Annotated in this window: 43 protein-coding genes, 1 tRNA gene and 1 riboswitch (2 of these 45 only partly in view); of the genes, 20 read left to right on the forward strand and 24 right to left on the reverse strand. The window is 58.7% G+C overall.

Annotated features, from left to right (window positions below; genetic code table 11):
- The 5 genes from FNT36_RS08165 to FNT36_RS08185 all read left to right on the forward strand — a co-directional run.
- A protein-coding gene (locus FNT36_RS08165; protein WP_233635778.1) for a M60 family metallopeptidase crosses the window boundary here: on the forward strand, window positions 1–1,372 show its 3' portion. The gene continues 884 nt to the left of window position 1, outside the view; 1,372 of the gene's 2,256 nt are visible here — the last part of the coding sequence; its start codon lies off the left edge, out of view; the stop codon is at window positions 1,370–1,372.
- Window positions 1,373–1,637: 265 nt separating this feature from the next.
- Window positions 1,638–4,796, forward strand: coding sequence for a glycoside hydrolase family 2 TIM barrel-domain containing protein (locus tag FNT36_RS08170; protein WP_144846275.1), 3,159 nt, complete (start codon window positions 1,638–1,640; stop codon window positions 4,794–4,796).
- A 157-nt stretch (window positions 4,797–4,953) separates the two neighbouring features.
- Complete coding sequence (locus FNT36_RS08175) at window positions 4,954–5,625, forward strand: hypothetical protein (protein ID WP_144846277.1); 672 nt, start codon at window positions 4,954–4,956, stop codon at window positions 5,623–5,625.
- Window positions 5,626–5,640: 15 nt separating this feature from the next.
- Window positions 5,641–7,776 (forward strand): BNR-4 repeat-containing protein, encoded by a 2,136-nt coding sequence (locus FNT36_RS25905; RefSeq protein WP_317129599.1) that lies wholly within the window; start codon window positions 5,641–5,643, stop codon window positions 7,774–7,776.
- A gap of 210 nt (window positions 7,777–7,986) precedes the next feature.
- Window positions 7,987–9,000, forward strand: a complete 1,014-nt coding sequence (locus FNT36_RS08185; protein ID WP_144846279.1) for a glycoside hydrolase family 43 protein — start codon at window positions 7,987–7,989, stop codon at window positions 8,998–9,000.
- Between the two features lie 35 nt (window positions 9,001–9,035).
- Here FNT36_RS08185 and FNT36_RS08190 read toward each other — a convergent pair whose 3' ends face one another.
- Entirely contained in the window at window positions 9,036–11,108 is a 2,073-nt protein-coding gene (locus FNT36_RS08190) for a right-handed parallel beta-helix repeat-containing protein (RefSeq protein ID WP_233635779.1), read from the reverse strand.
- 353 nt (window positions 11,109–11,461) lie between these two features.
- Between FNT36_RS08190 and FNT36_RS08195 the strand changes: the two genes are divergently transcribed.
- From FNT36_RS08195 to FNT36_RS08215, 5 genes are all read left to right on the forward strand, one after another.
- The gene (locus tag FNT36_RS08195; protein WP_233635780.1) at window positions 11,462–12,055 is read left to right on the forward strand and encodes a DUF4269 domain-containing protein; all 594 of its coding nucleotides are present in this window, start codon (window positions 11,462–11,464) and stop codon (window positions 12,053–12,055) included.
- 269 nt (window positions 12,056–12,324) lie between these two features.
- Window positions 12,325–12,873, forward strand: a complete 549-nt coding sequence (locus FNT36_RS08200; RefSeq protein ID WP_144846283.1) for a hypothetical protein — start codon at window positions 12,325–12,327, stop codon at window positions 12,871–12,873.
- A 229-nt stretch (window positions 12,874–13,102) separates the two neighbouring features.
- A complete protein-coding gene (locus tag FNT36_RS08205; protein WP_144846285.1) occupies window positions 13,103–15,310 on the forward strand; it encodes a choice-of-anchor I family protein in 2,208 nt (735 codons plus the stop codon).
- A gap of 48 nt (window positions 15,311–15,358) precedes the next feature.
- Complete coding sequence (locus FNT36_RS08210) at window positions 15,359–17,026, forward strand: alkaline phosphatase family protein (protein ID WP_233635781.1); 1,668 nt, start codon at window positions 15,359–15,361, stop codon at window positions 17,024–17,026.
- 340 nt (window positions 17,027–17,366) lie between these two features.
- A complete protein-coding gene (locus FNT36_RS08215) occupies window positions 17,367–17,804 on the forward strand; it encodes an organic hydroperoxide resistance protein (protein WP_144846289.1) in 438 nt (145 codons plus the stop codon).
- A gap of 75 nt (window positions 17,805–17,879) precedes the next feature.
- Here the strand turns inward: FNT36_RS08215 and FNT36_RS08220 are convergent, their stop codons facing one another.
- The 14 genes from FNT36_RS08220 to FNT36_RS08285 all read right to left on the reverse strand — a co-directional run bounded on the left by FNT36_RS08220 (window position 17,880) and on the right by FNT36_RS08285 (window position 33,185).
- Window positions 17,880–20,327 carry a bifunctional YncE family protein/alkaline phosphatase family protein gene (locus FNT36_RS08220; RefSeq protein WP_144846291.1) on the reverse strand — a complete coding sequence of 816 codons (2,448 nt, stop codon included), beginning with the start codon at window positions 20,325–20,327 and terminating at the stop codon, window positions 17,880–17,882.
- 122 nt (window positions 20,328–20,449) lie between these two features.
- Window positions 20,450–21,235, reverse strand: a complete 786-nt coding sequence (locus FNT36_RS08225; RefSeq protein WP_144846293.1) for an enoyl-CoA hydratase/isomerase family protein — start codon at window positions 21,233–21,235, stop codon at window positions 20,450–20,452.
- Between the two features lie 139 nt (window positions 21,236–21,374).
- Window positions 21,375–23,438 (reverse strand): phenylacetic acid degradation bifunctional protein PaaZ, encoded by a 2,064-nt coding sequence (gene paaZ, locus FNT36_RS08230; protein ID WP_144846295.1) that lies wholly within the window; start codon window positions 23,436–23,438, stop codon window positions 21,375–21,377.
- A 136-nt stretch (window positions 23,439–23,574) separates the two neighbouring features.
- Complete coding sequence (gene paaI / locus FNT36_RS08235; protein WP_144846297.1) at window positions 23,575–24,009, reverse strand: hydroxyphenylacetyl-CoA thioesterase PaaI; 435 nt, start codon at window positions 24,007–24,009, stop codon at window positions 23,575–23,577.
- Complete coding sequence (locus FNT36_RS08240) at window positions 23,984–25,174, reverse strand: 3-hydroxyacyl-CoA dehydrogenase NAD-binding domain-containing protein (protein ID WP_233635782.1); 1,191 nt, start codon at window positions 25,172–25,174, stop codon at window positions 23,984–23,986. The genes paaI and FNT36_RS08240 overlap by 26 nt, the downstream gene beginning before the upstream one ends.
- 142 nt (window positions 25,175–25,316) lie before the next feature.
- On the reverse strand, window positions 25,317–26,102 hold the full coding sequence (locus tag FNT36_RS08245; RefSeq protein WP_144846299.1) for an enoyl-CoA hydratase-related protein: 786 nt from the start codon (window positions 26,100–26,102) through the stop codon (window positions 25,317–25,319).
- A gap of 27 nt (window positions 26,103–26,129) precedes the next feature.
- Window positions 26,130–26,633 carry a 1,2-phenylacetyl-CoA epoxidase subunit PaaD gene (gene paaD / locus FNT36_RS08250; RefSeq protein ID WP_144846301.1) on the reverse strand — a complete coding sequence of 168 codons (504 nt, stop codon included), beginning with the start codon at window positions 26,631–26,633 and terminating at the stop codon, window positions 26,130–26,132.
- The gene (gene paaC, locus FNT36_RS08255) at window positions 26,627–27,433 is read right to left on the reverse strand and encodes a 1,2-phenylacetyl-CoA epoxidase subunit PaaC (protein WP_144846303.1); all 807 of its coding nucleotides are present in this window, start codon (window positions 27,431–27,433) and stop codon (window positions 26,627–26,629) included. Before paaC ends, paaD begins: the two co-directional genes overlap by 7 nt.
- 11 nt (window positions 27,434–27,444) lie before the next feature.
- Window positions 27,445–27,732, reverse strand: coding sequence for a 1,2-phenylacetyl-CoA epoxidase subunit PaaB (gene paaB, locus FNT36_RS08260; RefSeq protein ID WP_144846305.1), 288 nt, complete (start codon window positions 27,730–27,732; stop codon window positions 27,445–27,447).
- Window positions 27,733–27,886: 154 nt separating this feature from the next.
- Complete coding sequence (paaA, locus tag FNT36_RS08265; protein ID WP_144846307.1) at window positions 27,887–28,846, reverse strand: 1,2-phenylacetyl-CoA epoxidase subunit PaaA; 960 nt, start codon at window positions 28,844–28,846, stop codon at window positions 27,887–27,889.
- Between the two features lie 57 nt (window positions 28,847–28,903).
- A complete protein-coding gene (locus FNT36_RS08270; RefSeq protein WP_144846309.1) occupies window positions 28,904–29,974 on the reverse strand; it encodes an AI-2E family transporter in 1,071 nt (356 codons plus the stop codon).
- 89 nt (window positions 29,975–30,063) lie between these two features.
- Window positions 30,064–31,143, reverse strand: a complete 1,080-nt coding sequence (paaE, locus tag FNT36_RS08275; protein ID WP_144846311.1) for a 1,2-phenylacetyl-CoA epoxidase subunit PaaE — start codon at window positions 31,141–31,143, stop codon at window positions 30,064–30,066.
- Complete coding sequence (locus tag FNT36_RS08280) at window positions 31,140–31,796, reverse strand: TetR/AcrR family transcriptional regulator (RefSeq protein WP_144846313.1); 657 nt, start codon at window positions 31,794–31,796, stop codon at window positions 31,140–31,142. The genes paaE and FNT36_RS08280 overlap by 4 nt, the downstream gene beginning before the upstream one ends.
- A gap of 45 nt (window positions 31,797–31,841) precedes the next feature.
- Window positions 31,842–33,185, reverse strand: a complete 1,344-nt coding sequence (locus FNT36_RS08285; protein WP_144846315.1) for an AMP-binding protein — start codon at window positions 33,183–33,185, stop codon at window positions 31,842–31,844.
- Between the two features lie 394 nt (window positions 33,186–33,579).
- Window positions 33,580–33,692: riboswitch (SAM riboswitch) on the forward strand.
- Between the two features lie 576 nt (window positions 33,693–34,268).
- On the opposite strand from FNT36_RS08285, the gene FNT36_RS08290 reads away from it, so the two are divergent.
- The 6 genes from FNT36_RS08290 to FNT36_RS08315 all read left to right on the forward strand — a co-directional run bounded on the left by FNT36_RS08290 (window position 34,269) and on the right by FNT36_RS08315 (window position 44,897).
- Window positions 34,269–37,301 (forward strand): SusC/RagA family TonB-linked outer membrane protein, encoded by a 3,033-nt coding sequence (locus tag FNT36_RS08290; protein WP_233635783.1) that lies wholly within the window; start codon window positions 34,269–34,271, stop codon window positions 37,299–37,301.
- A 13-nt stretch (window positions 37,302–37,314) separates the two neighbouring features.
- Window positions 37,315–38,793, forward strand: a complete 1,479-nt coding sequence (locus FNT36_RS08295) for a RagB/SusD family nutrient uptake outer membrane protein (RefSeq protein ID WP_317129600.1) — start codon at window positions 37,315–37,317, stop codon at window positions 38,791–38,793.
- Between the two features lie 22 nt (window positions 38,794–38,815).
- Window positions 38,816–40,303, forward strand: a complete 1,488-nt coding sequence (locus FNT36_RS08300; protein ID WP_233635784.1) for a DoxX family protein — start codon at window positions 38,816–38,818, stop codon at window positions 40,301–40,303.
- A gap of 124 nt (window positions 40,304–40,427) precedes the next feature.
- Window positions 40,428–42,107 carry a hypothetical protein gene (locus FNT36_RS08305; RefSeq protein ID WP_144846317.1) on the forward strand — a complete coding sequence of 560 codons (1,680 nt, stop codon included), beginning with the start codon at window positions 40,428–40,430 and terminating at the stop codon, window positions 42,105–42,107.
- Between the two features lie 44 nt (window positions 42,108–42,151).
- The gene (locus tag FNT36_RS08310; RefSeq protein ID WP_144846319.1) at window positions 42,152–43,603 is read left to right on the forward strand and encodes a phytoene desaturase family protein; all 1,452 of its coding nucleotides are present in this window, start codon (window positions 42,152–42,154) and stop codon (window positions 43,601–43,603) included.
- A gap of 19 nt (window positions 43,604–43,622) precedes the next feature.
- Window positions 43,623–44,897, forward strand: a complete 1,275-nt coding sequence (locus FNT36_RS08315; RefSeq protein ID WP_144846321.1) for a YeiH family protein — start codon at window positions 43,623–43,625, stop codon at window positions 44,895–44,897.
- Between the two features lie 147 nt (window positions 44,898–45,044).
- On the opposite strand, the gene FNT36_RS08320 is transcribed toward FNT36_RS08315, so the two are convergent.
- Window positions 45,045–45,119, reverse strand: a tRNA-Val gene (locus tag FNT36_RS08320).
- A gap of 262 nt (window positions 45,120–45,381) precedes the next feature.
- Here FNT36_RS08320 and FNT36_RS08325 point away from each other — a divergent pair.
- Window positions 45,382–46,254: a TerB family tellurite resistance protein gene (locus FNT36_RS08325; RefSeq protein WP_144846323.1), complete on the forward strand. Its 873-nt coding sequence runs from the start codon at window positions 45,382–45,384 to the stop codon at window positions 46,252–46,254.
- A gap of 82 nt (window positions 46,255–46,336) precedes the next feature.
- On the opposite strand, the gene FNT36_RS08330 is transcribed toward FNT36_RS08325, so the two are convergent.
- Window positions 46,337–47,200 carry a mechanosensitive ion channel family protein gene (locus FNT36_RS08330; protein WP_233635785.1) on the reverse strand — a complete coding sequence of 288 codons (864 nt, stop codon included), beginning with the start codon at window positions 47,198–47,200 and terminating at the stop codon, window positions 46,337–46,339.
- A gap of 609 nt (window positions 47,201–47,809) precedes the next feature.
- Here FNT36_RS08330 and FNT36_RS08335 point away from each other — a divergent pair.
- The gene (locus tag FNT36_RS08335) at window positions 47,810–48,133 is read left to right on the forward strand and encodes an ArsR/SmtB family transcription factor (protein ID WP_144846328.1); all 324 of its coding nucleotides are present in this window, start codon (window positions 47,810–47,812) and stop codon (window positions 48,131–48,133) included.
- A 148-nt stretch (window positions 48,134–48,281) separates the two neighbouring features.
- Here the strand turns inward: FNT36_RS08335 and hemA are convergent, their stop codons facing one another.
- Window positions 48,282–49,562 carry a glutamyl-tRNA reductase gene (gene hemA, locus FNT36_RS08340; protein ID WP_144846330.1) on the reverse strand — a complete coding sequence of 427 codons (1,281 nt, stop codon included), beginning with the start codon at window positions 49,560–49,562 and terminating at the stop codon, window positions 48,282–48,284.
- A gap of 202 nt (window positions 49,563–49,764) precedes the next feature.
- Here hemA and FNT36_RS08345 point away from each other — a divergent pair, with 202 nt between their 5' ends.
- A complete protein-coding gene (locus tag FNT36_RS08345) occupies window positions 49,765–50,973 on the forward strand; it encodes an ATP-binding protein (RefSeq protein ID WP_144846332.1) in 1,209 nt (402 codons plus the stop codon).
- A gap of 83 nt (window positions 50,974–51,056) precedes the next feature.
- Here FNT36_RS08345 and rfbA read toward each other — a convergent pair whose 3' ends face one another.
- The 6 genes from rfbA to FNT36_RS08375 all read right to left on the reverse strand — a co-directional run bounded on the left by rfbA (window position 51,057) and on the right by FNT36_RS08375 (window position 57,352).
- Complete coding sequence (rfbA, locus tag FNT36_RS08350) at window positions 51,057–51,935, reverse strand: glucose-1-phosphate thymidylyltransferase RfbA (protein ID WP_144846334.1); 879 nt, start codon at window positions 51,933–51,935, stop codon at window positions 51,057–51,059.
- Between the two features lie 94 nt (window positions 51,936–52,029).
- Window positions 52,030–53,037, reverse strand: coding sequence for an SDR family oxidoreductase (locus FNT36_RS08355; protein ID WP_144846336.1), 1,008 nt, complete (start codon window positions 53,035–53,037; stop codon window positions 52,030–52,032).
- Window positions 53,038–53,135: 98 nt separating this feature from the next.
- Window positions 53,136–54,191 carry a dTDP-glucose 4,6-dehydratase gene (rfbB, locus tag FNT36_RS08360; RefSeq protein WP_144846338.1) on the reverse strand — a complete coding sequence of 352 codons (1,056 nt, stop codon included), beginning with the start codon at window positions 54,189–54,191 and terminating at the stop codon, window positions 53,136–53,138.
- Window positions 54,192–54,280: 89 nt separating this feature from the next.
- Entirely contained in the window at window positions 54,281–55,300 is a 1,020-nt protein-coding gene (galE, locus tag FNT36_RS08365) for a UDP-glucose 4-epimerase GalE (RefSeq protein ID WP_144846340.1), read from the reverse strand.
- 89 nt (window positions 55,301–55,389) lie between these two features.
- A complete protein-coding gene (locus tag FNT36_RS08370) occupies window positions 55,390–56,691 on the reverse strand; it encodes a nucleotide sugar dehydrogenase (RefSeq protein ID WP_144846342.1) in 1,302 nt (433 codons plus the stop codon).
- A 31-nt stretch (window positions 56,692–56,722) separates the two neighbouring features.
- Window positions 56,723–57,352: an acyltransferase gene (locus tag FNT36_RS08375; RefSeq protein WP_144846344.1), complete on the reverse strand. Its 630-nt coding sequence runs from the start codon at window positions 57,350–57,352 to the stop codon at window positions 56,723–56,725.
- A 190-nt stretch (window positions 57,353–57,542) separates the two neighbouring features.
- Between FNT36_RS08375 and FNT36_RS08380 the strand changes: the two genes are divergently transcribed.
- On the forward strand, window positions 57,543–57,671 hold the start of the coding sequence (locus FNT36_RS08380) for a carbohydrate binding domain-containing protein (protein WP_144846346.1). It continues 411 nt past the right edge of the window; only the first 129 of its 540 coding nucleotides appear in the window; its start codon is at window positions 57,543–57,545; the stop codon falls past the right edge of the window.

Raw genomic sequence — 57,671 nt, forward strand, 5'->3', positions numbered from 1 at the left:
GCCCGAAAAACCGGTGAAGCTGGGCCGCAACTACTCGGCCTACTTCATGCAGCATCTCTTGCAGGAAAACCAACTGCGCGAGCACCCTAACCCGGCCTACGTGGCGCCCGCCGCGGCCACGTTTCCGGGCGCGGTGCCGGCCGCAGCACCTCGCCTTACTACTGAGTTAGTGCTGCCTGTGCGCGTGGGCACCAATGGGGTAGTGGAGCCGAGGCCAGGCTACCGCTTGGCGCATGGCACGGGCCTGTACGTGGCACCCGGCGAAAAGGTAGTCATTTACTTGGCCGCCAAGGACTCGATGCACCGGCTGGCGGCTCAGATTGGTGTGCATAGCGTCGATTTAACAAACAACCAACGCTTTACCCGCGAACCCTTTGACCTGACGCGCCGCTTCGAGCTGAAACCGGGACGCACCGAAATCTACTCGCCTTACGGCGGCGCGCTGCTAGTAAATATCCCCGATACGACTTCGCTGAAGGAATTGCGCATTAGGGTGGAAGGGGCCGTGCGGGCCCCACGCTTCGAGCTTGGTAAAACCAGCCTTGCTGAGTGGCAAAAGACCATCCGGCAGTACCCCGCGCCTTGGGCCGAGTTGGTGAGCAACAACATCAGCCTGACGGTGCCCTCGGCGCGCATCCGTGCCCTCGACGACCCGGCCAAGGTATTAATGTTCTGGGATGCTGTGCTGGCTACTGATGCCAAGTTGGCCGCCCTCCCCGCGCCCCGCGGCCATCCCGAGCGCGTTGTTGTAGACCAGCAGTTGCCGGACGGAGCCTATATGGTTACAGGTCTTGACCGCACTATTGTGCCCGACGACGAGAGCTGTGCGCACATGCTGGACGCGGATTTTATGTGGAAAACCGGCTCCTGGGGCCACTTCCACGAGCTAGGGCACCGGCATCAGTTTCGGGGTATCGACTTTGACGGGCTAAGCGAGGTCAGCGTTAACCTGTACACGATGTATGTGTTTGACAAGCTGCTGCACAGGGGTTTGTATGCGAACAACCACGAGCGGCTACGAAGCAAACAGCAAGTGACGGAGGAAGTAAAGAGATACCTAGCCAACTCGCCTTCCTTCGAGAAGTGGAAGGCGGACCCCTTCCTAGCCTTAGTCATGTACGTGCAGCTCATCGACGCCTTTGGCTGGGAGCCCATCGAGCAGGTGTACCGACAATACCGGCAGCTACCGCGCAGCCAGTACCCGGCCACCGAGGCTGCCAAGCGCGACTATTGGTTTTCGGCCATCAGCACGGCCACGCGGCGCAACCTAGGTCCCTTCTTTGCCCAGTGGCGGGTGCTGGTGGGGGAGGAGGCCGCCCAACGGGTAGCCAACTATCCCACCTGGCTGCCTGCCGAGATGCAGAAAAAATAGGAAATGGCGGCCCTAGGTGGGGTTAGTGGATGAATAGTTTGCCAAGCGCCTAGCACAACAGGCCGCGACGCAAGCCGCGAAACAGTAGCTGGTTGCGGGCCGGTATGCCCAAAGTTGGTATGGTGGCTTGTCAAATATGGCCCCCTCATTCAGCGAAAACCGACCCGCCCGCCCCCGCGAATGGGCGGTAGTATTGTAGCTGCTAGCGCATAGCCCGTCCGCGGGCAATGGCGCTACGGCACGTCTGCCTTTTCCCACCTTCACTATGTCCGATTTTCGTTTGCCGCTCGCGGCGCTGCTTCTCACCAGCGGCCTAGCTGCCGCCCAGGCCCCCGACCCCGCCGAGTGGCAAAACCCGCAGCTAACCCAGCAGGGCCAGGAGGCGCCCCGCGCCAGCTTCCAGCTGTATGAGCAGCCGGCCGACGTGGCCGCCGACGACTACGCCCGCTCGCCCTGGTACCAGAGCCTAAACGGTACCTGGAAATTCAATTACGTGGCCCGGCCCGCCGAGCGGCCCATGGATTTCTTTCAGCCCGGCTTCAACGATGCCAGCTGGAAACCCATTGCGGTGCCCGGCAACTGGGAAATACAGGGGTTCGGTATTCCGATTTATACCAACGTCACGTACCCCTTCCCGCGCAACCAGCCTTTCATCGACCCGAGCAACAACCCGGTAGGTACCTACCGGCGCAGCTTCACGGTGCCGGCCGGCTGGCAGGGTAAAGAGGTGCTGCTGCACTTCGGCGCCATTTCGGGCTGTGCGTTTGTGTATGTGAATGGGCAGCGCGTGGGCATCAGCAAGGCGGCCAAGTCGCCAGCCGAGTTCGACATTACCAAGTACCTCAAGCCCGGCGACAACCAACTGGCGGTGCAGGTGATGCGCTGGCACGATGGCTCGTACCTCGAAGACCAGGACTTCTGGCGTCTTTCGGGCCTCGACCGCGACGTGTACCTCACGGCACTACCCAAGCACACGATTTGGGATTTCTTCGCCCACGCCGACCTCGACCCGAGCTATAAAAACGGCCAGTTCAGCACTGAGGTGATGGTGCGCAGCTTCGGCAGCGCGCCCGCCGCCCGCCTCACGGCCGAGGTCCTCGACCCCAGCGGTAAAGTGGTGCTGCGCCAGCAGCAGGCCGTGGCCGCGCCTACCAGCGCCGCTACGCAGGAGGTGAAGCTCAGTGGCGCTATTAAAAACGTGCGCCCCTGGAGCGCCGAGGTGCCCACGCTCTACCAGCTACGCCTCACGCTGGCCGATGCCCAAGGTAAAACGCTGGCCACGACGGGCAGCAAAATTGGCTTCCGCAAGGTCGAAATCAAGAAGGCCCAGCTGATGGTGAATGGTGTGCCTGTAGAAGTACACGGCGTGAACCGCCACGAGCTAGAGCCCACCACCGGCCGCGTGGTCACGGAGGCTGGCATGCGCCGCGACCTAGAGCTGATGAAGCAGCACAACATCAACGCCATCCGCAGCTGCCACTACCCCGACGATGAGCGCTGGCTGCGCCTGTGCGACGAGCTGGGCTTTTACCTCGTGGACGAGGCCAACATCGAAACCCACGGCTACGGTGCCGAATTTCAAGGCTACCTCGACAAAAGCAAGCACCCCGCCTACCTACCCGAGTGGAAGGCCGCTCACCGCGACCGCATCAGTCGGCTGGTCGAGCGCGACAAAAACCACGCTTCGGTCATCATTTGGAGCATGGGCAACGAGTGCGGTAACGGGCCGGTGTTCCACGAAGCCTACACCTGGCTCAAGCAGCGCGACCCCAGCCGGCCCGTGTCGTTTGAGCAGGCCGGCGAAGATGTCGATACCGACATCGTGGCGCCCATGTACCCCCGCATGAGCCACATGCGCAAGTACGCTGAGGCCACCGACAAAACTCGCCCCTTCATCATGTGCGAGTATTCGCACGCCATGGGCAACAGCAGCGGCAACTTTCAGGAGTACTGGGACCTGATACGTGCCCACCCGCATATGCAGGGCGGCTTTATCTGGGACTGGGTTGACCAGGGCCTGGCCACCAAAACCCCCGATGGGCGTCCCTTCTTTGCCTATGGCGGCGACCTAGGCGGCTATCACCTCCAAAACGACGAAAACTTCTGCGCCAATGGCCTCGTGGCCGCCGACCGCACGCCGCACCCCGGCCTGCTCGAAGTCAAGAAGGTGTACCAGGATATCCGCTTCACGGCCGCCCAGCCCGCCAGCGGGCGCGTGACGGTTATCAACTGGTTTTCCTTTAAAAACCTCGACGACTACACCTTCCGCTGGGAGCTGCTGCGCAACGGCGCCGTGGCCAGAACCGGCACCTTCGCAGTGGGCAAGCTCGGCCCGCGCCAGCAGAAGGAAGTGAAGTTGGCCCTGCCTGCGCTAAAGCAGGAAGCAGGCACCGAATACGTGCTCAATGTATTTGCCACTACCAAAGCCGCCGCGCCACTACTGCCGGCCGGCCACGAGGTGGCTCGCGAGCAATTTGTGCTCACGCCAGCCACGGCCTATTTCGCGGCGGCCCCGGCGCCAGCGGGCACCCTCGACGTGAAGCGCGACGGCGACAAGCTAACCTTCACGGTGGGCGACGTGCGCGGCGAGTTTAATACCCGCAGCGGTCGCCTCACCGACTACCGCCTGAAAAACCAGTGGGTAATGAACAACTACCCCGAGCCCTACTTCTGGCGCGCCCCCACCGACAATGACTTTGGCAACGGCATGCCCGAGCGCCTAGGCGTGTGGCGCGGCGCCCACGCCAACCGCCCGGTGCAGCGCGTGACGGTGGGCGAGCAGTCGGCCGCCGGCCTGCCCATCACGGTCGAGTACCGGCTCGCCGACCTAGGCGTGCCCTACACCGTGGCCTACCTGGTGCAGCCTGATGGCGCGGTGCGCGTGACCGCTAGCCTCGATATGCAGGATAAGACCCTGCCCGAACTGCCGCGCTTCGGCATGCGCCTGGAGGTACCTAGGCGCTTTGACCAGCTGCGCTACTACGGCCGCGGCCCCCACGAAAACTACAGCGACCGCAACTCCGCCGCTTTGCTCGGCACTTACCAAGATTCGGTGCGGCGTTCGTTTCCGGGTACCTACATCCGGCCCCAGGAGTACGGCTACCACACCGATACGCGCTGGCTTACCCTCACCGATGCCGCCGGCCAGGGCCTGCGCGTGGAGGGCGCCGGCCAGCCTATCTGCTTTAGCGCCTTGCCCTTCCGCAGCGAGGACCTCGACCCCGGCCTCAGCAAAAAGCAGCAGCACCCCACCGACCTCAAGGCGCACGGCCAAACTTGGCTGCACCTCGACCTAGCCCAGCGCGGCGTGGGCGGCGACGACAGCTGGGGCGCCCTACCCCACGACCCCTACCGCCTGCTGGCCAAGCAGTACAGCTACAGCTACACCCTGCGCCTGGTTGATGACAAAAAGCCGCAGCCCTAGGTAGCGTTTAAAAAGGCCTGTCATGCTGAGCGCAGCCGAAGCATCTCTATCGTACCGTTGAACGGATTGGATGAAGCGATAGAGATGCTTCGGCTGCGCTCAGCATGACAAGCGACTTTTGCGTAAGTCTTAGATACCAAACTAGCGCCTGCTTATCATGAGGACTTCTCTTATTGCCAGCATATTACTTGCTGCTGGCTGCTTGGCTGGGCACCCTAGCCAGGCGCAGCAAGCGCCCATTGCGCCCCTGGCGCCGGCAACTCCAGTAGTAGCCCCACCTAGGTCAGGCTTAGAAGTTGGGTCTCAAGCGAAGCAGCCGGCTACTTCGGCGCCCATGGCCACCACGCCGCCCATGGCCACCACGCCGCCCCAGCGCCGGCCCACTACTTCAGAGCCAGTAATCATTCTGAACGGACGCTACCTCATGGGAATGAATGCCCTAGGTGCTATAAATCCGCAGCAAATAGATAGAATCGAAATTTATAGGCTAGACAGTGGCCCCATGCAATGGCGCACTTTAGCTGAGCCCGGTATTATGAGCATAACGATGAAAGCCAAGCCCAGGCTTAAGTTGAAAGCGAGGTCGCTGACGGCCATCAAGCGCGCGCTAGGATTGCGTGGCCCAGTCAGGTTTGATTTTAATGGTGCTCCTATTCAAGATGAGTCGCTGCAGATAGCTACTAGTGAAATCGCGGGCCTTGATGTAACTCAGGCTACCCCAGGTACCGCCGATAAGGCCGTCGTTAATATCCGCTCGGTGCCCTACAAGCCGGCGCCGAATCACTACCCGCCCGGCACCATCATGATTCGCGGCCTAGCGCAACAGTAATTCTTAGCCTTAATAATGTCTATAAAGCTCCTTTCACAGTTTTTGCTGCTCACGCTGCTCATTACCACCATAGGCGCCTACGCCCAAACGCCTGTGGGCCTAGGTTGGGCCAAAAACAACGTGAATGGCGCAATTTTTCGCAAGAACTCGGTGGTGAGCCAGGGCCAAAATCAGTATGTGGCCTACTACGACTCGGCAGGCTACGTGACCCTAGGTAAGCGCCGCCTTCCCAATGGCCCGTGGCAGGTGCAGCGTACGCCCTACCAGGGCAATGTGAAGGACGCGCACAACGTCATCAGCCTCATGGCCGATGGCGCGGGCTACCTGCACCTGAGCTTTGACCACCACAACAATCCGCTGCACTACTGCCGCAGCATCGCGCCCGGCGTGCTCACGATGGGCGCGCTGGAGCCCATGACCGGCCAGCAAGAGCAGAAAGTGAGCTACCCCGAGTTTCACCGCTATCCCAATGGCGACTTGCTCTTTATGTACCGCGACGGCGGCTCGGGCAACGGCAACCTCGTGCTGAATCGCTACGACCAAAAAACTCGAAGATGGACGCGCCTGCACGACGTGCTCATCGACGGCGAGGGCCAGCGCAATGCCTACTGGCAGGCCTGCATCGACCCTAGGGGCACCATCCACGTATCGTGGGTGTGGCGCGAAAGCCCCAACGTGGCCTCCAACCACGACATGGCCTACGCCCGCTCCGTGGATGGCGGCCGCACCTGGCAGAAGAGTACCGGCGAAGCCTACGCGCTACCCATCACGGCGGGCTCGGCCGAGTACGCCGCCCGCATCCCGCAAAACTCAGAGCTCATCAACCAAACCACTATTACGACCGATGCGGCGGGCGCGCCCTACATCGCCAGCTACTGGCGGCCCCAGGGCACACAGGTGCCGCAGTATCAGCTTATCTATCTCAAAGACAAGCAGTGGCGGACTGCTCAAATTAGCCAGCGCACCACGCCCTTTAGCCTGAGCGGGGTGGGCACGAAGAAAATCCCGATTTCGCGCCCGCAACTGCTGGTAGCTACCCAAAAGGGTCGCACGGCCGCCTACTTACTCTTCCGTGACGCCGAGCGCCAAGACCGGGCCTCGGTGTTGCACTGCGCCGACCTAGGCAAAGGCGCTTGGGCTGCCGCCGACCTCACTGCCACCACCGTCGGCAACTGGGAGCCCAGCTATGACACCGAGCGCTGGAAAAAGGAGCAGGTACTGAGCCTCTTCGTGCAGCGCACCGGCCAGGGCGATGGCGAAACCCTCGAAAACCTGCCCGCCCAGCCCGTGTATGTGTTGGAATGGCAGCCCGGCCAACCCGCACGGCCGGCCACCCTAGGTGCCCTTACAGTGCCAGCAGGTACGCAAGGTCAGTCAGTGCCAGCTTCTTACCAGGGCTGGAAATTGGTATGGGCCGACGAGTTCAACCAAAAAGGCCGGCCCGACCCAGCGAATTGGCAGTTTGAAACCGGCTTTGTGCGCAACCACGAGCTGCAGTGGTACCAGCCCGAAAACGCCCGCTGCGAAAAGGGCCTGCTCGTTATCGAAGCCAAAAAAGATAGTCGCCCTAATCCCACTTACCAGCCCGGCAGCACCGATTGGAAAGATAGTCGCCCATCTATCGGCTATACCTCGGCTAGCCTCCATACTAGCGGCCGGCACCAGTGGCAATACGGCCGCTTCGAGATGCGCGGCCGCATCGATGCGCGCGCTGGTCTGTGGCCCGCTTTCTGGACCCTAGGCGTGGCCAAGCCCTGGCCCAGCAATGGCGAAATCGACATCATGGAGTACTACCAAGGCAAGATATTAGCCAACGTGGCCAGCGGCACCGATAAGCCCTACACCGCCAAGTGGCACTCCGAAACTAAGCCCGTGGCCAGTTTCGCCGACCCCGATTGGGCCAAGAAGTTTCATGTGTGGCGCATGGACTGGGATGCCACGGCCATCCGCCTCTATGTCGATGACCTGCTGCTAAACGAGACGCTCCTCACCCAAACCGTGAACCAAGACGGTACCAGCTTTAACCCCATGATGCAGCCGCACTACCTACTGCTCAACCTGGCCCTAGGGGGCGATAATGGCGGCGAACTTGCTGATGCTACCCTGCCCAGCCGCTACGAAATCGACTACGTGCGCGTGTACCAGCAGTAGCATGGCGCGAGCTCTCAGTCTGCAAGTTTAGGCAAGCAGCATCGCAGTGGGGTACTCGCAGACTGAAAGCTCGCGCTACCCCGTCTGCCGGGCCGGCGTAACTTGGCTCCCCGCCGCCGTGCAGCCATAAGGTCGGCGTTGCGTCTTCTTCTCATGCCCACCCGTCGTCATTTTCTTACTGGTTCGCTCACCGGCTTAGCCTTGCTTGCTATGCGTCAGCCACTTGCCGCGGCTGCGGCCCGCACCTATACTAACCCTGTGCTGGCCGGCAATTTTCCGGACCCCTTCGTGTTGAAGCACGGCAAGCGCTACTACGCCTTCGGTACCACTGGGCGTGGGCGCACCGCCGATGGACGCATTTTCACGCTCTTGCAGTCGGAAAATCTAGTAGATTGGCGGCCCCTAGGTGGGGCGCTTACGCCCCCGGCTGGTAGCGAGGAATTTGATTTTTGGGCGCCTGAGGTGGTCGAGCACGAGGGCACTTTCTACATGTATTACTCGCGGGGCGGCGGTGCCATTGGGGCTACCGTAGGCCACCAGCTGCACGTGGCTACCAGCTCTAAGCCCGAAGGCCCCTACACCGAGATAGCCGCGCTGCCGGTGCCCGACAGCCAGTTTACCATCGACGCCCACGCCTTTAAGGACACCGACGGGCAGTGGTATCTGTTCTACGCCCGCGATTTTACGGATACGAACGACGGCTATTACCCCGGCACCGGCCTAGTGGTAGACCGCCTCACCAGCATGACCCAGCTCGCCAACGCGCCCCGCACCGTGCTGCGCGCCCGCCACAGCTGGACCATCTTTGAGGCCAACCGCCTAATGCCGCTCTACGACAACCGCACCTTTGCACAGTGGCACACGATGGAAGGCCCCTTCGTGCGCCGCCACGATGGCAAGTACTACTGCTTTTTCAGCGGCGCCAATTTCCTTACCGACCGCTACGGGGTCGATTACTGCGTGGCCGAGCACATCATGGGCCCCTACGTCGACTCGGGCTCCGATGCCGGGGCGCGGGTGCTGCACTCGGTGCCCGGCCACGTGCGCGGCCCCGGCCACCACAGCCATACTATGAGCCCCGACGGCCGCACCGAGTACCTCGTGTACCACGCTTGGAACGCCGCCATGACCGCCCGCGAGCTCTGCATCGACCCACTGGCCTGGACTGCTGATGGCCCTAGGTGCCTTGGGCCTACCTACACCCCGCAGCCCCGGCCACGGTAGGGTAGGGGCTGTGGGGTGTAGGTAGGCCCTGTTTTTTAGTTTATGGTCAGCTTGGCGCGCTGCTGGCCGCACTGCACTATGTATAGGCCGGGTGCTAAGCCTGCCACTGGTAAAGTAGCGTGGCCACTGGCAGCTACTACGGTGCTGGTTACCAATTGTCCGCGCACATTGAGCACGCGTACGGAGGTGCCAGCTGCCCCTTCTACCATCACTAGCTCTTGGGGCTGGGCCGGGTTGGGGTACAGCTGCAAGGTGGGCAAAGCTACCCCGCCCCTAGTGGCAAGAGCGGTAGCAGTGTTGAGGACGCGTAAAGGCGAGTAGGTCACCTTGTTATTAGTATCTACTTGCTGCAAACGATAGTACACTGTGCCACTGGCTGTGGCAACTAAAGTAGTGTCGCTGTATTGGTAAGTATGCGCCAGGATAGTAGTGCCGTGGCCCACCAGGAGACCTAGGCGCTTGAACGTTACACCGTCAGTACTGCCTTCGATAATAAAGTGAGCGTTATTTTGCTCTGAAGCGGTGCGCCAGCTTAGTAGGGCAGCGCGGCCCGCACGCACAGCCGTAAACTCGGTAAGTACAACGGGCAAAGGGGCGGTTTTCGATTCAATTGCGCCGATGTTGCTGGGGTCGGTCATATCCGGCGTGGGGTTGCCTACAAAATCACGCGGGCCGGGGCTGATGTTAAATACCGCCTTCAAATTGAGACCTGCTCCCTGCACAGGTGAGTCGGGTAGGGGGGCCAGTGTGGGGTCGGCTCGGGGTAGCTGCGGGTCGGCGCTTACGCCGGTGGCGCGGCCATCGGCTAGCTGTTCCTGGCCCGTGGCGGCGCGCCAGCTACCTAGGTCAGTGTAGGTGGTGCCTGCCCAGTCAAGGCGTAGCTGGCGGGCATTCCAGTAGCAGTTGCCCTCAAGGCGCAGGCTAGTGGGGCAGACGGCACCGACGACTTGCAGCGAACCAGTCGTAACCAAGACGTTATTGCGAATCAACAAGTCGCTGAAGCCGTAGCTCATAATATGCAGCGCCTTAGGCTGTGAGCCATCGGCTGGCGGCGTCATCATAACAGTGTTATTGTGGATGAGGGCGCGCTCAATACCACCGCTTGCTCCCGACGACCACACAGTAATGGCGCCTTGGTTGTACTGGCGGGCATCGTTCTCGCTCACGTTGTAGCGTACTGTCAGGTCGTGCATGGGCGGGGCGTTGTAGTACTGCGCCAGCAAGTAGCCGGGCCCCCCGTTGTCGTGCGAGTAGTTGTACTGGAGTATCGAATTGGTGCAGCCGCCGTCGAGGTCAAAGCCACCGCCATCGTGGGCAGTGCCCGAGCTATTGTGGTGCGACTCGCAGTGCTGAATTACTAGATTGTTGCAGCAATAGCCCCAGATACCTACCGGGCCGCCCCCTGGGTTGGCATTGAGCCAGCCATTGTGGTAGGCCTCGCAGTTCTCGACCAGTGCGCCATCGATACCTGCCAGCACAATGCCATTACCCGTGTTTGTGTACGTTACTTCGGGCACACCAGCGTTGTCATATACCTGGCAGTTACCCACGTACCAATTGTGGTGAGCCGCCAGGTCTTCCGAGAAAGACGATATACCAGATTCACCGTTTGCGTGTGCTTGGCAGTTTGTGATGCGCACATCGGAGTAGCCGCTGGTACCATTCCAGCTAGCTACGAGAATCCCGCCGTGCAGGTAGCCGCTTACATCTAAGCTATCTAAGCGCAGGTAGTTAAGGTTGGTGGCTGGGCTGTCTACATAAAAGCTCACTCCTTGTTCGGTATTCGTGCGGGCGCCACTGCCCTTAAAAGTCAAGCGGCGTACCTCGATGCCGGCTACGTTGTAGCCATACAAACCAGAAGAGGAGCCACTAGCGATGATAGCCGGTTGGCTGCCGTAGGAGCTAATTACTAAAGGCTTAGCGGGGGTGCCCGCGTTGCTGCCTAGGTTGATGCTGCCTACAAAGGTTTGGCCGCCTTCAAATAGTACCCGGTCGCCGGGTAGGAAGGTAGCGGCATTTACCCGGTCGATAGTACGCCAAGCGGTGCCTGCTGTGGTGCCCGCCTGTGCATCGTCGCCCAGAGGGCTGACAAAGTAGGTGGCAGCCATTGTGGGAACACTATAACAAAAAAATATAAATTGGAAAAGTATAATTATATTGCGCATAGCTCTCTGTTAATGTAGCGGTGGCTACAAAGTTATATAGAGGCTATATAATAAAAATAGTACTAAAAATTCGAATAATTTATAATTATTTTAGAAAATAAAGGCTGTGAATAGCAGTTTTGAGTGATTGCCGCAAATTATATAATTATTCCAGTTGTCCTGATAAATGCAATTTTGTGTTCTTTCTGAGTTTGTGGTTATAATTCGCCTTACAATTATGCATAGAGGCGTCGCCAGCCAGCGTAGTTTTGAAAGCCGGTTTATGCTCTATATCTGGCGTCTTAGCTGTTGTGCATTTGAACGTAAATTGGAAAGACCCTCGCTACCTGGCAACGGGAACCTGCCGCCAGCGGCGCACCTACGCGCTGCTGCAAGAGCTAGGTATTCTAACAACCCTAGGTGTCTTCGACCCAGTAATAGCGGGTACTATTCCACTAGGTATTGACTTGCCCACCAGTGATATAGATATTATCTGTGAATTGTCACCGGCGACTGGCCCAGCCTTTGAGCACTTGCTATGCTCGCACTACGGGCACTTGCCAGCCTTTCGGATAGGTACTTCAAGCAGCAGTAAGATTCCGGCGATGATAAGCAGCTTTCGCTACTTAGAAACCGAAATTGAAGTGTTTGGCCAAGCATTGCCCACAGGGCAGCAATACGCGTTTCGGCACTTAGTAGTAGAGCACGCGGTGCTGCATGCCGGCGGCCCAGCCTGGCACACAGCTGTGCGCCGCCTCAAAGCACAGGGCCTGAAAACGGAGCCGGCCTTTGCCGGGCTGCTACAACTGCCGGGCGACCCTTATGAAGCGCTGCTGACGTTGGAAAACCTATCGGCAACTGAGCTAGCCGCTCGGCTGGCCCAGATTACGCTGCCTAGCAGCCAGCACTAACATCGGGACCTAGAAAGCCGTCGAAAATACTAGATAACCCGCAGTAGCCGCTAGTAGCTAGGCTTGGTACACAAGTGCAGTGGTGGACAAAAGCTTAACATAGCAGCGTAACATTTGGACAAGAATAAGCCGTACTATTGTGTTTCCAATGCGCTACACTAAGTAGTGCCTGGTAAATTATTTGTAAAGAGAGGGTTAACCGGTGATTAACGACGGGCTTACCCTATTTAGTAGCTCCGCCAACCACCCCAAAACTCTCACCCACGATTATGAGCAAAGCTAAAAAAGCCCTAACCGACCACCTGGCCGCCGCCGTGGTTCCCCACCTAGGGACGGAAGCCAGCACCAATGAGCCTCCCAAGGCCGTCAGTAAAACCCTACGTAAGCTTGCTAAGCAACTGCTAAAGCAGCAGACTAAGACCGAAAAAACGCCCCCGGCCCCCGTGGCACCCAAAGCCAAGCGTGTGCGCCAAGCCCTAACTAGTGAGCTAACCGGCGCCCTGCAACCCTACTTGAGCCCCGAAGGCGAAGAAGCCGCACCGCCATCCAAAGCGGTCACCAAGCTCATTCAGCGCCTATCGAAGAAGCTGGTGAAGCAGCGCCACAAGCAAGCCAAGCAGTCGGCCAAAGCAGCCAAGAGTAAAGACGCACCCACAGCGGCTAGCGAGGGCAGCGCCGCCTCGGCCCCGCGCCCCGGCCGGCCGCAGCCCCCACGCCCGGCATCGGTAGCGTCGGCGCCCCGCCCGGTAGCCCCCAAGCGGCGCCCCGCCCCAGCCAAGCCCGCCCCAGCGCCTGCCACCCCGGCCCCGCAGGAGTAGGCGCTCGGCCTTAGGCTGAAGCTAAGCGGGGCCAACCGCTGGCTAGCGCCTAGTATGATGCAAGCTGCCCGCACCTTAGCCTACCTAGGCTGAGTGCGGGCAGCTTTTTTTAGTTTGGGAAATAAGGCAAGGGATAGCACCCTAGCAGTAATTTATTTCATAATATCGCCATCATACTGCCGCAACAGGCTGTCGATAGCTTTGACGCTTCAACCTCATTGTGGCGTCTATGCACCTAAACTTTTCCCCACTCCTTTCGGCTACTTTGTTGCTGGGCCTAGCGGCCGGGGCGGCCCGCGCCCAAACCACACCCACCATTGCCCGGCCTAGTGCTACACTCACCGTAGCTGAGGACGCGGGTTCAGTCAGTATTCCGCTCAGTATCACCAACCCGGGCACGGTGGCTAGCACGGTGCAGGTGGCGGTGCAGGCCCTAGGTACGGCCACGGCGGGGCAAGACTACACCTACGCCATTACCCAAACCGTGACGTTTCCGGCTGGGGCAACGGGCACCCAGACGCTCACCATTCCTATCCTCGATGATGCGCTGGCCGAGGAAACCGAGTACTTCGTAGTGCGCCTGCTCAACCCGACCAATGCCACCGTATCGGCCACGGCCAACGACATTCTGGTTTATATAAAAGACAACGACACGCCCGCCCCGGCGCGAGCCAATAATTTGACCCTAGGGCTGGTGCAGAGCTACCAAACGGCCACGCCCTTCAGCGGCAACACGCAGATTAATTCGGCCGAAATAGCGGCCTTCGACCCTACCACCAAGCGCCTGTATGTGGCCAACTCTATTGGCGGCAAGCTAGAGATTTTGAACCTAGCCAACCCGGCGGCCATTGCGGCCGTGGCTTCTATTGACATCAAAAGCTACGGCGGCCTCAACTCGGTGGCCGTGCGCAACGGGCTGGTAGCCTGCGCCATCGAGAATAGCAACCCGCAGCAAAATGGCAGTGTGGTGTTCTTCGACCAGAACGGCGCGTTTCAGAAGCAGGTGACCGTGGGCGCCATGCCCGACATGATAACCTTCTCGCCCGATGGTCGCTACGTGCTCACGGCCAACGAAGGCGAGCCCAATGCCGCCTACACCACCGACCCCGAAGGCAGCGTGTCGGTTATCGACATTTCGGGCGGCATCGCAGGTCTTGCGCAGGCCAATGTGAGCACGGCCACCTTTACGGCCTTCAACAGCCAGGCCGCCGCGCTGCGGGCACAGGGCATTCGCATCTACGGTGGTCTGGCGGCCTCGCCCAGCACCGTGGCCCAAGACCTAGAGCCCGAATACATTGCGGTGAGCGCCAACTCGCAAACGGCCTACATCACGTTGCAGGAAAACAACGCCATCGCGGTGCTCGACCTGGCCACCAAGCAGATAACGGCCCTCCGCCCAGTGGGCTACACCGACCACACGCAGCCCGGCCGCAGCCTCGACGCCTCCGACCGGACCACCGAAGTGCTGATGGCCAACTGGCCCATCAAGGGCATGCGCCAGCCCGATGCCATCAACTTGGTTGAGGTCAATGGCACTAGCTACCTACTCACAGCCAACGAGGGCGACTCGCGCGACTACTCCGGCTTTAGCGAGGTGGTGCGCCTAGGTGCCAATGGCTACGCGCTCGACGCCACGGCCTTCCCCAATGCCAGCCTGCTCAAGCAAGAAACCGTGCTGGGTCGCCTCAACGTGACCAACAAGCTAGGTGACACCGACGGTGACGGCGACTTCGACGAAATCTATGCCTACGGCGGACGCTCGTTCAGCATCTACAACGCCGCCACCGGCGCCGAGGTGTACGACAGTGGCAACCTGCTGGAACGCGTAACCGCCGCCGATGCCACCTACGGCGCCATCTTCAATGCCAGCAACGGCTTTGAGGCGCCCGTGCGCAAAAATCGCTCGGACGACAAAGGCCCTGAGCCTGAGGGCGTGACTACCGGCCGCATCGGCAACAACCTCTACGCCTTCGTGTCGATGGAGCGCGTGGGTGGCGTCATGGTGTTCAATATCAACAACCCCGCCGCCCCGGTACTCGAAACCTACGCCAACAACCGTAGCCTCACCACTACTACCGGCGACCTAGGGCCCGAAGGCATCGTGTTTATCAGCGCCGCCGACAGCCCTACCGGGCAACCTTTGCTACTGCTCGCCAACGAGGTCAGCAGCACCATCGCCGTGTATAGCCTCCAGGCCAACACGCCCACAGCCGCCCGGCCAGGGCAAGGTGCCGAGCCACTGGCCGCTTACCCTAACCCCAGCCAGGGTGCGCCCGTGCGCCTGAGCCGGGCCGTGTCGGGTACCTTGCACGACCTGGCTGGCCGCCCCGTGCGCCACCTGCGCGCCACCGACCGCCTCGATACCAGTGGCCTCGCCGCCGGGGTGTACTTGCTGCGCGCCGACGATGGTGCTGCTACCAAGCTGATAGTAAACTAGGTGCCGGGGCGCAGGCACTGGATGCGTGCGCCCCGATTTTTTCTGCGAATGTTCTCTCCCTACCTCCTTGCCACCAGCCTGCTCCTAAGTAGCTCCGCGCTGCTGGCCCAAACCCGCCCCACGCCCAAGCTGCTGGTGGGCATCATGGTCGACCAGATGCGGCCCGACTACCTCACCCGCTTCAGCCCCGAGTTTGGGCCCGATGGCTTCAAACGGCTGCTGCGTGAGGGCTTTCAGTGCCGCAACACGCACTACAACTATATTCCCACCGTGACGGGGCCCGGCCACTCTAGCGTGTACACCGGCACCACGCCGCGCTACCACGGCATAGTGGGCAACTCGTGGTACGACCGCCGCCTGCGCCACGACGTGTATTGCACCGACGACACCACCGTTCAGCTCGTGGGCACCACTACCAAGGGCACAGGCGTATCGGCCCGCAACCAGCTCAGCACCACCCTAGGCGACGAGCTCAAGATGACCTACGGCGGCCGCAGCAAGGTGCTGGCCTTGTCGCTCAAAGACCGGGCTTCGGCTCTGCCCGCCGGCCATATGGCCGACGGTGCCTTCTGGCTCGATGTGAACACCGGCGACTTCATTTCGAGCACCTTCTACATGACGAAGCTGCCGGCCTGGGTCACCGAGTTTAATGCCCAGAAAAAGGCCGATGCCTACCGCCAGCAAACCTGGTCGCCGCTGAAGCCCGCCTCAGCCTACCTCAATAGCCTGCCCGACTCGAACCGCTACGAGCGCATTTTTAAGGGTAAAACGGCCGCCACCTTCCCCTACGACCTCTCGAAGCTGGCCCCGCAAAACCCACCCGCCTACGAGAGCATGTACACTTCGCCCTTCGGCGATAACCTGCTGACCGACCTCGCCCTTGCTGCTCTCAAAAACACCGACCTAGGGCGCGACGACGTGCCCGATTTGCTGGCCATTAGCTACTCGAGCCCTGACGCGGTAGGCCACACCTTCGGGCCACTTTCGAAGGAAGAAAACGACCTCTACCTGCGCCTCGACCTCGAGCTAGCGCGCCTGCTGAAAACCCTCGACCAAACCGTCGGTAAGGGCAACTACACCGTCTTCCTAACTGCCGACCACGGCGCTAGCGAGGTGACGCGCTATCTCGCCGACCATCAACTGCCCGTCGGCACCTTCGACCGCCGAGGGGCCTACCAGGCGGCCAATGCCTACCTAGTAAGCCAGTTTGGCCCTGGCCAGTGGCTCGAAAAAGAAATCAATAACACGTACTTTTTCAATCGCTCGCTGCTGGCCCAGCGTAAAATAGAGCTACCCCACGCCCAGCAGGTGTTGGCTGAGTTTATGCGCGAGCAGCCCGGTATTGCGCAAGTCAATACGACCACGCAACTGCTCAATGGTGGATACACTACCGGCCTCGAAGCCAAGCTAGTAGCCAGCCTCTACTACCCGCGCTATGGCGATGTGCACTATGAGCTGCTGCCCGGCTGGACCGGTGATATTGGTGTGGGTGCCAGCCACGGCACCGGCTATGCTTACGATAGCCACGTGCCGCTGCTGTGGTGGGGCATGGGCATCCCGGCAGGCGTCAGCTACGCGCCCCACACCATCACCGACATCGCACCCACGGCGGCCATGATTCTCAATAGCAAGCTGCCCAGCGCCTGCACGGGCCAGCCCATTGTGGAAGTGCTAGGTGCTAGCCCCAAGCCCAGCGGCCCGGCCCGCCGCAAATAGGCCCCCTGGGCCGGACTAAAACGGCCTCTGTATTGAAACAGCCCCAGCCTTCACCCGAAGTCTGGGGCTGTTTCAATACAGAGGCCTTGAGGCTTTAAGTATAATATGTATTTAAATTAAACTCATTGTCTAACAGGTAATTGAATCAATAATATTAAAATATATTGTGCACAATTTAAAATTGTAAAATTGATTGTGCTAATTTTGCAGCACGCTAGAAGAAATTTCTGCTTCTCACGCATCGCTTGCGATGGTAGATGGGCTCAACATCTTCTGATGGTTGCTTTCCCTAGCAGCCTTTGCCAAGCTTGTTTCTAATTCACTTTCATAAATAACTACCATGAAAATCAACAAAGTATTTACCGCGCAGGCTAAGGCCATCGGCGGCCGCGACGGTCACGTTACGTCCGACAACCAAGTGCTCGACCTCAACCTGAGCACGCCTAAGGAGATGGGTGGCCCCGGCAAAGCTGGCGCTACGAACCCCGAGCAGCTTTTCGCCGCTGGCTACGCCGCTTGCTTTGAGGGTGCCCTAGGTGTGGCTGCTCGCCAGGCTAAAGTGAAGCTCGAAAACGTATCGGTAGAGGCCTTCATTGGCTTCGGCCAGGCTGAAGATGGTGGCTACGGCATCTCGGCTGACTTGCACGTGAACCTACCCGGCTTCGAGCAGGCTCAAGCAGAGTCGCTGGTAGAAGCTGCCCACGGCATCTGCCCCTACTCGCGCGCTACCAAAGGCAATATCGAGGTGAGCCTCACCACGACTACCAACGCTGCCTAGGTCTTAGTAAAAGTTGAAAAAAGGAAGGGTCAGGCCGTGCGGCCTGACCCTTCCTTTTTTATTGGTAATTGCTGCTCAATCGTCGTCATCGTCGTGCTTGGGGGCAGCGCGCAGGAAGGCTCCGCGCCTAGGGGCGGGCACCACGGCATCTTCGCCCCTGATGGCTTTCCAAACCACCTCCGTGAGGTCAAGGTCAGGAGTAGCGTCTTCTTTGGCGAGGTTGAAGTGCGACGAGCGCTCAGCGCTACGGTTCCAAGCCGTGTTGCGGGTGTCGAGGCCCACTTGGGCGGCCTTGGCCTGGTAGGGCGTGAGGGTAGGTGTGGCCTGGAAGCAGCCGAAGAGCGGCTTGGCCGCCGCGTCGTACTGGCTCATGGGCGGTAGGCCCAGCACTAGCTCGAGGGTGCGCAACACGCCAGCCGTGGTGTACAGCGTGTGGTTGACGGACCCACGCCGAGTGTAGGGGCTAATGACGAAGGCCGGCGAGCGGTGGGCATCCACGTGGTCGGGGCCGTTTTGGGCGTCGTCTTCTACCACGAAAATCACTGATTCCTTCCAGATGGCGCTGTGCGAAATATGCTCTACCAGCTGACCTAGGGCCAGGTCGTTGTCGGCCACCGCAGCCGTGGGCGAGATTTTACCCAGTTTCTGGCCGCTGGTGTGGTCGTTGCTGATGCGGATGGTGCTGAGCTGCGGCACCGCCCCGCGGGTCAGCAGCGAGTCGAAGTCCTGCGCCCAAATACGGATGCGGTCCACGTCTTTCACGTCCATATCGAAGCCCGGCGACTTGGGGCACACGTGCCCACGCAAGGACTTAAGGTCGGTTTTGCCGTCGGCCGCAAACTCGCCGTAGGTGCGGTAGCGCAGGCCGGCGCGCTGGCAGTAGTCCCACAAAAAGCCATCGCGTGGGTAAGCCACCAGGCGGCTGCCCTCGTAGTCGTAGGTACCGCCGCGCCCGCCGTAGCTGATGGGCCAGGTTTTCTCGACGTAGTCGGTGGCGTAGGCGGCGGTGCTCCAGTTGTGGCCGTCGGCGCTCACCTCGGCATTCACATAAAAGTTGTCGAGCAGCACAAACTCACTGGCCAGCGCATGGTGATTGGGCGTCACCTTGCGCGGAAAAATACAGAGCACCGAGTCGCCGTTGCCCTGGGGCATGTCGCCGAGGACTTGGTCGTAGGTGCGGTTTTCCTTGATGACGTAGAAGACGTACTTGATGGGCGAAACCTCACCCTTGCGGCGCGGAATGGGGTTGCCGGCTTCGCCTAGGGCTTCTTTCTCCGAGGTTTTGGTGAAAGGCGTGTTGGCGTACACCTGCCGCGAGTAGGCGGCTAGCTGGGCCACACTGGGCGTGGTGATAAACGAGAGCGTGCCCTTAAATAGCCCGCCGATGTACTCTACCGGCCCATCGGCCAGCGTGTTGCCGGTGTGGTGGCCGCTGTGGTCGTTTTTGGCCAGCGGCTGCGGCCCGCGCGGGTTGGGCAAGGAGGAGAAGCCCTTGCCGTTGGCCACCAGTATTTTCTTACCTAGGGTGCGCACGCAGGTCGGGTACCAGCCCGTCGGGATGAAGCCCTTGGCGGCGCTCTTGCCCGGCGTGGCCACGTCGAACACGGCCAAGCAGTTGTTGTCGGCGTTGGCGATGTAGAGCGTTTTTTCGTCGGCGCTCAGGGCCAAGCCGTTGGTGGTCGAGCCGGTGAGCTTGGTAGGGTAGAGGGCAGTCGAGATGGTTTCGAGCACCCGCCAGCTCTTCGTATCCACCAACGATACTGAGTTGTCGTTGGCATTAGCCACGAATACGTAACGCCCGTTTTTGCTTTGAATCAGCTCGTTGGGATGGCTCTCAGTAGGTAGGCGCTTGGCGATGCGGCCCGTGGCGATGTCATACGCCAGCAGCTCTTGCCCGCCCCACAACGTGATGTAGAGCGTGCGGCCATCGGCTGCGAGCAGGCAGCCGTAGGCCTCGTGCCCAAGGTCGAGCCGGCTCAGCGTGCGCTTGGTTTTGAGGTCGAGCACGTACAGTGCGTTGTCCTCCTTGGTCACGGTGTAGAGGCGCTGCCGGGCCGCATCTACGGCAATGCCCACTGGGCTGATTTTGGTGGGCCAGCGCTTACCTAGGCGTAACGTGTCGGGCTGGCCGAACTTCTGCTTTGCCACCGGGTAACCCAGGATGATGTTGTCATTGCCGCCCGACACATAGAGGCGGTCGGCCGCCGGGCTCCAGGCCAGCCCGTACCACGACTTGGCAATGGGTTTCTCATCGAGCAGCTTTTCGGTAGCGGGGTCGATGAGCTGTACCTTCTGGGTGCTTTGGCCATTGTTGGTGACGGCCAGTAGCCGGCCGCCGGGGGCGAGCTGCATGTTCAGCGGCAAGTCGCCTAAGGGCAGCGAGGTGCCGGCCGGTGTCAGGCTCCAGCCGTTGGGCAGTAGGATGGAGGAGGCTTTGGGGTCGTTGGTCGGCACCTGGGCGGCGGCCGACCCAATGGTCAGCATTCCTAGGGCAACTGCCACGCGGGCAACTAGATACTTCATAAAGAGGGCGTGCCGCAACTCTCTGCCCGTACCGCATGCACAGGCAAAGAGTTGCACTTACCCACAAATATCTGGTACTCCTGGCAGCTCCCTAGGTTAAGGTTTTGCTACCAACGTTCTCGCTACGCCTTCGCGCCCGCCGCTGCCTTAAACTTAGCAATGGCCTGCCGAGTAAAATCGGACAGCACCAGCCGCCCGCTGATAGCTGCGCGCTCGCGCAATAGGCTGTCCCAGTGCTCAGTGCCTTCCCAAATTACTTGCTTCATAGCACCTAGGGCTTCTGGGTTGTAGCTAGCCAGCTTCTCGGCAAACGCCTGCACAGCCGCGTCTAGGTTCGCCGTAGTCTCCACTACTTCGGCATATAGCCCACGCGCTTGCGCCCAAGCCGCCGAGCGAAACTCACCCGCGTCCAGCGCCAATTGTGCATAGGCAGCCCGGCCGATTTTCAGTTCTACCACCGGCCCCACTACGAAGGGGCCAATGCCCACCACCAACTCGCTGAGTTTCACGGACGCCTGCGCCGTGGCAAAGCAATAATCGGTAGCCGCCGCCACGCCCGCGCCGCCGCCGATGGCCTTGCCCTGCACTCGGCCGATAATGACCTTGGGGCAGGTGCGGCAGGCGTTTATCACCTGCGCAAAGCCCGAGAAAAACGCTTGACCCTGTGCCTCATCTTCGATGGCTACCAGCTCATCAAAGCTCGCGCCGGCGCAAAACGTGCGCTCGCCCTCGCTCTTGAGGATGATGACTTTAGTCGTATTGGCCTGGCCGATAGCTGTAATGGTGGCCGCTAGCTCACGCAGTAGCTGGCCGGGCAGCGAGTTATGCGCTGGGTGATAGAACGAGATGGTAGCAATGCCCAGGGCATCGGTAGTGGCCGAGACATGGCCGGCGGTGAGGGTGCTCATGTAATAAAGTGCGCAGTAAAATGCTTATTCAAAACCATCTGTCATGCTGAGCTTGCGAAGCATCTTTTCACGGTTGATTTATTAACCCTGACGTGAAAAGATGCTTCGCAAGCTCAGCATGACAGCTATAGAGGAAGTATTACGCCTGATTTTTCTTCTTCACCATCGTCAGAATCGTAGCTACGGCCACCGTGTCGCTGGTTTGGTCGGTTACTTCTACCAGCCAGCGCACGATGCCTTTAGCTACGTCTTCCGAGTCGCGCTTTTCCTGACCGATTTTCTCTTTCACCGTCAGCGTCACGCCGATGGTAGTTCCGGGGTACACGGGCTTGGTGAAGCGGCACTCATCGAGGCCATAGTTGAGCAGCACTGGGCCTTTGCGCGGGTCTACGAACATGCCAGCCGCCTTGCTTAGGATATAGTAGCCGTGGGCTACGCGGCCCGTGAAGAGCGTGCCTTCCAGCGAGGTAGCATCGACGTGGGCATAGAAATTATCGCCCGACACCTGCGCAAAATTTGTGATGTCGGCCTCCGTCACAGTGTGCTTGTGCGTGATGTATGTCTGCCCGATTTCCAGCTCCTCGAAGTAGTGCTGAAAGGGATGCTTATCCTTTTCAATCTGCTTGGCCTTAGGCTGATATACCTCCGTAATGGCCGTAATCATGCTCGGCGAGCCTTGCAACGCCACGCGCTGCATAAAATGCTCAACGCCTCGGATGCCGCCCATTTCCTGCCCGCCGCCGGCACGACCTGGTCCGCCGTGCACTAGCTGCGGCATCGGCGAGCCGTGGCCGGTGCTTTCCTTAGCCATGTCATTATTGATGACCAGGATGCGGCCGTGGTGGGTAGCCGCGCCCAACACAAAATCCTGCGCCGTACGCGGGTCGTTGGTAGCCAGCGAGCACACCAGCGAGCCCTTACCAAGGTTGGCCAGTTGCACGGCCTCGGCCACGTCGTGGTAGGGCATCAGCGTCACCACCGGGCCGAAGGCTTCCAGTTCGTGCGAATCGAGGTGTTTGAACGGGTGGTCGTTGCGCAGCACAATGGGCGAAATAAATGCGCCTTTAGCTGCATCGGCACCGCGCTCCTTACCTAGAATTTCTACGTTCTCCAGGTCGCCGTACACGATGGGTGTGGTTTTGGCGAGCTGTCGCACTTGCTCACGCAAGCGCTCGGCCTGCTGGCGGCCGGCCAGCGCGCCCATGCGCACGCCCTCGGCCTGCGGGTGGCCGATGGTAGTTTGGGCCAGGGCCTTACCGAGTGCGATTTGGACATCTTCGAGCAGATTATCGGGCACGATGGCGCGGCGAATAGCCGTGCATTTTTGCCCGCACTTGGCCGTCATTTCCTTACGCACTTCCTTGATAAACAAGTCAAACTCGGTCGTGCCAGGCACAGCATCGGGCCCCAGCACGGCAGCATTAAGCGAGTCGGCTTCGAGTGTAAACGGCACCGCCTCGCTGATAATGCGCGGGTGCGCGCGCAGCTTCGCGCCAGTTGCGGCCGAGCCGGTGAAAGTCACCACATCCTGATACGTCACGTGGTCCAGAATGCCCTGGCCCGAGCCTACTACCAGTTGCAAGGCGCCTTCTGGCAAGATGCCAGAGGCAATAATCTCGCGTACCACCGCCTCGGTGAGGTAGGCGCTGGGCACCGCGGGCTTCACCACGGCGGGCATGCCGGCCAGCAGATTTACCGCAATTTTCTCGAGCATGCCCCAGATGGGGAAGTTGTAGGCATTGATGTGCACGGCCACGCCTTCCCTAGGTACCAGCAGGTGCTGCGCCACAAAGGTGCCGCCCTTCGACAAGCCCACCGGCTCGCCCTCCACGTAAAACGGCTTGTCGGGAAATTTGCGCCGCAGCGAGGCATTGGCAAACAGATTGCCAATACCGCCCTCAATATCAATCCACGAGTCGGCCCGCGTGGCGCCCGAGCGGTAACTCAATTCGTAGAAAATTTCCTTCTTTTCCTGCAAGTGGAAGGCCAGCGCCTTGAGCATCCGCCCGCGCTCATGGAAGGTCATACGGCGCAAGGCGGGGTTGCCCACGCGGCGGCCATAAGCTAGGATTTCGGCAAAGTCGAAGCCTTCGGTATTGGCCAGCGCGATGACCTCGCCAGTGCTGGCGTCTAGCAGCTCGTGTGGGTCGGCAGCGCCGGCTGCCCAGCGACCTAGGGTGTAATTTTCGAGGGTGGGAGTCATAGGGATAGGTTTACTAGAAAAGCAGCAGAAAATACACCTGTCATGCTGAGCTTGCGAAGCATCTTCTTACGGCTGGAGTAACCTAGTGTGAGCAGATGCTTCGCAAGCTCAGCATGACAGAATAGGAGGTTTTGCTTTATAATATCTCGTTACTCGTGCGGTAAGCCGTGCCTTTGAACAAGGCCAGCACTACCCCGTTCTGGTTGACGACCCGCACCTGGTACACGCCGACTTTGTGCTTAAGGCTCTCTTCGCGGGCTTCCACCGTGATGATGTCGCCGAGCTTGCCCGCTTCTAGGTAATCGACGGTCACGGTGAGGCCCACGCTCTGGCGGCCGTGGCTGTTGCAGGCGAAAGCAAAGGCCGTATCGGCCGCTGAAAAAGTGGCGCCGCCGTGCAGGGAGCCGAAGCCATTGAGCATATCGGGCCGCACCACGAAGTGCAGGCGACAGTAGCCAGGACCAACTTCCTCGACCTCCAACCCTAGCAATTGGCTAAAGGTGTCTTGCCGCAGCATCAACTTTTTCACGGCTTCGGCCAGATGATTATTGGCGGACGGCAGCGGATTCATTTGACAAGAAGAATTGGTGGTTGCGGGCCAATCGGCGGAGCAGCGGGCTAGCGCGGTAACGGTCGTCGCGGTACTCGGCGTAAAGCTCATCGAGCGTCGCCAGCACTTGCAACGGTCCTAGCTCGTCGGCCCAGGCCAGCAGGCCTTTGGGATAGTTGACGCCGGTAGTCATGGCTAGCTCTAGGTCTTCGGCTGAAGCCACGCGCAGGTACAGTGAGTCGGCGGCCTCGTTGATGAGCATGGCCAGCACCCGATGCAATATGGTGTAACCCAAGCGCTCGTCTTTGGTGGGGGTAGGCGGCACGGCGCCCGGCGCGTAGTTGTAAAAGCCGCGCCCCGTTTTGCGCCCTAGGTAGCCAGCTTCAAAAAGCCGCTTTTGGGTGAACGAAGGCCGGTAGCGCGGGTCGTAGAAGAAGGCTGTGAACACCGATTCGGTGACGCGGTAATTCACGTCGTGGCCGATAAAATCCATTAGTGCAAACGGCCCCATACGGAAGCCGCCTAGGTCGGTCAGGGCCCAGTCGATGGTAGCGATGTCGGCGATGCCTTCTTCCAAAATGCGGATGGCCTCGCCGTAGAACGGCCGTGCCACGCGGTTCACGATAAAGCCGGGCGTATCCTGGGCCAGCACCGGGCGCTTGCCCCAGCTGGCTACCAGCGCCTTGACCTCCTCGGCCAGCCCGGCGCGGGTTTGCACCGCTGGAACAACTTCGACCAGCTGCATCAGCGGGGCCGGGTTGAAGAAGTGGATGCCCACAAACCGCTCGGGCCGCTGGCAGGCCGCCGCGATAGCCGTAATCGAGAGTGAGGACGTATTGCTCGCCAGCCAGCATTCGGCCGATACGATGGCCTCTACTCCCCTAAAAACTTGCTGCTTCACCCCTAGGTCCTCTACTATGGCCTCGATAACCAAGCCACAATCGGCGAAGTCGGCCATCGTCTCGGTGGGATGCAGGCGGGCTACGGCTGCTTCGGCTGCCTCAGGGGTCAGTTTGCCTTTCTCGGCTAACCGGCGCAAGCTGGTGGCAATGCTAGAAGTAGCTTTTTCGAGAGCGGCCGCGTTTTGGTCGAGCAGGCGCACGGGGTGGCCGGCGGTGGCTACCACTTGCGCAATGCCTGCGCCCATTGCGCCACTGCCGATGATGCCGATGGTTATCTGTTGCATAGTTGAAGAGTGTAGCTTGGACCTTGTAGTCCGAGCGCGAGCGTAGCTCGCATCCACATTAGGCCGAATTATCCTGACGTTCTCAAGCGCAGATGCGAGCTACGCTCGCGTTCGGACTACAAAGTCCAAGCTACTTGCTGTTTTACTGGCCGGTGAAGGTAGGTTGGCGTTTTTCCATGAAGGCGGCTACACCCTCGCGGTAGTCAGCAGTATTACCGGCGCGCAACTGGTAGTCACCTTCGGCGCTTAGCTGCTGGGCCACATCGTTGCCGAAGGTGCTATTAAGCAGGTGCTTGGTGTAGGCCAAGCCTTTGGTGGGCATGGCGGCCAGCTTGCGGGCCAGTGCGGCTACTTCTTGGTCGAAGGCTTCGTCGGTAAAGCTCTTGTAAATCATGCCCATTTGCACAGCGTCAGCGGCACTCACTTTGTCGCCGAGCATCATAAGGGCGCTGGCGCGCTGCATGCCCACGAGGCGGGGTAGGAAGTACGTGCCGCCGCTATCGGGCACCAAGCCTATCTTACTGAATGCCTGAATAAACGACGCTGATTCCTTCGCCACCACAATGTCGCAGGCCAGGGCTAGGTTGGCCCCTGCGCCGGCAGCTACACCATTCACGGCGGCTATCACAGGCTTGTCGAGCTCGCGGATGAGCAGCACGATGGGGTTGTAGAGCTTCTCCACGATTTCGGCCACGTCGGGGGCGTTGGGGCCGGTTATTTCGGCTAGGTCTTGTCCGGCGCAAAAGGCTTTGCCCGTGCCCGTTAGCACCACGGCCCGCACGCTGGCATCGGCCTGGCACTCGCGCAAGTGCTGCTGGAGGCCTAGGGCCACTTCGCGGTTGACGCTATTGAAAACGGCGGGCCGGTTGAAGGTCAGCGTAGCGACGCCGTCGGCGAGGGAGAAAAGCAGAGACTGGGAATCGGACATGGAGAAGAATAGTGGGGAGCTACTGGGCTAGTGGCACTTGAAGTAATCGAAGGGCTCGTGGCAGTCGTTGCACTGGTAAGACGCCTTGCAGGCCGTAGAACCGAACTGACTGACCAAGCGCGTGTTATCGGACTTGCAATTGGGGCAGCGCACGGCCGTGTCCTGCCCAAAAAGATTGAGCATATGGCCCGTGGCCGTGCCATCCACGGGCGGCGCGATGCCGTAGGCTTCTAGCTTTTCGCGGCCGGCAGGGGTCATCCAGTCGGTGGTCCAGGCCGGGCTGAGCTGGTTGTGAATCGTGACTTGCGTAATGCCTTCGGCCAGCAGCCGCAGACGGATGTCGGTGGCGATGGTGTTCATGGCCGGGCAGCCCGAGTAGGTGGGCGTGATGTGCACCGTCACCAGCTCGCCGGCTACTTGCACGCCGCGCACGATGCCCAGGTCCAGAATGCTGAGCACCGGCACCTCGGGGTCGAGCACCTCGTCGAGCAGCTCCCAGATGCGGGCTTCGGTGAGGGCGGTGGCTACCATGTGAGGCCGGGGTAGGCGCGCTGCACGTATTGCAGCTCGGTGAGAATGTACCCGAGGTGCTCGCTGTGCCGCCCTTCCTTGCCGCCCGCCAGCCCAAAGCTGCTCGCCGGGGGGGTAGGCAGGGTGGCTTCTTCCAGCACGCGCGCCACGTGGGCCGCCATGGTGGGTTGCAACGCGGCGTAATCGGGGATGATGCCGGCTTCTTGCAACGCCTTTTCGGTGGCGGTGGGCGTGGTCAGTTCGGCGGCATAGCGCCAGAGGCTGGCAATGGCTTTTTCGACGCGCTGCCGGCTTTCGGGCGTGCCGTCGCCGAGGCGAATTATCCACTCCGAGCTCCACTTGAGGTGGTAGGCGGCTTCCTTCACGGCTTTTTCGGCAATGCCGGCTAGGCGCTCGTCGGGGCTGCTTTTGAGCTGTTTCAGGAAGGGATAGTGGAAGTTGTCAAACAAAAACTGCCGCACGATGGTGTGCGCAAAGTCGCCGTTGGGCTGTTCAACTAGCAGCGGGTTACGGTACTCCACGGCCGAGCGTAGGTAGGCCAGGTCGTCTTCGGTGCGGCCTTTTCCTTCGAGCTCGGTGGCGTATTGGTAGAGGCTGCGGGTTTCGCCCAGCAGGTCGAGGGCGATGTTGGCCATCGCGAGGTCCTGTTCCAGGATGGGACCGTGGCCGCACCACTCGCTCAGGCGGTGGCCTAGGATGAGGCTGGTGTCAGCCAGTTGCAACACGTATTGAAACAGCAGCTGCCGCACCTCCGCGGAGTAGGTAGCCAGGGCAGCAGATTCGGAAGGGGCAGCTTGCATAGTGAGCAGCATTACATGTGTTTAATGGAATCCGGCACATCGTAGAATGTGGGGTGCCGGTACACTTTATCGGCCGCCGGGTCGAAGAAAGCTTCGGCATCGTCGGGGTTGGAGGCGTGGATGTGCGTCGACTCGACCACCCAAATGCTCACGCCTTCAAGGCGGCGCGTGTACACGTCACGCGCATTTTGGATGGCCATCGTAGCATCGGCGGCGTGCAGGCTACCCACGTGCTTGTGGTCGAGGCCCTGCTTGCTGCGGATAAAGACCTCCCAAAGAGGCCATTCGGACTGGTTCATATAGGTAGTTTGTATAACTTTTTTGCCTTAACAACCATGAGGCCCTACCCCCGACCCCTCCCCTCCGGGAGAGGGGAGCCTGGCGACTGAATGACGTTAGCTTACGGTTGGCTCCCCTCTCCCGGAGGGGAGGGTCCGGGGGTGGGGTTAGACGTTAAGCCCCTACCCCCTCCCGCGCCTTGCGCTTCGCGGCGTGCGCGTTGGCCGCCTCGCGTACCCAGGCGCCCTCTTCGTGCGCTTGCACGCGGGCTTGCAGGCGGTCGGCATTGCAGAGACCGTTACCTTTTACCACTTGCCAAAACTCTTCCCAGTTCACCTCGCCGAAGTCGTATGCTTTGCGCTCCTCGTTCCACTTGAGGGCTGGGTCGGGCACGGTGAGACCTAGGAACTCGGCCTGAGGCACCATCATGTCCACGAATTTCTGGCGCAACTCATCGTTGGTGAAGCGCTTGATGCGCCACTTCATCGACTGCTCGGTGTTGGGCGATTCCGAGTCTTTAGGGCCAAACATCATTAGGGTAGGCCACCACCAGCGGTTGAGGGCTTCCTGGGCCATCTCCTTCTGGGCGGGCGCACCTTCGCAGAGCGTCTGCATTACCTCGAAGCCCTGGCGCTGGTGGAAGCTTTCTTCCTTGCACACCCGCACCATAGCTCGCGCATACGGCCCGTAGCTAGTGCGGCACAGCGGCACCTGGTTGAGGATGGCGGCGCCATCGACCAGCCAACCCACGCAGCCCATATCGGCCCAGCTCAGGGTGGGGTAGTTGAAGATGCTGCTGTACTTGGCTTTGCCCGAGTGCAGGTCGGCCAGCATTTGGTCGCGACTGGCACCTAGGGTTTCGGCGGCGCTGTAGAGGTAGAGGCCGTGGCCGGCTTCATCCTGCACCTTCGAAAGCAGAATGGACTTGCGCTTGAGCGAGGGGGCGCGGGTTATCCAGTTGCCTTCGGGCAGCATCCCCACCAGCTCGGAGTGCGCGTGCTGCGAAATCTGCCGAATCAGCGTTTTGCGATAGGCGTCGGGCATCCAGTCCTTGGGCTCGATGCGCACGTCGGCGTCGATGCGGGCCTGGAACTGTTCTTCCTGCGTGAGGGCGGGCTTCTCTAGCGTTTCCATACAGCTGATAATTAAAAGGTAACGATTTTATTTAAAGCAAAAAACAAAGCGCCTAGGTTATACTTTTACCTCCTCGTCACCCAGGGCATCCTGCACATACAACATCTTAACTAGCACCACAATAATGGCGATGATGGGCGTGGCCAGCGTGAGGCCCAGCAGCCCCGTAAACGAGCCGATAATCAACTGCCCGGCGAGAATGAGCGCCGGTGGCATCGAGATGAGCCGCTGCTGCACCACCGGCGACACGGCCGAACTTTCCAAGGTTTGCACCGCTAAGTACAGCCCCACCACGTAGAGCGCCTCCTGCGGCCCACCGTGCACGAAGGCTAGCAGCACGGCCGGTACCATCGACACGATGGGGCCGATATTGGGAATGAATGTTACCAGCCCAGCAAACAGCCCTAGCACCGCGCCCATGGGCATACCCATTAGCGTGAGGCCCAGCCACGTGAGCACACCCACAAACAGCATCGACACCAGCCGGCCCAACACCCAATTTACCAGCGTGCTGCTAATGCAGTCGAGCACCTCATTAGCACGGGCGCGGCCAGCTTTGGGCACCAGCATCACCAGCCCGGCGCGGTATACCTTGGGCTGCAAGGCCAAGAACAGCGCCAGAAAAATAATGACGTAGCCATCGGCCACTACACTGAGTGTAGTTGAAAAAATACCCGTGGCTCGGCCCAGCCACTCCGACGTGCCACCGACTACCTTGGTGTAGTCGACGTTTTCGCGGGCCAGCCACTGCCCCCATTCGGTACCCTGTACGCGCTGCTGCACATCGGCCACGGCCTGGGGTAGTTGCTGCTGGAGCCCTCGAACCTGGTCGCCGATGCGGGCCGAAAACAGCCACCCCATGCCGCCCAGCACCGCTACCACCAGCAACGTGGTTAGCAGTAGCCCTAGGCCAGCCGGCATGCCAGTACGGCGGTGTAGCCAGTCGCCCCCCGCGCGCAACGGCAGCGCAATGAGCAGCGCCGCCAGTAGCCGCAGCCACACGCTGAATGCCAGGCCCAACAAGCCCGTCAGCATAAGAACTAGTAAGGTGATGCCCACCGTAGTGAGTACCCGGTACACGTACGCAGTCTGGGACGAGCTACCGCTGGAGGTAGATTGTAAGTTCATAGGCCAAAGAGGCCGGGGTAATGCGGCCCGGCTGCCAGCCCATACGGGCAAATGGCCGAACTCGGCGGCCTGCATTACCGCGAAAGTGCTCATTGGTCAAAGTCTACAGTTACTTGCTCCGTCACGGGCCGTGCCTGGCAGGTGAGCACGTAGCCCTTGGCCACTTCTGCTTCGGAAAGCGAGTAGTTTACATCCATTTCTACGCGGCCTTCCGTGACGCGGGCTAGACAGGTGCTGCACATGCCGTTTTTGCAGGAATAGGGAGCGTCAATGCCGCTTTCTAGCGCCGCGTCGAGGATGGTATTGCCGTAGTACGACATTTCTAGCAGGCGCGCACCTCCATCCAGCTTCAGCGTTACTAGGCTCTTTTTATCGTCCTCGCCCACGGGCGGCAACTTGGCTTTGGCCGCGCCGGCTTTGCCCGCATTAGCCGAGCCAAACAGCTCGAAGTGAATTTTCTCGGGCGCTACGCCGGCGCTGGTAAGGGCCGTGCGCACGCCGTTTACCATGTCCTCAGGGCCGCACAGGAAGCACTCGTCAATCTGGCTGGCAGGCACCACCTTTTCGAGAAACTGCTTAGCCTTCTGCTCATTAATGCGGCCGAATAGCAAATCGGCGTCGCCCTGCTCGCGGCTTAGGATGTGGTACACGCTTAGGCGGTGCAAAAACTTGTTTTTGAGCGCTTCCAGGGCTTCTTTGAAGATGATAGAATTGCGGCCCCGGTTGCCGTACACCAGCGTGACGCGGCTGTTTGGCTCCGTCAGCAGCACCGTTTTCACGATGCTGAAAATGGGCGTGATGCCGCTACCCGCCGCAAACGCCACGTAGTGCTTGGCCTGCGTGGGGTGCAGCGCGGTGTGGAAGTGCCCGGCCGGCGGCATCACCTCCAACTCTTCGCCGGCGCGCAGGCCATCTACGGCCAGTGACGAAAAGCGGCCTTCCGGCACTTTCTTGATGGCTACCTGCCACTCATTATCAAGCGGGCTGCTGCAAATGGAGTACGAGCGGCGCAGTTCCTCGCCATTATGGATGCGCCGAAACGTGAGGTACTGGCCCTGTGTGAAGCGGAACGCCTCGCGCAGGTCGGCGGGCACGTCGAGCGTCACGCGCACGCAGTCGGGCGTTTCGCGGGCAATGTGCTTGATTTTGAGTTTGTGAAAGCGGCTCATGCGGTAGGTTTTTTCAGCCCGTCGAGGAGCATCGTAAGGAGGTCGTTTTCCAGCTCAGCGGCCGACAAGTTGCGCCCCGGCCGATACCACAGCTCGACCCAGCGCACCGCCGAGAGCAGCGTAAACAAGGCCACTGATACATTCACGGCCTGCAACTCGCCTGCCGCAATGCCTTGCTCAATAAGCGCCGCAAAGCCTTTCTCATAACGCTTGCGGGCCTGTTTAAATTCGGTCAGGCGTGGCTCGGTTAGGGCCTTCCATTCGTTGTTGGCCACCGATACGGCAGCGCCGTCCTTGGTCATCAGGCGCACGTGGCGGCGCAGCAGCTCGGTTATCTTTTCGAGGTAATTCGCCTCCATCTGCTCCACCTCAGTCAGTTGCGCGATGTAGGTATCCGACACCTGGAAGCAAATGATTTCTAAAATCTCGTCTTTCGACTTGATGTGGTTGTACATGCTGGCCGCGTCGAGTCCCACCCGCGCCCCTAGGTCGCGCATCGACGAGCTGCCGAAGCCGCGCTCCTTGAACAGGTGCGCCGCCTCGTCCAGAATAAGCTGCCGTTGTTCGGGGCGGCGCTTTTTTACCACCCGCGCTGCGCCCGTGGCGGGCGGCGTGGCCGTCGGGGCGGGGTTAGGAGCGGTTTTGGGAGGCATATGCTTCTGTTTCTAATTTCAGTGTTATCCGTTAGGTAAGGCCCCTTATGCTAGCGACCGCAAGTCGCGCACGCGGTTGAGCTTGCCGCCCTCGCTGCGCGGCAGCGTGCCGAAACCGAGCAGCGTCACCTTCATGCTCAGCCCGATGTTGTCCTTGATTTTTTTGGCAAACGAGCCTTGCAGCGCCTGCAAGCAGTCGTGCTGCTGCACGGTATCGGCGGTCACCGTTTCCAGGCCTAGGTCGCGCATCAGTTCTTCAGCGATTTCTACGCTTACTTCTACCTCATCCATGCTGCCACGGCGCGAGGCCACCACTTGGTAGTAAGGGCTCACCTGGGGTAGGCTGCTGAGAATATCCTCCACCTGGGTGTGAAAGAAATTGACTCCGCGAATGATGAGCATGTCGTCGGCTCGGCCGCGGATAGGTCCCATCTTCACGTGCGTACGGCTTTCGGAGTAGTCGTAGGTAAGATTGGTGATGTCATTGGTCCAGTACCGCAAAATAGGCATGGCCTTTTTGGTCAAGGTCGTGAATACTAGCACGCCCAGTTCACCTTCGGCCACTGGCTCGCCGGTGTGCTTGTCTACTATTTCGGGGTAGAAATGGTCTTCCCAGACGTAGCTGCCAGTGCCGCGCTCGTTCACGTCTTCCTGCGACACGCCAGGGCCCATGATTTCGCTGAGGCCGTAGATATTGGTGGCTTTCACGCGCAAACCCATTTCCACTTGCTGGCGGATAGTGTCAGTCCAGGGCTCGGCCCCGAGCACGGCGTACTGTAGATTGATGTCTTCGGGGCTAATGCCGCGCCGCTTGATTTCCTCGGCCAGCACCTGCGCGTAAGAGGGGGTAGCGCAAATGATTTCAGGCCGAAAATCCTGGAGTAATTGTAGCTGTCGGTCGGTGCTGCCGCCCGATACAGGAATGACCGTCAGCCCCAGCATCTCGGCGCCGTAATGGATACCCAGGCCGCCGGTGAAGAGGCCGTATCCATATGCATTCTGGAGCTTCATGCCAGGCCGGCAACCAGCGGCGGCCAGCGAACGGGCTACCACTTCGGCAAAGATGTCGAGGTCACCGGCCGTATAGCCGACCACTGTGGCCTTGCCCGTGGTGCCGCTGGAGCAGTGCAGTCGCGCCACCTCGTTTTCGGGCACCGCGAACAGGCCGAAGGGATAGTTATCCCGAAAATCCGTCTTTTTAGTAAAGCCTAGCTTCCCTAGGTCCTCCAATCCTCGAAACGTAGTCGGGTGCACACCTAGCGCGTCAAACTTCTGCTTATAGAACGGCACCCGGTCGTAGACATACGCCACCTGCTCCTTGAGCAGGGCGTTTTGGAGGGCGCGCAGTTGAGGCAGCGGCAAGCGCTCGATGGCAGGGTTGAACAGCATGGGAAGCGCTGTTGGTGGGTGGGAGAGGGGTAGGGCAAGAAGCGGCTGTGGAGGCAGCGCGCTCTTTTCAAGTACAAATAAACACAAACAAATGTTTGTTTAGATTGATGGCGCTGGTTTACCACTACTGCCTAGGTGGCAAAAGGTCCATGCTCGTAGTTGAAGGTTCTTATGTTAAAGTGATAGGGGAACACTAAGGTGCATTGCGTTGCCACCAGTGCTACCCATGTGCTAGCACTGGTGTAATAATGATTTTTCTGCTATATAATTCATTATCATAGTGTATTATGCTGTTCTCTACTTTTGCTTAGATTGAAGGAAACAAAAAATTAATTGCAATTCTGCTTTTCGTTCTTTTACCTTTGGTCCATTCAATCCTTCCTCAGAAGGAACGTTTTTATACCGAGGCGCGGAGAGACAGACTCGATGAACCGCCGGCAACCTCTAGCCACCCGCTGGAACGGTGCCAACTGAAAGCCAACGCAAGGTGCCTGGCTATTATAAAAACAAACACCGTGTTCCACTTCCGCTGCCTCCTTACCTTCTCCGCCACCGGTACTGCTGCGCAGTGCTGTTGTTGCGGCGCATTGGCTGCAGCCACGGACACGAAGTAGCGCTGATATACTCCATTACGGGCGTTTCTGCTAGGTAGAGCTTGCTGCTCACCAGGTGTAGCTTCTGCTGCAATGTTGTGTCCGGTGGGTCCAATTCTTTTTCGTGGGTTTACAGCACGTGTGGCTAGGTGCTGCTCGCTACATTTTGTACGCAGCAGCCCGTAGGCAGATAGTTGAGTATGACCTGCGGCGCGCTTATGCGCTAGTCGAAGTAGCTGTGGCGTGCTTGCGAAATAGGATTGTTGCCGACCTAGGCTATAGCTCGCCTAGTGGCGTGTCTAGTAAGGATTTCTTGGTATAAGCTTTTTGCCCATCGTGCTGCCACGGTTTGCAAAAACATTTTAGCGACCACTGTAGCCCAACTACAGGCTACCTGCTGCCCCCGACGGCTTTGCGCATAGCCCCGTCGCCTCTCTTGCTGCCGCAGCCCAGCATCCCCCAGCTTTTGCTATCAGGTTAAGTAAATTTTATGAAATTTCCATTACCCATGCTCCTGCTCACGCTGGGGCTGCCGGCCGCAACGCAAGCGGCCCACGGGGCGAGTGTGCTGCCGCTGCTGGTGGCCGATGAGCCCTTTAGCGGCAAAGTGCTTGATGAAAATGGGGCCGGCCTGCCCGGCGTAACGGTGCGCCTAAAGGGCACCGCTGCCGGCACCGCTACCGACGAGCAGGGCAACTTCACCCTAGCCGGCGTGCCTGAAGACGCGACCCTGCTGATTTCTTATGTGGGCTATAAAACGCAGGAAGTCAGGGCCAGGCGCGCGAGTGGCCTGACGGTGCGGCTAGTACCCACGCAAGGCCAACTCAACGAAGTGGTGGTAGTAGGCTATGGCACCCAGCAGCGCAAAAACCTGATTGGCGCCATCGCCAAGGTAGACCCCAGCGACACCAAGGCGCTCCCCGTGGGCAGCTTCGACGCGCAACTGCAAGGCAAGGTGCCAGGCGTGCAGATATCGTCAAATTCTGGCGTGCCCGGCCAGGCGGTGAACGTGCGGGTGCGCGGCGCCACCACCATCAACGGGTCGAATACCCCGCTGTACGTGGTAGATGGCGTATTTATCAACAATAACAGCCTGCAAACCATTAGCACTGGGGGCAAGGCGACATCGCCTATTGCCGACCTGAATCCGTCTGACATTGAGAGCATTGAAGTGCTCAAAGATGCTGATGCGACGGCGCTGTACGGCGCCCGCGGGGCCAACGGCGTGATTCTGGTGACGACCAAGCGCGGTAACTTCAACCAGAAGCCGAAGGTGAATGTAGATGTGTCGCAGGGCTGGGCCAAAGCGGCCAAGCTGTGGGACTTAGCCACTGGCCCCGAGCACGCCACGCTGGTAAACGAGTACTGGCTGAATACCAACGGCAACTATGCCACCCGGCCCTTCCGGCCCGCGTCGGAAGGGGGGCGCGGGCTGCCCGAGGAGCAGCCGACTTTCGACCGCCTAGGGCAAGTGTTCCGCACAGCGCGCTTGCAGAACTACGATGTGTCGGTATCGGGTGGCAATGCGGCGAGCCGCTACTACCTAGGCGGCGGCTATACCAAGCAGGAATCCATCTTGCGGCCGATTGATTTTCAGCGAGCTAACTTTAAGCTAAACCTCGACCAGAAGCTGTCGGATAAGGTGCAGATTGGGGTAAGCAACACCTTCACGCGCACCTACCGCAACGAGGGGCGCGCCGGCGATGGCCCGGCCGGCGGCCTCTTGCAGGCTGCCTTGCACACCCCCACGCTGCTCTCGCCCTACGATGAAAGTGGGCGGCTGGTGAGCCGCGCCAGTTTCGACAATGTGCAGCTGCTCATTGATAACTACGATGTTAACTCGACCAGTTTGCGCTATATCGGCAACCTGTATGGCGATGTGCAGCTTTTGCCGAATCTGAAGTTTCGGACCAGCCTAGGGGTCGATTTTAACAACTACGACGAGAAAGAGTACTGGAATACGCTGCTCATTGCGGGGGCGGGTGTGGGTGGGCTGGCCACGTCGAGCAATGCGCAGTACACCTCCTTGCTCAATGAGAACACGCTGACCTACCGGCAGCAGTGGGGCAAGCATCGCGTGGGTGTAGTGGTGGGCCAGGGCTTGCAAAGTGACACCTACCACCGCACGTTTGCGCAGGGCACAGGCTTTCCCAACAACTCCTTCCGGGAAATTTCGGCGGCTTCCGTCACAAGCAGCACCGAGAACTGGACAGGCTACCGGCTGGCCTCGTTTTTTGGGCGCGTTGACTACAATTTTGACGACCGGTACTTGCTGAATGTCAGCTTTCGGGCCGATGGTTCCTCGCGCTTTGGGGCGGCCAATCAGTGGGGGTATTTCCCGAGCGTGGGGGCTGCCTGGCGGGTAAAGCAGGAGAAGTTCCTGCAGGAGGCGCGTTGGCTGAGCGACCTGAAGCTGCGCGCTAGCTATGGCCTGACGGGCAACCAGAACGGCATCGGTAACTTCGCGGCGCGTGGGCTGTGGAGCGGCGGCGCCAACTACCTAGGCGGCCCCGGCATCGCGCCGCAGCAACTGGGCAATGAGAACCTGAAGTGGGAGCAAACCAGCCAGGCTAACGTGGGCCTTGACCTAGGCTTTCTCGATAACCGCATTACGCTGGAATTCAACGCCTACTACAAATACACGAAGAACGGGCTGATTCAGCTGACCGAGCCGGCCACCACGGGCTTTAGCTCCTATTGGAGCAACGCGGTTGAAATCAGTAACAAAGGGCTGGAATTTGCCCTGAACACGGTGAACCTGCGCAGTGCGGGCGGGCTGAACTGGACAACTAATTTCAACATTGCCAGCAACGTCAATAACATTGAGCAGCTGGCCACGCCCATTCAGTTTGGCAGCCGCAACTTGATTTTGCAGCAGCAGGGCACCCCGCTCTACTCATTTTGGGTGTACAAGCAGCTTTACGTAGACCCGCAGACTGGCAACGCGGTGTACGACGACGTGAACAAGGACGGCAAAATCACGGCCGCTGACCGGCAGATTGTGGGAAGTATCTGGCCTAAATTCTTCGGCGGCTTTACCAATACACTTACCTATAAAGGCTTTGATGCCAGCGTGCTAGTCTCATTTCAATCTGGCAACAAGGTATACAACCACAATCGCTTCTTTGGCGAGGGTGGCGGCGCGCGCGACGACGCCCGGGTGATTTTCGCCAGCAACCTGGCCCGCTGGCAAAAGCCCGGCGATGTGACCGACGTACCCAAAGCCGACGGCATCAACGTGAACAACTACCTCGATGGCGGCAGCCGCTGGCTCGAAGACGGCTCGTTTATCCGGCTGCGTAACGTGAGCCTTGGCTATACGCTGCCCGAAAGCGTGACCCGGCACCTGCTCGGCGGCACAGTGCGCCTCTACGCGCAGGGCACCAACCTAGTGCTGCTCACCAAATACACTGGCCTCGACCCCGAATCGGCATCTAGCAGCGACGCCAACCAGCAGGGTATCGACCTAGGTACGCCGCCCCAGCCGCGCAGCTGGCAAGTGGGCGTGAACGCAACTTTTTAACGGTCAATTTTATATGTCAGCTACTACTTTTCGCCAGCGGGCAGCCATTCGGCGCCAGGCAGCGCAGCTGCGCCAGACCGTGCAGCTTTCGGTTTTCTCCATCGCGTACCTAAAAAGCATCGCGCCCTTTCTGGGCATGGCGCTGGTGCTGGCCCTGGGGGCATGCAGCAGCTATCTAGACGTGCAGCCCCGCGAGGCTATTGCCGACAACGCCACCATCGTGGACCAGCAATCTTCCTTGACGGCGCTCAATGGCGTGTACAGCGCCCTAGGTAGCAGCGGCTACTACGGCACTAGCTTCCAGTCGATTGGCTACCTAGGCGGGGGCGACATTCAGTGGACCGGCACGCAGTCGCAGGTGCAAGAGTTTGTGAGCCACAACGTGCGCTCTGACAACTCGACCGTCAGCACGGTGTGGTCGAGCATCTACGTGACCATCAACCGCGCCAATCACGTGCTAGCCAACGTGCCCACCGTGTCGGACCCGCTGCTGACCAACGCCCTGCGCAATCAGTACCTAGGCGAGGCGTATTTCCTTCGGGGACTGGCGTATTTCGATTTGGCCCGCACGTTTGGCGGGGTGCCGCTCATCTTGCAGCCCACCCGCACGGCTACTGACAACCAAGGTATTGCCCGCGCCAGCCAGGCCGATACCTACGCCCAGGCTCTGCGCGACCTCGACGCGGCCGAGCCGCTGCTGCCTAACCCCACTACCCTAGGTGCCAATGACCGCTACCGCGCTACCCGCAAGGCAGCGTGGGCGCTCAAGGCTCGGCTGCACCTGTACCAGGGCAACTGGGCACTGGCCGAAGACTACGCCACCCGCGTTATCAGCGACCAATCTAACTACCAGCTGGTCGCTCCATTCAACGCTTGGTTTGCTAACAACGCCCGAGGCACGCGCGAGTCGATTTTTGAGATTTTCTACAACGGTACTACCGAGGTCAACGGCCACCGTAGCAACTGGCAGCCCACCGCCAACGGCGGCACCCGGCAGTGGGCCCCCAATGCCGGCCTGGTAGCGCTGCTCACCACCGCGCCCAACAACACGCCGGGCGGCCGCAGCACCTTGCTTGCCAACCTAGGCACCACCTGGTACGGCAACCTCTACTACCGCAACCCCGGCTCGGACCCCAGCTACGTGCTGCGCCTAGCCGAGCAATACCTCATTCGGGCCGAGGCCCGCGCCCGCCAAAACAAGCTGACCGATGCTCTGGCCGACCTCAACGCCGTGCGCACCCGCGCTGGGCTGACCGCCAGCCCGGCCACTACCCAAGCCGCTATCCTGCAAGTTATTGAGGAAGAGCGCCGGCTCGAATTTGCCTTAGAGCCACACCGCTGGTTTGACCTGGTGCGCACCGGGCGGGCCGCCACGGTCTTTGCCGACCCGCTGAGCAGCGGGGCGCCACTGCCGGCCTTCCGGTTGCTGCTACCGCTGCCCATCAGTCAGTTGCAAGTCGATGCGGCCTTGGTTCAAAATGCTGGCTATTAATTGATTTAAGGAGCTTTCTGCCATGCCTCATCAAGTTGATAACCAGTCGGCGGCCGCAGCACGGGCGCAGCGCGACGAATCGGGATTTCCCTCGGCCTACTTCTTCGCGCCAATGAGCAATACGCCCAACCTAGGGACTGCGCCGGTAGCTTCCGCACCGCTTGCGGCGGCCCTAGGCCCCACGCCAGAACTCAACACGTGGTCGGGGGCCGAAAAGGTAGTGTTTCGCTTCGCCTTCCTATACTACTTCCTGCAAGTGGTGCCGCTGGATTGGAAGTTTTACCGCGACCTAGTGCAGCACTGGGCGGGGTTGTCGCTCGGCGACTTGTTTCGGCTGACGCACTACACGCCGCGCTTTTTCGCTGGCCCTGACACCTTCGCTAATTGGGGCGTAGTGGTGGCCATTGCAGCAGTAGGGGCCCTAGGGTGGAGTGCGCTAGACCGTAACCGCACCGAATACAACACCTTGTATTACTGGCTGCGGGTGCTGGTGCGCTACCGGCTGGCAGCTGCGCTGCTGGGCTATGGCTTCCTCAAGCTCTTTCCGATGCAGGCCCCAATGCCTTCGCTGAGCCATCTCAACACGCACTACGGCGACCTAAGCGATTGGAAAATCTTCGCCCTGAGCTTAGGTATCGTGCCCTCGTACCAATCATTCCTGGGGTTAGTCGAAATCCTAGGCGCTGTGCTGCTGCTGAGCCGCCGCACGGCCAGCACGGGGGCCTTCTTGCTGCTCACGTTTCTAGGCAACGTGTTTCTCTCGAACCTGGCTTACGAGGGCGGCGAGTATGTGTATAGCTTCTACCTCATTGTGCTCGGCTTGCTAGTGCTCTGGTACGATTTGGCTCGCCTCAATCGGCTGCTGACATTGGAGCTGCCCACCCGGCCCAACCGCTTTCGCCTGGTATTGCCGGCCGGCTGGCCACGCGAAACCAAGCGTGTAGCCAAAGCCGCCTTTATCCTACTGTTTGTGGGACTGTATGGGGTAAAGGCCTATGCGGCCTATCAACAAGGGACTTACCACTATCCCACGGCGCCAGGCCTAGCAGGAGCCGCCGGGCTCTATAACGTGCGCGAGTTTCGGCTGGCGGGGCAGGTGCACCCGTACTCGGCCACCGACCCCGACCGCTGGCAAGATGTCGTGTTTGAGAAATGGGCCACGCTCAGCGTGCGCTCAAACCAGCCAGTGGCCCTAGACCCTAGCAATGAAGAGATAATTCCTTCCCAGGACATCGAGCGCAACTTCGAGTTTGCGGGCGCGGCGGGCCGCCACTACTACGGCTACACCCTCGGCCCCGATGGCCAGACCCTGACGCTGCGCAACCGCAACCCCAGAGAAGGCAGCCAGCCGCTGACGCTGCACCTAGCCCGCCCCGATGCTACCACCATCACCCTAACTGGCCGCGATGAGCAGGGCCGCGCCCTCTACGTGGTGCTCGAAAAACGCAAGAAGAAATACCTGCTGGAAGAAGCCGGTAAAACTGGCCGGCGCGGCGGGTTGCGGCTGTAACTATTAGTCATGCAGCGCGCAGCGAAGCATCTCGCGCGGCGCAATATCATCCAACGCCAGCATGCAAGATGCTTCGCTGCGCTCTGCATGACAGCCATTTCTTAATCGTAATCTCTCTTTCCTCATGGCAACTACCACGCTTGAGACGCCCGTAGCTACCGCGCCGCCCGCCACTGCTGCTCGCCGGCCTTGGCAACCTTGGCAGCGCGTGCTGTTTCGCATTGCCTTTCCATTTTTCGTGCTGTTGTCGCTGCCTAGCGATGGGGGGTGGTACAAAAATCTCGTCACCATCGACTGGCTACACGGGCACTACCGCGATGTGTACGACATCGCGCGCTTCTCCCCGTCGTTCTTCCTGAGTGGGGGCGGGGAGGGAGGCACGCCTGTGCTGCTAGGCTACGGCAACTGGTTTATCGCCCTAGGTGTCTCCTTCGTCATCGGCTTGGTCTGGACCCTGCTCGACCGCCAGCGCGAGGAATACGAGGTGCTCTACTACTGGCTGCGTGTCGTGGTGCGGTTTCGGGCAGGCATCGGCATCATTGGGTTTGGCTTCACCAAGCTCTTCCCAACCCAAATGCCGTACCCATCCATTGGCCTGCTCAACAGCAACTTTGGCGACATGACGGCCCAGAAGATATTCTGGCTGCAAATTGGTATTGTACCTTGGTACCAAGTGTTTGCGGGCGTGGTCGAGACGCTGGCCGGCGTACTACTGTTCTTTCGGCGCACTACTTTCCTGGGGGCCGCGCTGCTGCTCGGAGCGCTGGGCGATATCGTATTTGTCAACTTCGCTTACGACGGTGGGGTGCACGTGTACAGCTCGTACTTCGTACTGCTGGCGGCCTTCCTGATGGTGCAGGATATTCCTAACCTTTACAACCTGCTAATTCGAGAGCGCTACACAGTGCCGCAGCATTACTATCCGCACTTTCGGGTGGCGTGGCAGCGCCTGGGTCGCCTAGGGCTGAAGGTGACGACTATAGCCATTTTTCTGGTGTATTTGACTTATCTCGAATACCTGAATTTCCGCTTCGACCCCTACAAGCAGCCCGCGCAAAAGGGCGTGGCCGCGCTACGCGGGCTCTATAACGTCACCGAGTTTCGCCGCAACGGCCAGGTCATTCCCTACTCGCCGCTCGATAGCATACGCTGGCAGCAGGCCACGTTTGAAAAGTGGAGCAGCTTTACCTATAAGGTCAACCGGCCGCTCAAGCTGGATTTGTCAAACGGCGGCGGCTCGCCCATGCGCGACATTAATCGCACCTTCGAAACAACGGGCTTGGCCGGGGGGCAGCGCGTATTCTACTACGACGCCGACACCACCGGCCACACGCTGTATTTGCAAAGCAAAATCCGTACTGGCACCGACCGCAAAGACCGGGGTAACCGCCCAGCCGCCCCGGCCGGCGCCCCGCAGGGTAGCAGCATCGCGGCCAGCCACTCCAATGGCTACGGCGGCGATGCTGGCGGCAGCTACCTAGGTGGCCAGGTAGCCGCGCAGCAGGCCAAGTACCAGGCCTCGCTGGCCAAGTGGATTCCGGCCACGGCCCTAGCCCGCATCGGCGACGAGACCAAGAAAATAAATCCGCTGGCGTACAGCACTCGCCGCGACCGCGGCATTAAAGCTGAGCAGCGCCCCGAGCAGCGCGACCACCTGATATTAGCGTACCGTACCACCGATGGCGGCCGCCGCGTCGTACTGCGTGGGACTGACGAACATAGGGACTCGTTGTACGTGGTGCTCGACCGGGTAGACCGTCGCTACACCTTGTCCGAGTCCACGCTTTCGGCTGGCCAATACTAAGCCCCCTGTTTTTCTGGCTGGCAATTAGTGCCAGCCCCTTCCGCATGAGTGATTCCACGTATGATGCCGTCGTAGTTGGCTCGGGCCCTAATGGGCTGGCGGCCGCCATCACCTTGCAGCAGGCTGGCTTATCGGTGCTGCTGCTCGAAGGCAAAAAAGAGCTTGGCGGCGGCCTACGCACGGCCGAGCTCACGCTGCCCGGCTTTCGCCACGACATCTGCTCGGCCATTCACCCACTGGCGGCAGCCTCGCCGTTTTTTCAAACCCTGCCGCTGGCGCAGTATGGGCTAGAATACCTCACGCCGCCCGTGGCCGCCGCCCACCCGTTCGACGATGGCACGGCGGCCACTGTGGTAAACTCTTTAACTGACACCGCCCAGGGCCTAGGGCCCGATGCCAAAGCTTACCAACGTCTGCTCGCACCGCTAGTGGCTAGTTGGCCCGGCCTGGCTAATGATGTGCTGGCCCCGCTACACTTCCCCAAGCACCCGCTCGACATGGCGCAGTTTGGCTTGTCGGCGCTGCTGCCGGCCACGGTGCTCACGCGGCGCTTTCAGGGCGAAAAAGCCAAGGGCCTATTTGCTGGCATGGCGGCCCACGCCATTCAGCCGCTGAGCAACCTGACTACTTCGGCCATCGGGCTGGTGCTGCTCATTGCGGCGCACCGCGGCGGCTGGCCCCTACCTAGGGGCGGCTCGCAGGCCATCGCCGATGCGCTGGTGGCGCACTTCCGGGCGCTGGGCGGGCACGTCGAAACGGGCACCTATGTGCGCTCGCTCGCCCAACTGCCTCCTGCCAAAGCTGTGCTTTTCGACGTGACGCCTGCGCAGCTTTTGCAGATTGCGGGGCATAGCTTGTCGAGTACTTACCAGTGGCAGCTGCGGCGCTACCGCTACGGCATGGGCGTGTTTAAAGTCGATTGGGCACTGGCCGAGCCTATTCCCTTCACGGCACCTGAGTGCGCCCAGGCCGGCACCGTACACCTAGGCGGCACTCTAGCCGAAATCGCCGCCGGCGAGCAAGCCGCTGCCCGAGGCCAGCACCCCGAGCGTCCCTTCGTGCTACTGGCCCAGCAAAGCCTGTTCGATGCTACCCGCGCCCCGGCCGGCCAACACACCGCCTGGGCCTACTGCCACGTGCCCAACGGCTCGCGGGTGGATAGCACCGCGGCCATCGAGCGTCAGGTCGAGCGCTTCGCGCCGGGCTTTCGCGAGCGCATTCTCGCCCGTCACACCTTCGACACGGCCCAGATGGAAAGCTACAATCCCAATTACGTGGGGGGCGACATCAATGGCGGGTTGTTAGATATCAGACAGTTATATACGCGGCCGGCCCTGCGGGCCTCGCCCTACCGCACCTCGCAGGCGGGGTTGTATCTGTGCTCGTCGGCCACACCGCCCGGCGGCGGGGTGCATGGTATGTGCGGCTATCACGCCGCTAAGCGCGCCCTGCGCGACGTGTTCCACCTGCCCGCCTCGCCTTTGTACCAAGCCTAAATTTTCCTCATTTCTCCTTATGTCAACTGTTTCTCCCATTCTGGTCAAGCGCGCATTTACCCTCCACGAAGATTGGGTAGTTGTGGTGCTAGGGGCGCTGCTCATCGCCTTATCGCTGCTCGGTGTGCCGTTCGTGGCCCCAGTATTCAACTGGCTCAATACGGCCGAGCTAACTGGTAAAGTTCTTAGCGTCAGCAACCTGCGGCTTATTCTGACCCAGTTTGTGTACCTAGCGGCGGTGGCAGGCATCGGGGCCTGGCTCACGGGCAAGTCGGTGCGCAATTTTGCCCTAGGCTTTCCGCTCGTGTATGGGCTCACGCTAGTAGCGCTGGTGGTGGCAGGCAGTGCGCAGGCGCGGGGCTTCGGGCTAGAGGCGGTGATTTTTAGTCTACTCATTGGTTTGCTGGTTAGCAATGTGTTTGGGCTGCCCGACTGGCTGCGGGCCACACTCACCACCGAGCTATTCGTAAAAATTGGGTTGGTGCTGCTGGGCACCAGCGTCATTTTCACCGATATCCTCAAGGCGGGTTCCCTAGGTCTAGTGCAGGCGTTAGTAGTGGTGCTATCGGTGTGGTACTTCGCCTTCTGGCTTTGCCGCAAGCTGAAGGTCGACGATGAGCTGACGATGATGATAGCCAGCGGCGTATCCATCTGCGGCGTGTCGGCGGCCATTGCCACGTCGGGCGCCATCAAAGGCGACGCTAAGAAGCTGTCCTACGTCATTTCGCTGGTGCTCATCACGGCCATCCCCATGATGATTGTGATGCCCTACGCTGCTCGCTGGCTGGGCCTCTCGCAAGAAGTAACTGGCGCTTGGCTCGGCGGCAGCATCGACACTACCGGCGCAGTAGTAGCCTCGGGCACGCTGGTAGGCGAAACTGCTTTGAAAATCAGCACCATCGTTAAATTTTCACAAAACGTGCTCCTAGGTGTGGCCGCTTTCGCCATTTCGCTCTACTGGACCTACACTAATCACCCCGCTGCCCAAGACGCCGAGCAAAAGCCCACGCTGGCCATCATCTGGGAGCGGTTTCCCAAGTTCGTACTCGGTTTTGTGGCAGCCTCACTGCTGTTTTCGTTTGTGCTCGCGCCCGCGACTACAGAAGCCGTGAAAGGTGGTCTGAAAAGCGCCCAAGGGCTGTGGTTTGCGCTGGCCTTTACCAGCATCGGGCTCGAAACCAATTTCAGTGACTTGTTTAAGCAAGAGAATAAGCGACCACTCTACGCCTTCCTGGCAGCCCAGACCTTTAACATATTCGTCACCCTAGGCATTGCCTCGTTGCTATTCCGCTAAGCTTACTGGTCGGCCATTCGCCTACGGGTGAATGGCCGACCACCTCAGCTCGTAGCGAAGGTCTCGTCTCACCGCATTCGGCGACTTAGCAAGGGGTTAAAAGCAAAACACCCACTCGGATTAAAATCTGAGTGGGTGTTTTTGGTGTGGGAGATACTGGGTTCGAACCAGTGACCCTCTGCTTGTAAGGCAGATGCTCTGAACCAGCTGAGCTAATCTCCCTTTTCCCCGAGTGGCTGTGGCCGTTTGGGAGTACAAAGATGGGAGGATTTTTTGGAATGGCAAAACTCGCCGCTAAAAAAATGCCTAAAAGGGGGGCTGGCAGAGGCCTAAAAGGGATAAGCTTTTCAGGCTCAAGGACAAAAATTTTCAGCTAGAAATAAGCTTTAGCGACTCTTTGTAACGCAAACTAGGCGCCGCCGTTAGGGAAGTGCCGAATGCCTCAGTGCTAAGGCTGTTTTTTCACACACTTTTCTTCTTTCTCATGGAAACCCAACTGCTCCAGAATTATTCAGAGGCCGAAAAAACGGCTTATCTCAGTGCCATTGCGGCCCTTGCCACTGCCGACCGCCAAGCCTCGGCTCCCGAAGCGGAGTTTTTGCAGCGCCTCACGCAGCAAGCTGGCTTGTCGCAAGGCGCGGCTCAGCAAGTGCTGCAGGCTGCTCAAAGCTCAAGTAACGAAACTATCCAGCAGAACCTCGACGCCCTCAAAGGCAGCGACCTTCGCTTTTCGCTCATCACCGACCTCATCAGTTTTGCCCGCGCCGATGGTGCCTACTCCAACGAGGAAGAGGCCATGGTAAGCAAAATGGCCAGCTACCTAGGTGTGAATGCCGAGCAGAAGGCCACGCTCGAAAATGTAGTTGACCAAGCCGCCAACGTGCCGCACAGCGCTGAGGACCCCAACAAGCAAGGCTTCTTGAGCGGCCTAGGCGACAAGCTCAGCAACGTAGGCATTCCGAAGGGTGCGCTAATGGCTGGCCTGCTAGGCGTGGTAGCGCCGATGGTTATTTCGAAAGTGATGGGCGGCGGCCAAAGCCAGGGCCAGCCCAGCGGCAACATGGGCGGTATGCTAGGTGGCCTGTTGGGCGGTGGGCAAGGTGGCGGCAGCTCTATGGGCGGCTTGCTCGGTGGCCTACTAGGCGGCGGCTTGCTTAGCGGGGTGCTTGGCGGCGGCAGCAATGCTGCTTCGGCTTATCCGCAGCAGGGCTCTATGGGCAGCGGCGGCTTGGGCTCTATTATGTCGGTGCTAGGTGGCCTAGGTGGCCAGCCCAACTCGCAGCCGCGCAGCGCAGGCGGCGGGGGCATCTTGGGCAGTGGCATGGGCAGCCTGCTCGGCGGCCTGTTCGGTCGATAGTTCCTCAACGCTCTATACCTAAAAAGCGCGGCTGCTTTCCAAGGGGAAGGCAGCCGCGCTTTTTAGGTATAGAGCGTTGAGCCTAGCTACTCTTTACACTGGTAGTAGTGCTGGTAGTGGCAAAAATGCCACCTTCTTTCTCCACTACTTCCACAATGCGATAGTTGAGGTCTTCCTTGGTATCGAGGTACTCGTCGTAGTTGGTAGTTTCTACGAAGTACTGCACCGTAACTTCCTTGCCACTGGGGGTAAGGGCATTAAACTTCATTTGCACATCGGGCAAAATCAGGGGGTGCTGCTGGATAGCCGCTACGGCTCCTTCGATGATAGCGTGCAGCTGCGTGCTGGTCGTTTTTTGGTCGAAGACAAGCGTAAAGCCGACCCGGCGCGAGGTGCGCAGGCTAAGATTGTCTAGGGGCTTGTCAATCATGCTCTTGTTAGGCACGGTCAGGAAGCTTTTTTCGGCTGTGCGCAAGCGAGTGCTACGAAAGCCAATTTTCTCGACCGTACCGCTCACATCGCCGGCCGATACTAGGTCGCCCACCCCAAACGGCTGGTCGAGGAAGATGGTAAATGAGGCTAGCAGGTTTTCGATACTTTCCTTAGCTGCAAATGCCACGGCCAGCCCCCCAATACCCAGCGTACCCACAAAACCTACTACATTGACCCCAAACACGCGGCCCAGTATCACCATGAGCCCGATAAGCAGCACAAAAACCTTAAGCAAGTCCTTTGCAAACGGCAGAAATTGATTGTCGAGCCGTTGCGAGCTCGGCGTAGCCGTAAGTTCGGCACGCCGCTGCAACATCAGCAGGGCAAAATCGACCACACGTAGCACTACCCACACAATGGTCACAATAACTCCTAGGTGAAATAAGTTAAGGAGAGCAACCTTAGGCCAAGGCTCTACCCCCTTCACGGCCGTAGGCGGCAGGGGATAGCGCAAAACACTGAAAGATAGATAAATAGTGCAGAGGAAGAGTAGGGTGCTAAGTGGTTGGATAAATAAGTCGTGTAGCTCTTGTTCGGTGATGCCGGCGGTATAGCGCTTGGTAAGCCGAAATAAAATGCGGCTTAGCAGCCGCGTTAGCAATCGATTTAGGCCAGCTCCTAAACCAAATATTAAGAGGGCAAAAACATAATCTAATAACTCATTACCCAGCACCTCACGGTGCAAGAAAGGTGGTATTTCCATCTACTGCGTGGTTCAAGTGAAAAGAAGCAATACCGCCGATACGCGCTTGGCACCTTGCCAGTTGGCTCTGGCCGAGCCAGCTCCTGGTAGCCGGCCTAGGGCCTGTTAACCTAGCGCTACTCATCAAGCTTGCACTGCATAAATGCTTGCCGGCGATGAAGAGAACACGGTATTATTGCCAGAAAAAATTGCTAAATATTTTATTTGAAAACCTATCTGTATTAAAATTGTTAAGTCTACTTTACTGGAATATAGCTGATTGATTAACAATGTATAAATTAAAGCATTAAGTATTTAAGAACTAATTTTCTTACCCAAGCGTAGTACAGATACGCAATTTCCCCATCTCTATATTCTTCAATGAAACCACTGCATTCGCGTGTCGAAACGCAACAACTGGACCGCGCTGCCGCTATGCTGAAAGTTCTGTCTCACCCCAAGCGTCTGGCAATTGTCGACCTCCTGGGTAAGCTCAAGGGCAGCAAAGACCAGCAGATGTCCGTTACCGAAATCTATCAGGCGTTGGACTTACCTCAAGCCATTGCCTCGCAGCACCTCATTACCCTCAAAGACCGTGGTGTGCTGAAATCGAACAAAATAGGTACCAAAATTTACTACGCACTAGCGGTACCTCAGTTAATGAAAGTGATTGATACCCTGGAGGATTACTCCGCGCGCATCTAGCGCAATCTATCCAGTGAGCAGTTTGCTCACTACTCGCTATGAAAACGCTTCTGGCTAGATAGCTGCAATAGCTACCCCAGAAACCTGAAAAAAAGGGCCGCTTGTGCAAGCGGCCCTTTTCAATTTTAGGGTAGTAGCGGCGCAGCTTCTAAGCTGGTACTGACTGGCCTTCTAAGTCGAAAATGCTAGTGAGCAACGGCAGCAGTTGTTCAACTTCGTCGCGTCGGCAAGCGGCTTTCAATTGAAGCACGTGCTGCTTCAGCACTTTCTGCATAAAGGCGCGCGTGGCTTCGTCGAGCAGCTTTACTTCGGCAGGCGTAGCTTTTTTCTGGAAGCGGTCTAGCTCTTGCTGGCGCAGTTGCTCTAAGCCAGCTTTCATGCGCTGGATGAGAGGCGACACCAACATCTCGCGGCTCCAATCGGCAAAGTCAACTAGGCTGCTATCTATGAGGCTGCGCACTTGCGGCACAGCGGCTAGGCGCTGCTCTAGCGCAGCCGAGGCTTTGCTTTCGATGGCATCGACATTGTATACGAGTACACCCGGCACCTGCTCTACATCGGCAGCTACCGAGCGCGGTACCGAGAGGTCGATGAAAAACTTATAGCTCAGGACATCAAGATGCGCCACCAACTCGCGGGTAAAGAAGGGCTCGGCACGGTTGATGGAAGAAATGATAACGTCGGCTTCGCGCAGGGCAGAAGTCAACTCTTCGAAGTCAACAACTTGCAGGCGGCCGGGCGCAAACTCGGCGGCAAGCTCTTCGGCGCGGGCGCGGGTGCGGTTGCACAGCGTTACGCTGGCAAACGACTTGCTGTCGGCCAAGTGACGACATACGTCCGAGCCAATCTCGCCCAAGCCTACTACCAGCACCCTAGGGCTAGCTACGTCGGCCGTGAGCTCTTCTACTAGCTCTAGCGCAGCGTAGCTCATGCTAGCGGCTCCGTCGCGGAAGCTGGTTTCTTGCTGTACACGCTTGTTGGTGAAGAAGATAGTGTGCAGCAGGCGGTGTAAGAAGGGGCCAGCTACATCAGCGTCGGCGGCCCATTGGTAGGCCAGCTTCACCTGGTTGATAATCTGCAAGTCACCTACCACCTGCGCATCGAGCCCGATAGCTACCTCGAATAGGTGACGCGTGGCCGTTTCGGCTTCGTTATAGCGGTCGAAATAAGGCGCAAAATTGCCAATATCGGCCCGGTGCTTGAGCTGGCCGAGGGCTTGAATGATAGCGGCCGATTGGTCGTCGTCGTGGGCATAATAGACCTCGGTGCGATTGCAAGTGCTTAGTACTAGCAAGTCGCTGAGGTGCAGGTCGGTGTGTAGCTGCTGTAGGAAGCGGCGACACGCGGGCTCGTCCAGGGCTAACAGCTCGCGGATAGCGAGCGGCGCTTTCTTAAAAGATAGACTAACCGCTTTAAAAGAATGAGACATAGCACGGGACGGCCCAAGGCCGGCCTGCAAAATTACAGTATAAATAATAGCTTTAGAAACAGCGATACGAACTACCTGGTTCGAGCGGATTGATATAAAAGCTGCGATAGCAGCTTAATTATTGTAACTTGGAATAGTTCTAAATAGTAGATTAGGCGCTTAGCTATCGAAACTTTGCCCTGCCCCCGACCTTTGTGGCTGTATGCTGATTCCTCTTTACGACCAGAAATCTCGAATTAAGCTACTGGTGCTCGTGCTGGCGCTGCTCATTGGGGTAGCTACTATGCTGTACACAAACGCGTTAGTGCGCAGGCTGTCTGAGCAGGAGCAGCGCCAGATAGACCTTTATGCCAAAACGCTGCGCTATATGATTAGCACAGAGGAAACATATAGCCTGCCTTTTCTGCAAGACCAAATAATTGATGCCAACACAACCATTCCCGTAATTCTGACCGACGGAGAAAATATTATTGATACGCGCAACTTAGGGTTAGGGAAAAACATCACGATGCCCGATTCGCTGCGGCAGGTAAAGCAGATATTGCAGAAAATGCAGCAACGGCATCCGCCAATTCCGATAGAGCTGCCAGGCAACACCCACAATTATATCTTCTACCAAGACTCGGCCTCGCTGAGCCAGCTGCGCACCTACCCTAGGGTGCAGTTGGCGGTTATTGCCTCGCTGGCTATGCTGGCTTACCTCAGCTTTAGCTACTCGCGCCGGGCCGAGCAAAACCGCGTGTGGGTAGGCTTAGCTAAGGAAACTGCGCACCAACTCGGCACGCCGCTGAGCAGCCTGGTGGGTTGGCAGAGTTATTTGCGCGAGTCGGAGCGCTTCCGAGACGAGCCCATCGTGGAGGAGCTGGGTAAGGATATTAAGCGGCTGGAAATCATTACGGAGCGCTTTAGCAATATCGGCTCGGTGCCGGTGCTCAAGGCCGAAAACCTGTACTTAACCACGCGCAATGCTATTGCCTACCTAGAAGCCCGGGTGTCGCGCAAAGTCAAGTTCAGCATCGAAACTGACTTGCCGCTCGATACACCCGCTTGCCTCAACGTACCGCTATTCGACTGGGTCGTCGAAAATATCTGTAAGAATGCGGTAGATGCCATGGATGGCCGGGGTAGTATCACGCTGCGCCTGCGCCGCGTGCGCCCCCGACGCCGCTGGTGGACGCGGCGGCCATCGCCCCCGCAAGTAGCTATCGACATTACCGATACCGGCAAGGGCATTCCTAAGAATAAGCTAGAAAGCGTATTTCTGCCCGGCTACACCACCAAAAAGCGTGGCTGGGGCCTAGGGCTGGCACTGGCTCGCCGCATCATTGAGAACTATCATCAAGGCCGTCTTTTCGTGAAGTGGAGCGAAGTGGGCAAGGGAACAACCTTTAGGCTGGTGCTAAACCAATAGTGCACTTTATACAAAAGGCCACCCAATTGGGTGGCCTTTTGTAGCTGCAAAATCCAGTGAATCTACAGCCTAGGTAGTGCTAGTTATTCTCCAATAACCAACTGCTCGGGCAAGTGCAATAGGTAGTCGCCATAGCCGCTCTTGCGCAGCGGCTCGGCGATTTTGCGCAGTTGGTCGGCGTCGATAAAGCCTTGGCGATAAGCAGCTTCTTCAATAGAACCGACTTTCAGTCCCTGGCGCTGCTCGAGCACGCGCACAAACTCGCCGGCCTGCATCAGGCTCTCGAAGGTACCAGTGTCAAGCCACGCCGTGCCCCGGCCTAGGATGCCCACTTTAAGCTTGCCCCGGCGCAGGTACTCGCGGTTTACGTCTGTGATTTCGTACTCGCCACGGGGGCTAGGCTCCAGGTTTTTCGCAATCTCTACCACATCGTTGTCGTAGAAATACAAGCCTGGCACAGCATAGTTGCTCTTGGGGTGCGTGGGCTTTTCCTCAATACTGAGCGCCACTTTATTATCATCAAACTCGACTACGCCGTAGCGCTCGGGGTCGTGCACGTGGTAGGCATAGACCACTCCACCTTCGGGGTCATTATTAGCCTTTAGGAGGGCTTCTAGGCCTTCGCCATGAAAGATATTATCGCCCAGCACCAGGGCTACCTTATCCTGACCAATAAAATCGGCCCCGAGCACAAACGCTTGAGCAAGTCCATTGGGCAACTCCTGCACTACGTACTGAAAGTTGCAGCCTAGGTTCTGGCCGTCGCCTAAGAGTTTTTTAAACTGCGTCTGGTCGTGGGGTGTGGTGATAATAAGAATATCCCGAATGCCGGCCATCATGAGTAGCGATAGCGGGTAGTACACCATCGGCTTGTCATACACAGGCATGAGCTGTTTCGACACGGCCAGCGTGAGGGGGTGCAAGCGAGTGCCGGAGCCGCCGGCTAGAATGATACCTTTCATACAATTATGATAGCAGATTAACCTCTGAGTACTTGTGGTTGTAGTAAGAAGTAATAGCTTGAGATTTAGTGCTAAAAGTCAAACTATTACTGCATTAATTACGCTCCTTAATGAATTCTTGATTGGCGCCAAACCAGCTCAGCGTTTGCTTCAGGCCTTCGCGGATGCGTACCTGTGGGGCATATCCTAGGCGAGTTTCAGCTTTGCTAATGTCAGCCAGCGAGTCGCGAATATCCCCGGCGCGGTTAGGACCAAACTTAGGCTCTAGGGTCGAGCCGGCTTCTTCGCGCAGGATGTCGTACATCTGCACCAGGGAGGTGCGGTCGCCCACGGCAATATTATACACCTGGTTTACCGCTTCGGGGTTGTCGGTGAGAGCCGCTCGAATATTGGCCTGCACGCAATTCTCGACGAACGTAAAGTCGCGAGTTTGACCTCCATCACCGTTGAGCGTCGGCGGATTTTCCTGCAAGATGGCGTCGATGAAGAGCGGAATTACTGCCGCGTAGGCCCCACCGGGGTCTTGGCGCGGGCCGAAAATGTTGAAGTAGCGCAGGCCAATAATCTCCATACCGTAGGTACGGGCAAATACGTCGGCGTAGAGTTCATTAGCGTACTTAGTCACCGCATAGGGTGAGAGCGGCTTGCCAATACGGTCTTCTACTTTGGGCAAGCCGGGGTGGTCGCCATAGGTAGAAGAAGAGGCTGCGTACACAAAACGCTTGATGCCAGCTTCTTTAGCGGCGTACAGCATTTTCACAAAGCCACCCACATTTACTTCGTCTGTCGTGACCGGGTCGTTGATAGAGCGTGGCACCGACCCTAGGGCTGCTTGGTGCAGTACCACGTCGATGCCTTCACAAGCGCGGGCGCAAGCGTCGCGGTCGCGAATGTCACCCTCCTGTACTTCTAGGGCTGGGTTGCCTTTAAATAGACGCAGGTTCTTGCGGAAGCCGTTGGAAAAGTTGTCGAGTACCCGCACCTTCTTGGCGCCGAACTTGAGCAGGTATTCAACGAGGTTAGAGCCAATAAAGCCTGCTCCGCCCGTTACAAGAAACGACGTGTCGTCGAGCGGCTGATTATGGAAGGGAAAATCGTACACGAAAAAATCAATTTAACAATGAGCAATGAGCAATTAATAATGGTCGAGAGACTCTCTTCAACTAGTCTTGTTCATTATTAATTACTCATTGTTAACCACTAACGGTCAGCGTATTGCTTTTGGTTGTAGTCTTGGTAAGCGCCACTGGTCACGTGGTCGAGCCATTCCTGATTGGCTAGGTACCAATCCACGGTCTGGCTTAGACCTTGTTCGAAAGTGACACTGGGTTTCCAGCCGAGCTCGTTCATGATTTTTGAGGAGTCGATGGCATAGCGCATGTCGTGACCAGCGCGGTCAGTCACAAATTTGATAAGCTTGCGCGATGTACCTACTTCCTGACCCGTTTTCTCGTCCACCACATCGCACAGCAGCTGAATTAATTTCAGGTTCTGCCACTCGTTCACACCCCCAATATTGTAAGTATCACCGAGTTTGCCGCGGTGAAAAACTGCGTCGATGGCCGTGGCGTGGTCTTTTACAAATAGCCAGTCGCGCACGTTTTCGCCCTTGCCGTACACAGGTACCGGCTGGCCGGTGCGTAGGCGGTGGATGGCCAGCGGAATGAGTTTCTCGGGAAAATGGTTTGGCCCGTAATTATTTGAGCAGTTGCTCAGCTTAATAGGCAAGCCGTAGGTGTGGTGCCAAGCCCGCACAAAGTGGTCACTAGATGCCTTAGAGGCCGAATAGGGCGAGCGCGGGTCGTAGCTGGTTTCCTCGGTAAACATCTCGGGGCCAAAGTCTAGCGAGCCATACACCTCATCGGTGCTAACATGATAGAACGTGTGCCCGTCATAGCCGCCGGGCTGCCACAGGTTTTTGGCCGCGCTCAGCAAATACACAGTACCTAGAACGTTAGTGCGCACGAAGGCCAGTGGGTCGGTGATGCTGCGGTCGACATGGCTCTCAGCTGCGAGGTGAATCACTGCATCGGGCTCCTCTTTGGCAAATAGCTCATTGACAAAAGCCTGGTCAGCAATGTCGCCCTTAATAAAACGGTAGTTGGGCGCCTGCTCAATATCACGCAGATTCTCTAGGTTGCCCGCGTAGGTAAGGGCATCGAGGTTAAGAATCTGATATTCGGGGTATTTTGTGACAAACAGTCGCACCACGTGCGAGCCAATGAAGCCGGCCCCGCCGGTAATGAGAATTTTCATTTTGTGGAGCTGCTAGCTGATAAAGAGCTAGCTATTAGCCAGTAGAAAATAAGTAATAACAAAAAATAAGCTAGTAGCTGCTAGCTATCTTACTTAAGCGTCTGCTGCCATTTCCAGGCGCTAGCTAGGGCATCGAAGAGCGACGTCTCAGTTTTAAAACCTAGGACCTCAGCCGCCTTGGTAGCATCGGCGTAAATGGCGGGCACATCGCCAGTGCGGCGCGGGCCGATAGCATAGTTGAGCTTCTGGCCGCTGGCTTTTTCGAAAGTCTGTACCACTTCTAGCACCGTATTGCCATGGCCGGTGCCTACGTTGAAGGTCTCAACCGCCTCGCTGGCTTTGTGGTCGAGCAGGCGCTGCACTGCTACAATGTGGGCCTTGGCCAAATCCACGACGTAGATGTAATCGCGGATATTGGTGCCATCGGGCGTGTCATAATCGTTGCCGAAAATAGTCAGCTTCTCACGCAAGCCAGCCGCCGTTTGCGTAATAAACGGTACCAGATTGTTAGGCACCCCTAGGGGCAACTCGCCAATTTTGGCTGAAGGATGTGCGCCGATGGGATTAAAGTAGCGTAGGAGAATGGTGCGTAGCTTGTTGCCGGGGGCCGCCGATACATCGTGCACAATGTCTTCGCACATCTGCTTGGTGCGGCCGTAGGGCGAGGAAGCCGGCTTGGTCGGCGTGGCTTCGGTTACAGGCAGCTGGTCGGGTATACCATACACCGTGCACGATGACGAGAATACTAGACTCTCGACGCCGACCTCATTCATCACTTCTATCAATGTCAGCAGCGAGCCGACGTTGTTTTGGAAGTAAGCCAGCGGCTTTTGCACCGATTCGCCCACCGCCTTGAAGGCGGCGAAGTGAATGACACCCTCTATGTTGCCTTCCTTGCGAAATACTTCGCGCAAGGCGTCAGCATTACCGCAGTCGATGTGGTGGCACGGTACATCGCGGCCCAGAATGTCGCGCAGCCCGGCCAGCACCGACTCTTTCGAGTTGCTGAAGTCGTCGACAATAATGGGCTCATAGCCAGCCTGCGCTAGCTCTACCACAGCGTGCGAGCCAATGTAGCCGGCCCCGCCGGTAACTAGAATCTTTGTCATAGTTGGTGCTTAGTTGTTAGTGCCTAGTACTTCGTCTTAGCTATCGGTGCCTAGCGGTTATGCGCTAAGTGCCAATTACTAAGCACTGCTTAGAGGCTCCAGTAATGTAGCTCCTGCATTGGCCGGGCGCGATACAAGCCTTTGATATCGACTAGCACGGCGTTGTCGGCCGTGATTGACTGGAAGTAGGCTTCATCCTTTTCCAAGTAAGGCTTGTGGCTTACGGCCACAATGACGGCATCGTAGTCGGTGCGCACCTTCTCGGGAGCCGTGAGGCGGAAGCCATACTCGTGGTGCAGTTCGTCGGAGCTAGCGTGCGGGTCCACGATATCGACATTGACGGAGAAGTTTTTCAGTTCCTGAATCACATCGGCTACCTTCGAGTTGCGAATGTCTTCTACATTCTCCTTAAAGGTGGCACCCATCACTAGCACGCGGCTTTTGGCCACGTCCTTGCCGCGCTTAATCATCATTTGCACCGTTTTGCGGGCGATGTATGCACCCATATTGTCGTTAGTGGTGCGTCCACTCAAGATAACCTTCGCGTCGTAGCCTAGCTCCTTAGCCTTGTAAGTCAAGTAGTAAGGGTCAACGCCGATGCAGTGGCCACCAACTAGGCCAGGGCTAAATTTGAGGAAGTTCCACTTGGTGCCGGCCGCTTCGAGTACCTCGTAGGTATTGATGCTCATGCGGTCAAAAATCATCGAGAGCTCGTTCATCAGGGCGATGTTCACGTCGCGCTGGGTGTTCTCGATAATCTTGGCCGCCTCGGCCACCCGAATGCTGCTAGCGCGATGCACGCCGGCATCTACTACTAGCTCGTAGACTTTGGCAATGGTATCAAGGCTCTCCTCGTCGCAGCCACTCACCACCTTCACAATGCGGCGCAGGGTGTGCTCTTTATCGCCGGGGTTGATGCGCTCGGGCGAGTAGCCCACTTTGAAATCGCCGTTGGCGAAGTTCAGGCCCGAAAGCCGCTCCATCACCGGAATGCAGTCTTCCTCTGTGCAGCCCGGGTACACCGTGCTTTCAAATACTACATAGTCACCCTTTTTTAGCACTTTACCTACCGAGCTGGAGGCACCGAGTAGCGGCTTAAGGTCGGGCTGGGCGTGCTCGTCGATGGGCGTGGGCACGGCCACAATAAAAAAGCGAGCCTCGCGCAGCACGTCGAGCGAGTCGGTAAACGCGATGTCGCAGCCCTCAAAGGCTGCACTATCCAGCTCACCGCTTGGGTCTTGGTGGTTGCGCATCATCTCCACGCGGCCAGCATTGATGTCGAAGCCAATAACTGAGAGTTGCTTAGCAAATTCGAGGGCAATGGGTAGGCCCACGTAGCCGAGGCCAATAACGGCCAGCTTGGCTTCTTTGCGGAGGAGTTCGTCGTACACGTCTATTGAATTAGGAGTTATAGATGTTGAATCAAGAATTGGTACTGCTGGCGATGGGCACTTCATTGCGTAGCAGCACAGCCGTTTGGTCGGGGCTGAGTTCGTACTGCTCACCGCTTTCGGGGCAGGTGGCGTGGCCAGCCGCGTCAAACGCCAAGCGGTGGCCGTAGGTGCTTACCCAACCGTGCTGCCGGGCGGGGTTGCCGTAGACCAGCGCAAAGGCGGGCACATCCTGGGTGACCACACTGCCGGCTCCTACAAAGGCGTAGCGACCTAGGTGCACGCCGCACACCAGCGTGGCATTGGCTCCGACGCTGGCCCCGCGCTCGAGGTAAGTGGGTAGGTAGTGCTCAGCGCCCCGGCGCGGCACAGCGCTGCGCGGGTTTTTTACATTAGTAAATACCACTGAGGGACCTAGGAACACGTCGTCTTCGCATACCACGCCGCTGTAGAGGCTCACGTTGTTTTGCACCTTCACATTGCGGCCTAGGGTCACGCCGTCAGCCACGAACACGTTTTGGCCCAATGAACAATTTTCGCCTAGCACAGCACCCGCTGCCAGGTGGCAAAAGTGCCAGATACGGCTGCCCGCCCCCACGTGGCAGCCGGCATCGAGCACGGCGCTGGGATGGGCATAGAACTCAGCAGCAGATTCGGCCACGGGTCGAAAACAAGGGTTGGCGCTCGCAAAGGTAACAGCCCGAGTGGGGTTGCAGGGCAAGGTAACGTTGTGTAGCACCTAGGAGCTACTCTACGCCCGCGGTGGCTCTAGGTGCCGCTAGGGCCGCTGGTAGCTTGGTAGCACTGGCTTCTATCTTTGCCAATGCTGGAATTTCACTCCATACTACCACATGAAAAATATTACCCTGCTATTTTGCTTGGCGTTGCTAGGGGCTTGCTCATCCAATAATAAGGAGGTCAAAACCACGGATGGAGCTACGGTTGTGACCTTTAACGATTTTGAAGCCGGAGGCGGGTGG

It is taken from the genome of Hymenobacter setariae, from assembly GCF_007713685.1.
Taxonomy (GTDB): domain Bacteria; phylum Bacteroidota; class Bacteroidia; order Cytophagales; family Hymenobacteraceae; genus Hymenobacter; species Hymenobacter setariae.

What these genes read in the sequence shown, in the direction of transcription:
- FNT36_RS08170 (WP_144846275.1), top strand. Translation starts at nt 1,638, where the DNA reads ATGTCCGATTTTCGTTTGCCGCTCGCGGCGCTGCTTCTCACCAGCGGC.
- FNT36_RS08175 (WP_144846277.1), top strand. Translation starts at nt 4,954, where the DNA reads ATGAGGACTTCTCTTATTGCCAGCATATTACTTGCTGCTGGCTGCTTG.
- FNT36_RS25905 (WP_317129599.1), top strand. Translation starts at nt 5,641, where the DNA reads ATGTCTATAAAGCTCCTTTCACAGTTTTTGCTGCTCACGCTGCTCATT.
- FNT36_RS08185 (WP_144846279.1), top strand. Translation starts at nt 7,987, where the DNA reads ATGCGTCAGCCACTTGCCGCGGCTGCGGCCCGCACCTATACTAACCCT.
- FNT36_RS08190 (WP_233635779.1), bottom strand. Translation starts at nt 11,108, where the DNA reads ATGGCTGCCACCTACTTTGTCAGCCCTCTGGGCGACGATGCACAGGCG.
- FNT36_RS08200 (WP_144846283.1), top strand. Translation starts at nt 12,325, where the DNA reads ATGAGCAAAGCTAAAAAAGCCCTAACCGACCACCTGGCCGCCGCCGTG.
- FNT36_RS08205 (WP_144846285.1), top strand. Translation starts at nt 13,103, where the DNA reads ATGCACCTAAACTTTTCCCCACTCCTTTCGGCTACTTTGTTGCTGGGC.
- FNT36_RS08210 (WP_233635781.1), top strand. Translation starts at nt 15,359, where the DNA reads ATGTTCTCTCCCTACCTCCTTGCCACCAGCCTGCTCCTAAGTAGCTCC.
- FNT36_RS08215 (WP_144846289.1), top strand. Translation starts at nt 17,367, where the DNA reads ATGAAAATCAACAAAGTATTTACCGCGCAGGCTAAGGCCATCGGCGGC.
- FNT36_RS08220 (WP_144846291.1), bottom strand. Translation starts at nt 20,327, where the DNA reads ATGAAGTATCTAGTTGCCCGCGTGGCAGTTGCCCTAGGAATGCTGACC.
- FNT36_RS08225 (WP_144846293.1), bottom strand. Translation starts at nt 21,235, where the DNA reads ATGAGCACCCTCACCGCCGGCCATGTCTCGGCCACTACCGATGCCCTG.
- paaZ (WP_144846295.1), bottom strand. Translation starts at nt 23,438, where the DNA reads ATGACTCCCACCCTCGAAAATTACACCCTAGGTCGCTGGGCAGCCGGC.
- paaI (WP_144846297.1), bottom strand. Translation starts at nt 24,009, where the DNA reads ATGAATCCGCTGCCGTCCGCCAATAATCATCTGGCCGAAGCCGTGAAA.
- FNT36_RS08240 (WP_233635782.1), bottom strand. Translation starts at nt 25,174, where the DNA reads ATGCAACAGATAACCATCGGCATCATCGGCAGTGGCGCAATGGGCGCA.
- FNT36_RS08245 (WP_144846299.1), bottom strand. Translation starts at nt 26,102, where the DNA reads ATGTCCGATTCCCAGTCTCTGCTTTTCTCCCTCGCCGACGGCGTCGCT.
- paaD (WP_144846301.1), bottom strand. Translation starts at nt 26,633, where the DNA reads ATGGTAGCCACCGCCCTCACCGAAGCCCGCATCTGGGAGCTGCTCGAC.
- paaC (WP_144846303.1), bottom strand. Translation starts at nt 27,433, where the DNA reads ATGCAAGCTGCCCCTTCCGAATCTGCTGCCCTGGCTACCTACTCCGCG.
- paaB (WP_144846305.1), bottom strand. Translation starts at nt 27,732, where the DNA reads ATGAACCAGTCCGAATGGCCTCTTTGGGAGGTCTTTATCCGCAGCAAG.
- paaA (WP_144846307.1), bottom strand. Translation starts at nt 28,846, where the DNA reads ATGGAAACGCTAGAGAAGCCCGCCCTCACGCAGGAAGAACAGTTCCAG.
- FNT36_RS08270 (WP_144846309.1), bottom strand. Translation starts at nt 29,974, where the DNA reads ATGAACTTACAATCTACCTCCAGCGGTAGCTCGTCCCAGACTGCGTAC.
- paaE (WP_144846311.1), bottom strand. Translation starts at nt 31,143, where the DNA reads ATGAGCCGCTTTCACAAACTCAAAATCAAGCACATTGCCCGCGAAACG.
- FNT36_RS08280 (WP_144846313.1), bottom strand. Translation starts at nt 31,796, where the DNA reads ATGCCTCCCAAAACCGCTCCTAACCCCGCCCCGACGGCCACGCCGCCC.
- FNT36_RS08285 (WP_144846315.1), bottom strand. Translation starts at nt 33,185, where the DNA reads ATGCTGTTCAACCCTGCCATCGAGCGCTTGCCGCTGCCTCAACTGCGC.
- FNT36_RS08290 (WP_233635783.1), top strand. Translation starts at nt 34,269, where the DNA reads ATGAAATTTCCATTACCCATGCTCCTGCTCACGCTGGGGCTGCCGGCC.
- FNT36_RS08295 (WP_317129600.1), top strand. Translation starts at nt 37,315, where the DNA reads ATGTCAGCTACTACTTTTCGCCAGCGGGCAGCCATTCGGCGCCAGGCA.
- FNT36_RS08300 (WP_233635784.1), top strand. Translation starts at nt 38,816, where the DNA reads ATGCCTCATCAAGTTGATAACCAGTCGGCGGCCGCAGCACGGGCGCAG.
- FNT36_RS08305 (WP_144846317.1), top strand. Translation starts at nt 40,428, where the DNA reads ATGGCAACTACCACGCTTGAGACGCCCGTAGCTACCGCGCCGCCCGCC.
- FNT36_RS08310 (WP_144846319.1), top strand. Translation starts at nt 42,152, where the DNA reads ATGAGTGATTCCACGTATGATGCCGTCGTAGTTGGCTCGGGCCCTAAT.
- FNT36_RS08315 (WP_144846321.1), top strand. Translation starts at nt 43,623, where the DNA reads ATGTCAACTGTTTCTCCCATTCTGGTCAAGCGCGCATTTACCCTCCAC.
- FNT36_RS08325 (WP_144846323.1), top strand. Translation starts at nt 45,382, where the DNA reads ATGGAAACCCAACTGCTCCAGAATTATTCAGAGGCCGAAAAAACGGCT.
- FNT36_RS08335 (WP_144846328.1), top strand. Translation starts at nt 47,810, where the DNA reads ATGAAACCACTGCATTCGCGTGTCGAAACGCAACAACTGGACCGCGCT.
- hemA (WP_144846330.1), bottom strand. Translation starts at nt 49,562, where the DNA reads ATGTCTCATTCTTTTAAAGCGGTTAGTCTATCTTTTAAGAAAGCGCCG.
- FNT36_RS08345 (WP_144846332.1), top strand. Translation starts at nt 49,765, where the DNA reads ATGCTGATTCCTCTTTACGACCAGAAATCTCGAATTAAGCTACTGGTG.
- rfbA (WP_144846334.1), bottom strand. Translation starts at nt 51,935, where the DNA reads ATGAAAGGTATCATTCTAGCCGGCGGCTCCGGCACTCGCTTGCACCCC.
- rfbB (WP_144846338.1), bottom strand. Translation starts at nt 54,191, where the DNA reads ATGAAAATTCTCATTACCGGCGGGGCCGGCTTCATTGGCTCGCACGTG.
- galE (WP_144846340.1), bottom strand. Translation starts at nt 55,300, where the DNA reads ATGACAAAGATTCTAGTTACCGGCGGGGCCGGCTACATTGGCTCGCAC.